Annotated in this window: 47 protein-coding genes and 3 pseudogenes (2 of these 50 running past the window's edge); 33 read left to right on the top strand and 17 right to left on the bottom strand. The window is 58.6% G+C overall.

Features of this window, described 5'->3' with window-relative positions; genetic code table 11:
- From EC836_RS04900 to EC836_RS04860, 9 genes are all read left to right on the top strand, one after another.
- Positions 1-749, top strand: the 3' portion of a protein-coding gene (locus tag EC836_RS04900) for a tetratricopeptide repeat protein (protein ID WP_123330620.1). Its footprint begins 106 nt before the window's first position; 749 of the gene's 855 nt are visible here — the last part of the coding sequence; the start codon falls outside the window, past its left edge; its stop codon occupies positions 747-749.
- The gene (locus tag EC836_RS04895; RefSeq protein ID WP_123330618.1) at positions 746-1,252 is read left to right on the top strand and encodes a TadE/TadG family type IV pilus assembly protein; all 507 of its coding nucleotides are present in this window, start codon (positions 746-748) and stop codon (positions 1,250-1,252) included. The genes EC836_RS04900 and EC836_RS04895 overlap by 4 nt, the downstream gene beginning before the upstream one ends.
- A complete protein-coding gene (locus tag EC836_RS04890; RefSeq protein ID WP_123330616.1) occupies positions 1,245-1,832 on the top strand; it encodes a TadE/TadG family type IV pilus assembly protein in 588 nt (195 codons plus the stop codon). The genes EC836_RS04895 and EC836_RS04890 overlap by 8 nt, the downstream gene beginning before the upstream one ends.
- Entirely contained in the window at positions 1,825-3,402 is a 1,578-nt protein-coding gene (locus EC836_RS04885; RefSeq protein ID WP_123330614.1) for a hypothetical protein, read from the top strand. Before EC836_RS04890 ends, EC836_RS04885 begins: the two co-directional genes overlap by 8 nt.
- A 37-nt stretch (positions 3,403-3,439) precedes the next feature.
- Positions 3,440-11,125, top strand: coding sequence for a putative Ig domain-containing protein (locus tag EC836_RS04880; protein ID WP_123330612.1), 7,686 nt, complete (start codon positions 3,440-3,442; stop codon positions 11,123-11,125).
- 19 nt (positions 11,126-11,144) lie between these two features.
- The gene (locus tag EC836_RS04875; RefSeq protein WP_123330610.1) at positions 11,145-12,899 is read left to right on the top strand and encodes a TolC family protein; all 1,755 of its coding nucleotides are present in this window, start codon (positions 11,145-11,147) and stop codon (positions 12,897-12,899) included.
- The gene (locus EC836_RS04870; protein ID WP_370346663.1) at positions 12,899-13,666 is read left to right on the top strand and encodes an efflux RND transporter periplasmic adaptor subunit; all 768 of its coding nucleotides are present in this window, start codon (positions 12,899-12,901) and stop codon (positions 13,664-13,666) included. Before EC836_RS04875 ends, EC836_RS04870 begins: the two co-directional genes overlap by 1 nt.
- Positions 13,663-15,003 (top strand): efflux RND transporter periplasmic adaptor subunit, encoded by a 1,341-nt coding sequence (locus EC836_RS04865; protein ID WP_123330608.1) that lies wholly within the window; start codon positions 13,663-13,665, stop codon positions 15,001-15,003. Before EC836_RS04870 ends, EC836_RS04865 begins: the two co-directional genes overlap by 4 nt.
- A gap of 74 nt (positions 15,004-15,077) precedes the next feature.
- A complete protein-coding gene (locus EC836_RS04860) occupies positions 15,078-17,252 on the top strand; it encodes an HlyD family efflux transporter periplasmic adaptor subunit (protein ID WP_123330606.1) in 2,175 nt (724 codons plus the stop codon).
- A 49-nt stretch (positions 17,253-17,301) separates the two neighbouring features.
- Here EC836_RS04860 and EC836_RS04855 read toward each other — a convergent pair whose 3' ends face one another.
- Entirely contained in the window at positions 17,302-17,898 is a 597-nt protein-coding gene (locus EC836_RS04855) for a hypothetical protein (RefSeq protein ID WP_123330605.1), read from the bottom strand.
- Between the two features lie 278 nt (positions 17,899-18,176).
- The gene (locus EC836_RS04850; RefSeq protein WP_123330603.1) at positions 18,177-18,476 is read right to left on the bottom strand and encodes a hypothetical protein; all 300 of its coding nucleotides are present in this window, start codon (positions 18,474-18,476) and stop codon (positions 18,177-18,179) included.
- A 319-nt stretch (positions 18,477-18,795) separates the two neighbouring features.
- On the opposite strand from EC836_RS04850, the gene EC836_RS24570 reads away from it, so the two are divergent.
- The 6 genes from EC836_RS24570 (at position 18,796) to EC836_RS04825 (ending at position 24,989) form a co-directional block, all read left to right on the top strand.
- A complete protein-coding gene (locus EC836_RS24570) occupies positions 18,796-19,116 on the top strand; it encodes a hypothetical protein (protein WP_148050354.1) in 321 nt (106 codons plus the stop codon).
- A gap of 114 nt (positions 19,117-19,230) precedes the next feature.
- Positions 19,231-19,743 carry an RNA polymerase sigma factor gene (locus tag EC836_RS04845; protein ID WP_123330601.1) on the top strand — a complete coding sequence of 171 codons (513 nt, stop codon included), beginning with the start codon at positions 19,231-19,233 and terminating at the stop codon, positions 19,741-19,743.
- Positions 19,733-20,722 carry a FecR family protein gene (locus tag EC836_RS04840; RefSeq protein WP_123330599.1) on the top strand — a complete coding sequence of 330 codons (990 nt, stop codon included), beginning with the start codon at positions 19,733-19,735 and terminating at the stop codon, positions 20,720-20,722. Before EC836_RS04845 ends, EC836_RS04840 begins: the two co-directional genes overlap by 11 nt.
- Positions 20,723-20,882: 160 nt before the next feature.
- On the top strand, positions 20,883-23,312 hold the full coding sequence (locus EC836_RS04835; protein ID WP_123330597.1) for a TonB-dependent siderophore receptor: 2,430 nt from the start codon (positions 20,883-20,885) through the stop codon (positions 23,310-23,312).
- A gap of 5 nt (positions 23,313-23,317) precedes the next feature.
- Positions 23,318-24,559, top strand: a complete 1,242-nt coding sequence (locus EC836_RS04830; protein WP_123330595.1) for an MFS transporter — start codon at positions 23,318-23,320, stop codon at positions 24,557-24,559.
- Positions 24,552-24,989, top strand: a complete 438-nt coding sequence (locus EC836_RS04825) for a hypothetical protein (protein WP_123330593.1) — start codon at positions 24,552-24,554, stop codon at positions 24,987-24,989. The genes EC836_RS04830 and EC836_RS04825 overlap by 8 nt, the downstream gene beginning before the upstream one ends.
- Positions 24,990-25,146: 157 nt before the next feature.
- Here the strand turns inward: EC836_RS04825 and EC836_RS04820 are convergent, their stop codons facing one another.
- Positions 25,147-25,722, bottom strand: coding sequence for a transcriptional regulator (locus EC836_RS04820; RefSeq protein WP_123330794.1), 576 nt, complete (start codon positions 25,720-25,722; stop codon positions 25,147-25,149).
- Between the two features lie 229 nt (positions 25,723-25,951).
- Between EC836_RS04820 and EC836_RS04815 the strand changes: the two genes are divergently transcribed.
- The 4 genes from EC836_RS04815 (at position 25,952) to EC836_RS04800 (ending at position 30,758) form a co-directional block, all read left to right on the top strand.
- The gene (locus tag EC836_RS04815) at positions 25,952-26,914 is read left to right on the top strand and encodes an ornithine cyclodeaminase family protein (RefSeq protein ID WP_123330591.1); all 963 of its coding nucleotides are present in this window, start codon (positions 25,952-25,954) and stop codon (positions 26,912-26,914) included.
- Position 26,915: 1 nt separating this feature from the next.
- Complete coding sequence (locus tag EC836_RS04810; protein WP_123330589.1) at positions 26,916-28,049, top strand: aminotransferase; 1,134 nt, start codon at positions 26,916-26,918, stop codon at positions 28,047-28,049.
- A gap of 95 nt (positions 28,050-28,144) precedes the next feature.
- On the top strand, positions 28,145-29,332 hold the full coding sequence (locus EC836_RS04805) for a PLP-dependent aminotransferase family protein (RefSeq protein WP_123330587.1): 1,188 nt from the start codon (positions 28,145-28,147) through the stop codon (positions 29,330-29,332).
- 325 nt (positions 29,333-29,657) lie between these two features.
- The gene (locus EC836_RS04800; RefSeq protein ID WP_123330585.1) at positions 29,658-30,758 is read left to right on the top strand and encodes a pyruvate dehydrogenase (lipoamide); all 1,101 of its coding nucleotides are present in this window, start codon (positions 29,658-29,660) and stop codon (positions 30,756-30,758) included.
- Positions 30,759-30,783: 25 nt separating this feature from the next.
- Here EC836_RS04800 and EC836_RS04795 read toward each other — a convergent pair whose 3' ends face one another.
- A complete protein-coding gene (locus tag EC836_RS04795; protein WP_123330583.1) occupies positions 30,784-31,227 on the bottom strand; it encodes a MarR family winged helix-turn-helix transcriptional regulator in 444 nt (147 codons plus the stop codon).
- A gap of 158 nt (positions 31,228-31,385) precedes the next feature.
- On the opposite strand from EC836_RS04795, the gene aceE reads away from it, so the two are divergent.
- Entirely contained in the window at positions 31,386-34,058 is a 2,673-nt protein-coding gene (aceE, locus tag EC836_RS04790) for a pyruvate dehydrogenase (acetyl-transferring), homodimeric type (protein ID WP_123330581.1), read from the top strand.
- Positions 34,059-34,148: 90 nt separating this feature from the next.
- Here aceE and EC836_RS04785 read toward each other — a convergent pair whose 3' ends face one another.
- Positions 34,149-34,550 (bottom strand): helix-turn-helix domain-containing protein, encoded by a 402-nt coding sequence (locus EC836_RS04785; protein ID WP_123330579.1) that lies wholly within the window; start codon positions 34,548-34,550, stop codon positions 34,149-34,151.
- Between the two features lie 80 nt (positions 34,551-34,630).
- Here EC836_RS04785 and EC836_RS04780 point away from each other — a divergent pair, with 80 nt between their 5' ends.
- Entirely contained in the window at positions 34,631-35,128 is a 498-nt protein-coding gene (locus EC836_RS04780; protein ID WP_123330577.1) for a DUF2938 domain-containing protein, read from the top strand.
- Positions 35,129-35,256: 128 nt separating this feature from the next.
- On the opposite strand, the gene EC836_RS04775 is transcribed toward EC836_RS04780, so the two are convergent.
- The 4 genes from EC836_RS04775 to EC836_RS04760 all read right to left on the bottom strand — a co-directional run bounded on the left by EC836_RS04775 (position 35,257) and on the right by EC836_RS04760 (position 38,656).
- A complete protein-coding gene (locus tag EC836_RS04775; protein WP_123330575.1) occupies positions 35,257-36,264 on the bottom strand; it encodes an alpha/beta hydrolase in 1,008 nt (335 codons plus the stop codon).
- Positions 36,265-36,378: 114 nt separating this feature from the next.
- Positions 36,379-36,855 carry a DUF1348 family protein gene (locus EC836_RS04770; RefSeq protein WP_123330573.1) on the bottom strand — a complete coding sequence of 159 codons (477 nt, stop codon included), beginning with the start codon at positions 36,853-36,855 and terminating at the stop codon, positions 36,379-36,381.
- A gap of 619 nt (positions 36,856-37,474) precedes the next feature.
- Entirely contained in the window at positions 37,475-38,056 is a 582-nt protein-coding gene (locus EC836_RS04765) for a TetR/AcrR family transcriptional regulator (protein ID WP_123330571.1), read from the bottom strand.
- A 201-nt stretch (positions 38,057-38,257) separates the two neighbouring features.
- A complete protein-coding gene (locus tag EC836_RS04760) occupies positions 38,258-38,656 on the bottom strand; it encodes a VOC family protein (RefSeq protein WP_123330569.1) in 399 nt (132 codons plus the stop codon).
- A 173-nt stretch (positions 38,657-38,829) separates the two neighbouring features.
- Here EC836_RS04760 and EC836_RS04755 point away from each other — a divergent pair.
- The 3 genes and pseudogenes from EC836_RS04755 to EC836_RS24920 form a co-directional block, all read left to right on the top strand.
- A pseudogene (locus EC836_RS04755) lies at positions 38,830-39,378 on the top strand (helix-turn-helix transcriptional regulator); the annotation flags it as partial.
- A gap of 438 nt (positions 39,379-39,816) precedes the next feature.
- Complete coding sequence (locus EC836_RS04745; protein WP_123330565.1) at positions 39,817-40,068, top strand: hypothetical protein; 252 nt, start codon at positions 39,817-39,819, stop codon at positions 40,066-40,068.
- Between the two features lie 474 nt (positions 40,069-40,542).
- Positions 40,543-40,647: pseudogene (locus EC836_RS24920) on the top strand (IS3 family transposase); the annotation flags it as partial.
- A gap of 113 nt (positions 40,648-40,760) precedes the next feature.
- Here EC836_RS24920 and EC836_RS04735 read toward each other — a convergent pair.
- A pseudogene (locus EC836_RS04735) lies at positions 40,761-41,102 on the bottom strand (integrase); the annotation flags it as partial.
- A gap of 97 nt (positions 41,103-41,199) precedes the next feature.
- Positions 41,200-42,291, bottom strand: a complete 1,092-nt coding sequence (gene ychF / locus EC836_RS04730; RefSeq protein WP_123330563.1) for a redox-regulated ATPase YchF — start codon at positions 42,289-42,291, stop codon at positions 41,200-41,202.
- 366 nt (positions 42,292-42,657) lie between these two features.
- Here ychF and EC836_RS04720 point away from each other — a divergent pair, with 366 nt between their 5' ends.
- On the top strand, positions 42,658-44,139 hold the full coding sequence (locus EC836_RS04720; RefSeq protein WP_123330559.1) for a SulP family inorganic anion transporter: 1,482 nt from the start codon (positions 42,658-42,660) through the stop codon (positions 44,137-44,139).
- Between the two features lie 42 nt (positions 44,140-44,181).
- Here the strand turns inward: EC836_RS04720 and pth are convergent, their stop codons facing one another.
- A complete protein-coding gene (gene pth, locus EC836_RS04715) occupies positions 44,182-44,769 on the bottom strand; it encodes an aminoacyl-tRNA hydrolase (protein WP_123330557.1) in 588 nt (195 codons plus the stop codon).
- A 271-nt stretch (positions 44,770-45,040) separates the two neighbouring features.
- Between pth and ychH the strand changes: the two genes are divergently transcribed.
- Positions 45,041-45,316 carry a stress-induced protein YchH gene (gene ychH / locus EC836_RS04710; protein ID WP_123330556.1) on the top strand — a complete coding sequence of 92 codons (276 nt, stop codon included), beginning with the start codon at positions 45,041-45,043 and terminating at the stop codon, positions 45,314-45,316.
- 124 nt (positions 45,317-45,440) lie between these two features.
- Here ychH and EC836_RS04705 read toward each other — a convergent pair whose 3' ends face one another.
- Positions 45,441-46,610, bottom strand: a complete 1,170-nt coding sequence (locus EC836_RS04705; RefSeq protein WP_123330554.1) for a GGDEF domain-containing protein — start codon at positions 46,608-46,610, stop codon at positions 45,441-45,443.
- A 111-nt stretch (positions 46,611-46,721) separates the two neighbouring features.
- Positions 46,722-48,179, bottom strand: a complete 1,458-nt coding sequence (locus EC836_RS04700) for an MFS transporter (RefSeq protein ID WP_123330552.1) — start codon at positions 48,177-48,179, stop codon at positions 46,722-46,724.
- 108 nt (positions 48,180-48,287) lie between these two features.
- On the opposite strand from EC836_RS04700, the gene EC836_RS04695 reads away from it, so the two are divergent.
- The gene (locus EC836_RS04695; protein ID WP_123330792.1) at positions 48,288-49,178 is read left to right on the top strand and encodes a LysR family transcriptional regulator; all 891 of its coding nucleotides are present in this window, start codon (positions 48,288-48,290) and stop codon (positions 49,176-49,178) included.
- A gap of 447 nt (positions 49,179-49,625) precedes the next feature.
- On the opposite strand, the gene prs is transcribed toward EC836_RS04695, so the two are convergent.
- The 3 genes from prs to lolB form a co-directional block, all read right to left on the bottom strand.
- Positions 49,626-50,573: a ribose-phosphate diphosphokinase gene (gene prs, locus EC836_RS04690; RefSeq protein ID WP_105594349.1), complete on the bottom strand. Its 948-nt coding sequence runs from the start codon at positions 50,571-50,573 to the stop codon at positions 49,626-49,628.
- Positions 50,574-50,700: 127 nt separating this feature from the next.
- Positions 50,701-51,564 (bottom strand): 4-(cytidine 5'-diphospho)-2-C-methyl-D-erythritol kinase, encoded by an 864-nt coding sequence (gene ispE / locus EC836_RS04685; protein ID WP_123330550.1) that lies wholly within the window; start codon positions 51,562-51,564, stop codon positions 50,701-50,703.
- The gene (lolB, locus tag EC836_RS04680) at positions 51,561-52,187 is read right to left on the bottom strand and encodes a lipoprotein insertase outer membrane protein LolB (RefSeq protein WP_123330548.1); all 627 of its coding nucleotides are present in this window, start codon (positions 52,185-52,187) and stop codon (positions 51,561-51,563) included. Before lolB ends, ispE begins: the two co-directional genes overlap by 4 nt.
- A gap of 226 nt (positions 52,188-52,413) precedes the next feature.
- On the opposite strand from lolB, the gene hemA reads away from it, so the two are divergent.
- The 6 genes in view from hemA to kdsA are tightly spaced (at most 43 nt apart) and all read left to right on the top strand, a layout consistent with a single transcriptional unit that may run on beyond the window.
- Positions 52,414-53,670, top strand: coding sequence for a glutamyl-tRNA reductase (gene hemA, locus EC836_RS04675; protein WP_123330546.1), 1,257 nt, complete (start codon positions 52,414-52,416; stop codon positions 53,668-53,670).
- 37 nt (positions 53,671-53,707) lie between these two features.
- A complete protein-coding gene (gene prfA, locus EC836_RS04670) occupies positions 53,708-54,790 on the top strand; it encodes a peptide chain release factor 1 (protein WP_123330544.1) in 1,083 nt (360 codons plus the stop codon).
- Positions 54,790-55,626, top strand: coding sequence for a peptide chain release factor N(5)-glutamine methyltransferase (prmC, locus tag EC836_RS04665; protein ID WP_123330542.1), 837 nt, complete (start codon positions 54,790-54,792; stop codon positions 55,624-55,626). The genes prfA and prmC overlap by 1 nt, the downstream gene beginning before the upstream one ends.
- Positions 55,627-55,635: 9 nt before the next feature.
- Positions 55,636-56,034 (top strand): SirB2 family protein, encoded by a 399-nt coding sequence (locus EC836_RS04660; protein ID WP_123330540.1) that lies wholly within the window; start codon positions 55,636-55,638, stop codon positions 56,032-56,034.
- Complete coding sequence (gene sirB1, locus EC836_RS04655; protein ID WP_123330538.1) at positions 56,031-56,840, top strand: invasion regulator SirB1; 810 nt, start codon at positions 56,031-56,033, stop codon at positions 56,838-56,840. The genes EC836_RS04660 and sirB1 overlap by 4 nt, the downstream gene beginning before the upstream one ends.
- Positions 56,841-56,883: 43 nt before the next feature.
- On the top strand, positions 56,884-57,671 hold the 5' portion of the coding sequence (gene kdsA, locus EC836_RS04650) for a 3-deoxy-8-phosphooctulonate synthase (RefSeq protein ID WP_123330536.1). Its footprint extends 67 nt past the window's final position; the window shows 788 of its 855 coding nt (coding positions 1-788); the start codon lies at positions 56,884-56,886; its stop codon lies beyond the right edge, outside the window.

The following is a 57,671-nucleotide window of genomic DNA, read 5'->3' as shown; positions in this document are numbered from 1 at the left end:
GTAAAGAAGAAGGGCTGAAGCTGGCGCGCCTGCTGCGCGATCAGGGTCGGCTGGAAGCGGCCAGCGAAGTCTATGCCCGCCTTGACGCGCGCGGCAAGCTGAGCGGGGCCGAGATGCTGGAATTCGCCACCGTCAGTGCGCCCGTGCAGCAGCCCGCCCAGGCGCTGGCGCTGTATGGCCGCGCGCGCAATGCGCTGGGCGGCAACATCGACAAAATGGCGGACACCGAAGCGCTGGCGCTGTGCCTCGGCATGGGCCGCGCCGAGCTGGCGCTGGGCCGCATGACCACCGCCGCGAAAGACTTCGAGTGCGCGCTGCGCCGCGATGACAGCAACGCCACCGCGCTGAACGGCATGGGCGTGCTGCTGGACGCGCAGGGCCGCCACGACGACGCCCGCCGTCGCTTTGAGCAGGCGCTGCAAAGCGAGCCGGGCAACGTAGCGGTGATGAACAACCTCGCGCTCTCCTGGCTCTCCAGCGGCCAGCCGGATCGCGCCATCGGTCAGCTGCGCACCGCCGATATGAATAACCCGTCGCTGCGGCTGAACCTGGCGCTGGCCTATCTCTATAAGGGCGATGAGGCCGGCGCGCGCGACACGCTGTCCCATCTGGCCGCTGCCGACCGCATCGACGGGCTGATCGCCACGCTGAGCACCCGCGCCGACGAGCTGAAGCAGAAAGGCGGAAACGGTAATCCGCTGCTGCTGGCCAGCACCCAGATGCTGCCGCTAAGCGAAAACGCCCAATGACAGCCGCAAAACTGCGCCGCCTCTTCGCCGCCGCGCGCAGCGAACGTGGGGTGATCGCCACCGAACTGGCATTCCTTGCACCGGTGGTGCTGGTGGGCGTGATGATGCTGTTCGAACTGGCGCGCATCGGTCTGGTGATCGGCATTGGCAGCGTGGCGCTGGATAACGCCGTGCAGTCGTTTCGCCTGGACACGCTGGAAAGCGAAAGCGCCAGCGATATGGCCGATTCGCTGCGCAGCCGGATGGTGAAAGCGGGCTACGGCTATATCTCCGCCGACGATCTGTCGGTCAGCGTGCTGCACTTTGACAGCCTGAGCGAGCTGGGCGGGCTTACGGTGTCCGACGACGAGCAGGGCGAAAACCGCCAGACGCTGCCGGTGTGGTCGGTGACCGTGCAGATCAAAAAGGAGTTTCTCTCGCCGCTGCCGGAAGTGCTGTCGCTGGGGAACACCTTCCGCTACCAGTACAAACACGTTTTCGGCACGGAACTGAACGATGAATAACCTTCTGCGTCGCCTGTGGCGGCAACAGCACGGCTCGCTGGCGGTGGAAACCGCGCTGGCGCTGCCGATCGTGCTGGCGGCGGGCGCGGTGCTCACCGATCTGATTACCGTTGAGCTGGAGCGCGAACATATGGAACAGCGCGCCGGGGCGATTGCCTCGGTGCTGGCGATGCAGACCGAGCTGAGCCGCCAGGGCCTGAGCGGGCTGCTGGCCGCGACCATCCCCGATGAAAACACCGGCAGCTACCAGCTGAATATCGCCAACGTGCGGCAGAATAGCCAGGTCTACTGGCAGCTGTCGCGCGGCAATAACACCGGTATCTGCACCGATAACGTGGTGCCGGCCGGCAGCACCTGGCCCGGCGAACTGCCGGAAGTGAATGAAGAGTCGGGTAAAGAGAATGTGTCGATGATCGTGGTCGAACTGTGCCGCAACGGCAGTGATATCACCATGCTGGGCGGCCTGACGGTGAAAAACCAGCTGAAGGCCACCGCCGTTAACCGAGTCACGCGTAATACCCTGACGCTGGACGCCACGCTGGCGGCGGAAGCCGGGCTGGAGGAAGACGCCGATGAATAACTCTCTCAGCGCGCTGAACCGCGCGGTGCGCCGCTTCTGCCGCCAGGAAAAAGGGGCAGGAACCGCTTTCTACGTGCTGGGCATGATGGCGCTGCTGGTCAGCGGGGCCTTTATCCTCGACAGCGTACAGACCACCGGCGATGCGGCGCAGATCAAGCGCGCGGCGGATGCGGCGGCGCTGGCGGTGGGGCGCGAGTCGCTGATTAAAAATAACAGCAGCTTCGGCGACGGTGAAAAGCAGCAGCTGGCGTGGGAATACGTGCGCACCAACCTCGGCCTCAACAGCCGCCTGGCGGAACAGCTGCGGATTTCCGATATTGCGGTCAGCGAAGGGCGGACGGATAAGGCCCACCGTACCTTTACCGTCAGCGTCAGCTACGCCAGCGATCCCGAACTGCTGGATGTCGGCTCGCAGGAGCAGGAGATCTTTTCGACCGCCGAGGTGATCTACCGCCCGGCGGAAGTGGCGATGATTCTGCCGAACACCTCCAGCGAGCAGGCCGGTGACCTGGCCGTGCTGCGCCGCCTGACCAATACCTTTGCCAATGATTTTCTCACCGACTTCCCCGACCGCCGGATAGCGCTGGTGCCCTACAGCCAGTCGGTCAGCGTCTGGGATGCCGATAACTGGAGCACCCGCATTCGCAGCTGGTCGCTGACCCAGGCGCTGACCCCGGTAGAGCTGTCGTCGCTGTTTCGTAACAACGATTACGGTATCGCCAATATGGCCAGCCGCATGATGCCCGACCTGCAGACTCAGCGCATGTGCCTCTATCGCGGGCTGGATCAGGGGGAAAACTACTTCTGGGAAGAGGCGCCGGCCAAAAGCTTCTGGATCCACTATCGCCACGATCTGCCGATTAACGCCACCTGGATGCCGTTTATTCAGTGGGTAGGGCCGAACCCGGACTTTGGCCAGGCGACCGGTGTGAACGACACCCGCTTTATCGTCGGTGACAAGGGCTGCCCGACGGCGGCGCTGCTGCCGCTGACCGACGATCTCGGCAAGATTTCCGACCGCCTCGACCAGATGGAGTCGCACTTTAACATCAACTACGCCATCGCCATGGGCTGGGGCGCCATGGCGCTGTCCCCGGCGTTTCGCGGCGGCGACGGCTGGGGCGACAGCGAATATCCGCTGGACTTTAACGACGGCGGCAGCGGCAACCTGAAAGCGATCGTGATGATGGCCAACACCACCGGCGACTGGTTCGACACCGATTCCTACAACAGCTACGTCGGCGAGGCGATCGACGGCGGTGAAGAAACCGGGCAGGCCACCACGGCCGCCACCGAACGCTTCCGTTCACTGTGCGAAAGCTTCCGCAATCGCGATATCAAGTTCTATTTCATCGGCGTGCGGCCGGGCGACCCGGAAGATTTTGGACGCGGGCTGTTTGACCGCATTGCGCTGCCCGGATTGCAGGAGTGTACCAACAACGATGGCGGTTCGGTGGAATTTGCCGACAGCTCCAGCTTCTCCGGAGCAGAAGGTCAAATCAGCAACAAGCTGGATGACATTCTGGCGAGTATCGATAAACAGAGTAGTTCCGTACGCCTGATCGAGTAATTCATCCGGCAGAACGCGTTAATTATTAGGTGAACTCATGAAAAAATCATCCACACGCCCGGCCTGGAGCCTGACGCTGGCGCTTGAGCCGCGCATGATGTTTGATGCCGCAGCGGTCACCACCGCCGCCGACGTGGCCGATGCCACCGCCGTTGCCACCACCGCACCGGTCGCCACCGCTACGCCGGTCAGCGATGCAGTGTTTAGCATTGATACCGCCGGCACGCCGGGTGCCGACGTGCACCTGTTCAGCAACGCCAGCGTATCGGCGGACAGCACCGGCCACGAAATCAGCAAGCTGACTATCAGCGTCAACACCAGCGGCAGCAACCAGGCGCTGGTGATTGACGGCACGGCGATTACGCTGACCACCACCAGCGCTTTCGGTGAAACGGCCAACAGCCACTACTCCTACAGCGTGGCGATTGCCGATAACACCACCACGATAACGCTATTTCTAAACAATGCGGGTACCGTGACGCCCGATGCGGTAGAGAGCCTGATTAACGGCATCAGCTATCGCGCGCTGGACGGCGACGTGGGCAACGGCACCGTCACCGTGCGGCTGGGAACCCTTAGCGACGCGCAAAATCACAGCACCGATCTCGATATCAGCAGCACCGTCACCATCGATAACGATAAAAACCTCGCGCCCGAAGTGGACAGCACCGGCGATCTGACGCTGCTGGACGATCTCACCGTGTCCGATCTCGCCGACGGCGCGAATGCCGTGAGCTATTCGCCGGACGGTGACTTCGCCTACGTCGCCAGCAGCAAGGGAAGCGTGGTGGTTTACAGCGTTTCCGACAGCGGCGTGCTGACTAAACTGCAAACCTTTAGCGACACGGCGAATTTTGCCGTGACCAGCGGTATGGCGGTGGGCGATAAGGCGGTTTATCTGCTGAACGTGGTGCTGAGTGCCGATGGAAATAGCGCCACCAGTTCTATCATCACTCTGACCCGCGCAGCGGACGGTACGCTGACCTTCGCCAGTAAAGAAGCCATCGGCGACAAGCCGATCAATATGGCCATCAGCGAGGATGGTAAACAGCTCTATATCAGCTCTGAAGTGAACGGGATTTATGTCTATGACATCAATGAGCAGGGCGCGCTGGTCTATGCCTCCCGTCTTACCGGTAATGTGGATCGCCATGCCGGGTTGACCTCGGTAGGAGATTATGTCTTTGTCATGACCGCAGGCGGAGACTTTCAGACGCTGACTGTACTGAAGCGCGAGGTAAAGAATGGCGTCACTACGCTGGTTGAAGTGGATAACACCACCGTGGCCTCGCCGCTTAATTACTCCTATCAATATCAGGTTGCCGCCAGCAGCGACGGCAGCGTGATCTATACCCTGAATACCAGCACCGGAGCGCTGATCGCCTGGCGCTTCAACGGCAGCGTGCTGACGCAGGTCGAAAGCCGCACCATTACCTCAGCGCAGGACGTGGCGATCAGCAGCGACGGCAGCCTGCTGTACGTCAGCACCAGTACTGGCCAGCTGTCGGTCTATGCCATTGCCAGCACCGGCGCGCTGACCCTGGTCAGCAGCCAGACCACCGGCGGCAGCGCCGCGCTGGCCAGCAACGGCACCTCGCTGGCGGTGGTTGGCGGCAGCAGCGTGGAGGTCTATACCTCGCTGATCACCTACACCGTCGGCGGCAGCCCGGTGGCGGTGACCACCGGCATGAACGTCTCCGACAGCAACTTCGACGTGCTGAACAACGGCGCGGGCAACTATATAGGCGCCTCGATCACCCTGACCGCCTCCGGCAGCAGCGATAGCCAGTACAGCTTCGCCAGCGACGGCGGCCTGACCCAGCAGGGCAGCCAGCTGCTGCTGAACGGCAGCGTGATTGGCACCGTTGCCGCCAGCGGTAATACGGTGAAAATCACCTTCACCGCCGACGTGACCACCGCCACCGCCAACCAGGTGCTGCAGCAGGTGATGTGGGCGACCACCGGGACCAGCAGCGCGCTGGTGACGCTCAGTGTGGTGGTCAATGACGGCCAGCTGAACAGCAACACCGGCACCGTGCTGCTGCGCGTCAACACCAGTCCGCTGCTCAACCAGGAGGTGACCGCCGGTTATACTCTGCCGCAGGCCACTACCGAGACGGACTACTGGCTGGAGCTGCCTGCGCTGTTTAGCGATGCTGACGGCGAAAACCTGATCTGGAGCGTCACCGGCCTGCCGGACGGCCTGACTTTTAATGCCGAAACCCATACCATTTCCGGCTCCACCACGGCGGTTGGCACCTTCAGCATCACTCTCAGCGCGAAGGACAGCACCGGTGCCACCGCCAGTCTGACGCTGTCGCTGGCGGTGGCGCAGATCGATAACCGCGCCCCGGAAACCAACTGGGACGCCAGCAGTCAGCTAAGCTCGGCGGTGGTCAACGAGTCGTTCACCCTGAAGCTGGACACCACGCTGTTTAACGATGCCGATGCCATTTACGGCGACACGCTGACGTGGACGGTAGACGGACTGCCGGAAGGGCTGACCTTCGATGCAAAAACCCTGACCATCAGCGGTACGGCGACCTCGCTTAGCGATAACTACCTGACCATTACCGTCACCGATAAGTCCGGCGACAGCGCCAGCCGTGATATGACCCTGCGGGTGATTACCGCCGATGAGGCTGCCAACACCCAACCGACGCTCGGCCCGCAGTCCAGTTCGCTGATCTACACCTCGAAGGGTGGCCTTGAGAACTATGGCTACTACGTGGACGCGATCAAGCTTTCGGACGATGGCACCAGCCTGGTGGTGATCGGCGGCACCGGGGCTAACTGGACCGGCACTATTTACGTCAGTGTGTACAGCCGCGATACCAGCACCGGCGTACTGACGCTGCAAAAAACCTATACCCAGGGCAGCGTCAATGACGGTAACGATACCAACGGTATCGAAATCGAAGGTATTCAGGGCACCACCCAGACGGCGTTTTCCGCCGATGGCAACACCCTGTATCTGTCCGGCACCAACAGCAGCGGTCAGGCGGTACTGCAGGCGTTTACCCTCGGCGATGACGGTTCGCTGACGGCGGTTTCCAGCGTGAATCTCAGCGCGACGGCGGTAAAACTGGCGATGTCCGATGACGGCAGCAGCGTTTACGCGCTGACCGCCAGCGGGCTGTACCGCTACAGCGTGGATGCGCAGGGCAAACTCGCCGCGCAGGAGAACTTCACCGGCCTGAGCAGCGCCGTCAGCATGGACTTCGACGCCAGCGGCACGCTGTACATCATCAGCAGCACCGGTAATATGAATCTCTACACCACCGACAGCAGTGGCGTTTTGAGCTATGCCGGCAAGCTGACCCGCGACGCCACCGCACTGACCTGGACCGATAAAGACGGCAACGCCAGCAGCGCGGGCACGCTAAGCTCCAGCAGCGGATTAAACGGCGGCGTCTTCACCCAGATGACGGTTTCCGATGACGGCTATATCTACGTGGTGACCGGTACCGCTAACTACCTGACCGTGCTGCACTACGATGCGGCGAACGGCAGCATGAGCCTGATTTCGTCAAAATCCGTCAACGCCGAGGTCGGCGGCTTCCCGATGTCGGTGACGCTTTCCGCCGACGGCACGGCGCTGTACGTTGGCACCAACGCCGCCAGCCTGGCGGTGTACACCATCGGTGACGGCGGCAGCCTGACCTTGCGCAATACCCTTCAGGGCGACGGCGCGATGATTGCGGTGGCGATCTCCGCCGACGGCAAATCGATCTACGGCGGATCGCGCTACTACAAAACCGGCCTGCGCGCGTTCGACAGTTCAACGGATCTGGTCTCGGTGGCGTGGACCGAACGCGGCAGCAGCCAGATCGCCAGCCAGCTGGTGCTCCGCGACGTGGATTACGATGCGGCCAACGGCGGTGCGGGCAACTATAACGGTGCCAGCATTACCATGGCGCGTGACGGGGGAACCAACGCCGACGACAGTTACAGTCTGCAAGAGGGTAACGGGCTGACGCTGGAGAACGGCAACATCCTGCTTAACGGCACCGCCATCGCCAGCTTCACCGTCAGCGAGGGTACCCTGACCGTGACCTTTACCGCCGATGTCACCACCGCGGTCGCTAATCAGGTGCTGCATCAAATCAGCTGGCAGAGCACCAGTAAAGCGCCGGGCAGCACCCTGAAGATGGTGGTCAGCATCAGCGATCCCTGGACCACCGCCAGCCAGTCGGTTGAGGTCAATGTCACTCAGATTAACGACGCGCCGGAAGTGAGCAGCCAGGCCACCGACCCGACCTACCGCGACACCAGCGGCAGCACGCTGGTGTTCAGCAACACGGTGGTGGATACCATCGAGAACGGCCAGAGCATCGTACAAATCACCCTCAGCGTCAGCGGACTGGTGAGCGGCGAGAGCGATTATCTGGTGATTGACGGCAAAAACGTCCTGCTGGCCGACGGCGTTCGCGTGCTGACCGACAGCAATATCGTGGTCACCGTCAGCGTGACCGACGGCGTGGCCTCGTTAACCCTCGTCAGCGACGCGGGCATCAGCGCTGAAAAAGCCCAGACGCTGATCAATACCCTTGGCTACGGCAACCCGGATGCCTATCTCGGCAGCCGCGAAATCGTGCTGACCGGGATTAAAGACAGTGGCGGTACCGCGCTCGGCGGCAGCGACAGCACCGATCTGGATATCCACTCGGTGATTACGCTTCAGGCGCAGGACGCCGGTCCGCAGCTCAGCTCACCGGACAGCGATAAGCTGGCCTGGGCCGGCAGCCTCAGTGAAGTGAGCGGCCTCGGCACCCTGATCCAAACCGTGCTGTCGGATGACGGCACCAGCCTGTACGCCATCGACGGCAGCGGCAAGGTCGCGCTGTTCAGCCGCGATACCACCACCGGGGCGCTGACCTGGCTCGGCAACATGGACAGCGGGCTGGGTAAAATCGACAAGATCGCCCTGATTGATAACGGCAGCAAGCTGGTGATCAGCACCAGCGGCAAAGCGGAAGGTGCGTCGGATGATGAAATCAATTACAGCCTGAATATCTTCAGTATCGGGACCGACGGTACGCTGACGCAGCTCGATACCGTGCAAATGTGGGATATCAGCTCGGTGCTGGTCTCCGACGACGGGCTGACGATCTACGTGTATAACCAGAGCGGTCTCAGCGCGATCGCCATCGATGCCGAAACCGGCAAGATGACCAATCTCGGGGATGTCGAAGCCAATGCCTTCGATCCGCCGCACCTGTGGCAGCCGGTGGCGCAGGTGCTCAGCGGCGATTATCTGTTTATCGTCACCGACCCGGTAGCGGATCAGTTCCCCAACGCCATTATTGTCTACCAGCGCCAGGCGGACGGTACGCTGGCGCTGCTCGGCGCGGTCTTCGATCAGGACACCGACGCCAGCGGCAGCAAGCTGTCCATCGACTCACCGTCGGCGATGACCGTCAGCGAGGACGGCAGCCTGATTTACGTCGCCACCAGCAGCGGCCTGCAAATCTTCAGCCTGAACCAGAAGAGCGGCCAGATCGTGCAGACCGGCGTGATGAGCGATATCAGCGGCGTGACCGCGCTGGCGACCAGCAGCGACAGCCTGTACGTTACCCTGAGCGACGGGACGTTGCAGGCTTACAGCATCGGCAACAGCGGCAAGCTGACCCTGACCTCCAGCTGGAGCAGCAGCGAGTACGCGGCGCTGAACGGCGCAACCAAAATCCTCACCACCAGCGACGGCGGAGTGATCGTCAGCGGCAGCCAGCTCGCCAGCCTGATTACCGTGGTTGAAGAGGTGCGTTACACCGTCGGCAGCGGCGCGGAGCTGAACTTCAGCAGCGACGTTACGCTAAAAGACAAAGCGCTGGACGTGCTTAACGACGGCAGCGGCAACTACGGCGGGGCGAGCGTTACCGTCACCGACAGCAGCGGGTTGGGCAGCTTTGCCTTCACCGCCGACAGCGGCCTGACCCTGAACGCCGACGGCCGGGTTCTGGATAACGGCACGGTGATTGGTAGCTTCAGCCAGCACGACGGTGTGCTGATCGTCACCTTCGCCGACGGCGTCAGCAGCGCCACCGCAGGCCGGGTTATCAGCAGCCTGGTCTACAACAATGCGGACAACAGCACCGGACGCACAGTGACACTGTCACTTATTGTCAGCGACGGTGAGCTCACCAGCGGTGCCTGGCAGCAGGATGTCACCATTAACCACGCGCCGCAGAGTACCGACGTCAGCTATCAGCCTGCGGTGATCACCCTTGGTACGGCGTACACCGCCACGCTGCCACAGGGGATGTTTACCGATGCTGATAACGACACGTTGAGCTGGCGCATCAGCGGCCTGCCGGACGGGGTCACCTTTGATGCGGCCACCCGCACGCTGAGCGGTACCGCTACCTCGGCAGGGGTCTATTCCCTGACCATTACCGTGACCGACGGCGACGGTGCCAGCGCGACCCGCCAGCTTGAACTGCGGGTGAATACCACGCCGGAACTGGGCAGCGGTGAGACCAGCTTCAGCGTCTCATCCGGTACGGCCATTAGCGTGGCGCTGGCCGACACGCTGTTTACCGACGCCGACGGCGATGCGTTGACCTGGCAGGCGGATAACCTGCCTGCGGGACTTCGCTTTGATGCCGAAACCCACACGCTGAGCGGCACGCTGCCGTCCGGGCGCTACACCCTGACGCTGACTGCGACCGATGCCTGGGGTGCCAGCGTCAGCCGCACGCTGGTGCTACTGGCCAACCGCGCGCCGCAGGTCACCGACGTCACATTTACCCCGGACCAGCCGATAGCCGGCATTGACTGGCAGCAGACGCTGCCCGCGGATCTGTTTAACGATGCCGATGGCGATGACCTCACCTGGAGCGTCAGCGGGCTGCCGGACGGGCTGAGCTTTGACGCTGACAGCCGCACCCTCAGCGGCCGCGCCGCCACCGACGGCAGCTACCTGATTACCGTTAGCGTCACCGATCCTTACGGCGGCGTGGCCAGCCGCACCTTTACGCTGACTATCCAGCCTGCGGGCGCGGGCGTCTCACCGGTGGTGATGACCCCGGTCAGGCTATTCCCGCAGGCGGACGGCAATGCCGAACGCTTTATCTGGCAGGAGCGCGAGCCGGAATTTATCCCGGTCAGCGCCGAGGCACCGCGCGACCCGCTGGTGCTGAGCGATACCCCGGTGCTGGCCAGCGGTCCGCTGGACTACCAGGCCACGCCGTGGCAGCTCGATCCGCTGATGCCAACGCTGATGCCGCCGCTGGAGAAGGTCAACTTTACTTCCCGTACCGCCGATAACCCGGCGCTGGCGCGCGCCACCGCATGGCGCGGTGAATGGCACGACGGCGGCAACGGTCAGCAGGTCTATGCGCTACCGCCTGGCCTGGCGGGGCGCGGCGGCATTGTGTCGGTTCAGCTGGCCAACGGTCGTCCGCTGCCGGAATGGATCCGCTATGACGCCGCACGCCGCGAGCTGCAAATTAATGCCGCCGATGCCGGTCGCGTCGGTCAGATTCAGCTGCGCCTTGAGCGTGCGGGCGGTGCCCCGTCGCTGCTGTTGACGCTGCACGGCAGCGAGTCAGCGCGCGCGGCGGCGGAAGCCAGCGAACGCTTCCTGATACCGACCACCGGCGTACGCGTTCAGGCGCAGCCGGATGTGGCCTTTAATCAGGGTGTTTCACACTCGCTGAATGCCCTGCGCGGCGACGGCGACGATTTGCTCCAGGCGCTGAATGCGCTGGCGCGTGACTAACAGGGATTTAACTTTATAAATGAATAATTTCAATACGATGGGAACGCTTTCAGTGACTCACTTTACCTCTGTTTCTGCACCAGTACAGGCGCCGGTCAGCGCGCCGCGTCGTTTAAGCCTGGCCGTGGCGCTGGCCTGCACCCTGCTGGCCGGATGCGCCGTCACTCCCGAGGCGATGACCCCCGCGGAACAGGTGACCCAGGCGATGACCGACCGCACGCAGATGTTCAGCGATCAGGAACCGGTGCGCGGCAACATTACCCTGGATGAAGCGATTGCCCGCGCGCTGAAGTATAACCTGCAGCAGCGCGTGGCGCTGATGGAGCAGGCGATGCAGGACGATCTGCGCAGCGTGGCCAGCCTGGATATGCTGCCGAAGCTGGCGGCCCGTGCCGGGCTGCAAACCCGCGACAACGTCGCCGGTTCCAGCAGCCAGTCGGTGACCACCGGCCAGCAGTCGCTGGAATCGTCCACCAGCCAGGATCAGACCACCCGTACCGCCGACCTGACCATGAGCTGGAACGTGCTGGACTTCGGTATCAGCTACGTCAACGCCCATATGCAGGCGAATAAAACCCTTGCCGCCGAGGAGCGTCGCCGCAAAGTGGTGGCGGATATTACCCGTCAGGTGCGTACCGCCTGGTGGGAAGCGGCCACCGCACAACGCCTGAAGCCCGAAGTGACCCGTGCGCTGGGCGAAGCGAAACGCTCGCTGGAGTACGCCCGCGCCACCGAGCGCGAGCGCCTGCTGCCGCCGGTAGAATCCCTGCGCTTCCAGAAAAATATGCTGGAAATGGTACGCCAGCTGGAAGTGGTGGACAGCGACCTGGCGCTGGCGAAAGCCCGCCTGTCCTCGCTGATGAACCTGCCGCCGGCCAGCGACTTCAGTCTGGTGGTACCTGCTGAAAGCAGCATGACCGCGCCGAAGATGAGCTACACCCTCGGCGATCTGGAAAATATTTCCATGGTGCGCCGCCCGGAAATCCGCGAGGAGAGCTACGAAGCGCGCAACGCGGTGCTGGAAACCCGCCGCTCGCTGCTGCGCCTGATGCCGGGTGCGACGCTGTTTGCCGGGGTGAACGGCGACAGCAACAGCTACCTGGTGAACCACGGCTGGGCCTCTGCCGGGGTACAGGTTAGCGGCAACCTGCTGAACGTGCTGGCGTGGTCGTCGGTGAAGCGTGCGGGCGAGTCGGCAGAGCAGGTGGCGGAAGCCCGTCGCCAGGCGATGCGCATGGCGGTGATGGCCCAGGTTAACGTCTCCTGGCAGGAGTACCTGAGCAGCGTGCAGATGTTTAACCGCTACCAGGAACTGGCGCGCGTGCAGCAGGGCATCTACCAGCAGACCGACCTCAGCTACCGTAACCAGGCTGCCACCCAGATGGAACAGATTCGCGTCAGCACCGAAACCATTCTGACCACTCGCGCTCGCGACCGCAGCTTCGCGGTGATGCAGAACGCGCTGGGCAGCATCTGGCAGGCCGCCGGTCTGGATATTCTGCCGGACCGCGTTAACGACACCAGCCTGGCCGCGCTCAGCAGCAGCATCAACAGCACCAGCAAGCAGATTGAAAACGGGGCGATTGCCGTGCCGGTACTGGGTGCGCCTACGGGCAAAGTCACCACCGCCACGCCATCCGCCGCGCTGCTGGCCGCCAGCCGTCCGGCACCGACACCGACACCGGCGCAGCAGGCGGTGAGCAGCCAGCCGTACGCGGTGAGTTCAGGCAACATGTGGGACAGCTACAGCTCCCTGTCCGGTGGTGCGCAGTGATGCACAAAAAACTGGCCCATCCGCTGCTGCTGGCGCTGATGATGGTGTGTGCCGACCGCGCGCTGGCGGAGGACGCGCCGCCGGAGCCGGTGCGCGTCCAGCTCAGTGCGGTACAGCAGACCACGCTCTCCAGCGGCATTGCGGCGCGGATTAACACGCTGACGGTGAAAGAGGGCGATCGGGTGAAGCAGGGTGCCACCCTGCTGAGCTTCGACTGCACCATGCTGAAAGAGAAGCTGAACTATGCCAGCGCCAACGAACAGGCGGCGCGGAAAAAGCTGGCGGTGGCCAACCGGCTGGATCGCCTGAACTCAATTAGCGTCTCGGACGTTGAGCAGGCGCGTTCGGCGGTGAGCATGGCGCAGGCGGAAAGCGGCGTGAACCGGGCGATGCTCGACCGCTGCGTACTGAAAGCGCCGTTCTCCGGCCGCGTGACCGAAACGCTGGTGCGCAACTGGGAAACGGTGCCGGAAGGCAAGCCGCTGCTGACGCTGTACGACGACAGCGCCTTTGAGCTGGAAATGATCGTGCCGTCGCGCTGGCTGCGCTGGCTGAAAGCCGGTACGCCGTTTACCGTGGCGCTGGATGAAACCGGGGAAAGCTACCCGGCGAAAATCGTCCGGCTCTCCTCGGCGGTGGATCCGGTCAGCCAGTCGGTGAAGGTGTTTGGCCGCATTGAAGAGAAGGGTGACGGCCTGCTGCTGCCCGGCATGAGCGGCGCGGCGCAGTTCAGCCTGCCTGCCGCCTCGGGCACGGCGGCGGAATGAGTGAGATGAACCAGACCGCGGCAGCGGAAGGGCATCTGCGGGCGCTGAGCGAACTGCTACGCCTGCAGGGACGGGTGCGCGAGCTGGCCAGCAGCGACGAGCTGGCCTTCTTTATGGTCAACGAAACCCATCGCCTGACGCCCTACCGCCAGGCGCTGCTGTGGGATGGCGTCAGCGGCAGGCTGCGTGCCGTTTCCGGCATCGCCGCGCCGGACGGCCACGCGCCGTTCAGCCAGGAGATGGCCCGGCTGTGTTCGCGCTGGCAGCAGAGTTACAGCCAGCCGTCGCGGCTGGATGCCAGCGTGCTGGACCCCGCCGACCGCGCGGTGTGGCAGGAGTATCTGCCCGCGTACGGGCTGTGGCTGCCGCTGCCTGCCGCGCAGGGCGAAACCGCACTGGCGCTGCTGCTGCTGCGTGAAACGCCGTGGCAGGACGGCGACCTGCTATTGTTGAAAGAGCTGGGCGGAGCTTATGGTCACGCCTGGTTCGGCCTGAATAACCGGCGCGGGGCTAAGCGACAGAAGCCGAAGCGCGGCAGGGTGATTGCCGCCTGCGCCGTGCTGCTGGCGCTGATGCTGATCCCGGTGCGCCAGTCGGTGATTGCACCGGCGGAAGTGGTGGCGCATCGCCCGGCGCTGCTGCGCGCGCCGCTGGCCGGGGTGATTGATGAGATCCTGGTACGGCCCAACCAGGCGGTGAAGCAGGGCCAGGCGCTGGTGCGGCTGGACTCCCGCGAGCTGCAAAACCAGCTGGAAAGCGCCAGGCAGCAGTTTGCCGCCAGCGACGGCGAATATCGCCAGGCGCAGCAGCAGGCGCTGAGCGATACCGACGCGAAAGCCCAGCTGGCGGTGCTGGCCAGCCGCCGCAATCAGGGGCGATCCGAAATGACCTTCCTGCAGGCGCAGCTGGCGCGTACCGAGCTGGTCGCCCCGCGCGACGGCGTGGCGATTTTTGACGACGTCAGCGATCTTACCGGCCGTCCGGTGGCGGTCGGTGAGAAAATTATGCTGGTGGCCGATCCGGCAGACAGCGAGCTGGAGATCCAACTGCCCGCCGCCGACGCCATCGCGCTGGCACCGGGTGCCGACGTGCGGCTGTTCCTCAACGTTGCGCCGGATAAATCGGTGGCGGCAACGTTACAGCAGACCGGCTACCGCGCGGCACTGACGGCGGAGAACATTATGGCCTACCGACTACGCGCTGGATTCAGCCAGCCGGATCCGCTGCTGCGTGTCGGGCTGAAGGGCAGTGCGAAAATCTACGGAGAACGCACGGTGCTGATCGCCTGGCTGCTGCGTAAGCCGTGGTCGGCGATGCGCGTCTGGCTGGGAGTGTAACCGTGCGGGCTTCTGTTAACGGCACTGCGACGGGCTCCTTTCCTGATTCGGCAGCTCTGGCTGCTCAGGGCGTAATGACAACAGGCGTCGATGCGCAGCTGCATGCCGGGGGGGCTTCGGCAGCGCGTTCTGCCGCAAATTCGGCCCCGCTGCCGCCGCTGCGCGAAGAGTTAATTCTGCATCGCGGCCCGGCAAACTGGGACGGTTCCCCCAGCTGGACGCTGGAAGATCCACAGCGCGGGCGCTTTTTCCGCCTCGGCTGGCTGGAGATGGCGCTGCTGTCGCGCTGGTCGCTGGGCGATCGGCAGAGGCTGATTGCCGAGGTGAATCAGCGGCTGCCGCTGGAGATCGGCGACGAGGAGGTGGAGAGCTTCAGCCGCTTCCTGCAGTTTCATTCGCTGACCCGGCCTGAAGGCGAAGCCGCGCTGAAGCAGTTCCTCAATCAGCAGCAGCAGAGCCGCAGCGTCTGGTGGCGCTGGCTGTTGCATAACTATCTGTTTATGCGCATTCCGCTGCTGCATCCGCACCGCCTGCTGCAGCGGCTACTGCCGCACGTTGAGCTGTTCTATCGGCGACCGTTCTGGCTGGCGACCCTGGCCGCCGGGGCCTGCGGACTGCTGTTCGCCAGTCGCCAGTGGCAGACCTTTCTGCACACCTTCCTGCACTTCTTCACCCTGGAGGGCGCACTGCTGGCCGGGGGCACGCTGGTGGTCACCAAGTGCCTGCACGAGCTGGGGCATGCCTTTACCTGCACCCGCTACGGCGCGCGCGTCTCCACGCTGGGGGTGGCGCTGCTGGTGCTGATGCCGGTGCTGTATACCGATACATCGGCGTCGTGGAAACTGCCGAAGCGCCGCCAGCGGCTGGCGATAGGGGCTTCCGGCATGCTGGTGGAGCTGGCGCTGGCGGCCTGGGCGACGCTGGCATGGAGCTTCCTGCCGGACGGCATGTGGCGCAGCGCGGCGTTTATGCTGGCGACCACCACCTGGATAATGACTCTGCTGATCAACCTCAGCCCGCTAATGCGCTTTGACGGCTACTTCCTGCTCTCCGACGCGCTGGGCGTGCCGAATTTGCAGGCGCGCGGCTTTGCGCTGGCCCGCTGGCGGCTGCGCGAATGGCTGTTCGGGCTCGGCGATGCCCCGCCCGAACATTGGCCGGACTGGCTGCGGCGCACGCTGCTGAGCTACGCCTTCGCCACCTGGGTGTATCGCCTGTTTTTGTTTACCGGGATTGCGCTGCTGGTTTATCACATGGCGTTTAAGCTGCTGGGGATGGCGCTGTTCGCGGTGGAAATTGGCTGGTTTATCCTGCTGCCGATCTGGCAGGAGCTACGTGAATGGGCCCAACGACGTAAGGATTATCGAATGAATCGCCATCTTGGTGTGACGCTGGGTGCCATAACGCTGGCCCTGCTGGCGCTGATCGTGCCGTGGCAGCGCACCGTTACGGCTCCGGCGCTGCTGCGCGCCGCCGAGCAGCACAGCTTTTATATGCCGCTGGCCGGACGAGTCGGCGAGATTCTGGTGAAACCCGGGCAGCAGGTGAAGGCCGGGGATCCGCTGTTTATCCTGCAGGCCGACGGTGAATCGCACCAGCGACAGCAGTTGGAAAAGCAGGTGGCCACCCTTAACTGGCAGCAGCAGTATCAACTGATGAACCGCCGGGCAGCGCAGAACCATCAGCGCGTGCGTCAGGAGCGCGAGGCCGCAAATCAGCGGCTCCAGGTGCTGGAACAGCAGCAGCAGGCACTGACCGTGCGTGCCCCCGCAGACGGGATCATGGTCGACCAAATGCTGCCGCTCACACCGGGAGAATGGCTGCCGCCGGGGGAGTGGCTTGGGACGCTGATCGGCTCTCAGGGCGGCGTAGTAGAGGCGCTGGTGTCCGAACAGGACTGGCGGAGGCTGAAGGTGGGCGACAGCGGCACTTTCTATCCTCGCGATGCCTCTCGCGCCGCCAGTGAGATTACCGTGCTGGATATTGAACATGCGGCGTTGGCGGATATGAAGCCGCTGGCGGAGCTGGCCTCGGTGTATGGCGGCCCGGTGGCGACGCTGAGCGATTCGCAGCGCAGGCTGATGCCTGAACAGGCGGTCTATCGCGTGGTGCTGAAGCTGCCCAGCGACAGCATTGCGCCACAGCAGGTGCTGGTCGGTACGGTGTCGCTGAAGGGGCAATCGCAAAGCCTGGCGGTCAAACTGTGGCAGCGGGTGCACGCGGTATTGATCCGCGAGCTGTCGTTTTAAACAATCCGGCACGTTGTCCAATAATAACGTGCCGGATCGTCAGCGATAATTAATTAGCCCACACATAAAGGCAGGGAAGGATAACCAGCAGGGTGGCCAGCATAAACTGCGTACAGCATTCGCTAATAATCGGCGTGTAACCGTATTTTCCAAAGTATTCCATCACGCCGAAAAAAAAGATGTACATGGTAAACACAGCCAGTAAATAGAACGCCTTTAATGAGGCGTTTTCGGTGTCGATAAAAAAAAGACTAACAATAAAGTTACCGATCATCATCCCAAGACCTGAAATCGCTAACACCTTTCCCGTGTTGACTACCGGGAAAACCAAAAAACGATAGAACTTGCCTTTTTTGGGGAGAGAGTCTTTAGTTGGACCGGTGGCCATCATTCTGATGATGGTGAGCATTCCGCCTGCGGTAAATAATATCATAATGGAATCGGGAGCAATGTTTTCGAAAAATATGCTGACGGCCTTTTGATTAACAAATCCGCGGAGATCCAGGCCGATACACAGATAAAGAACAAGACTTAAAAAGATGTAAAAGACACAGCCATGATACGATTCTCCCACGATCTTTTTTAAAAACATAAATATACGATGGTCTTTAACCTGTTCTACGGCGTTCGGAGCCTCAGTGGTCATGCGTGAAATCCATTTGGTTTGTGGTTTTATTGGTAAGTAAATTTTACCATTCGTTGATCCTATAGCAAAGGATTATGAGCATGATAAATACCAGGAAAAATGTGGCATAAAACAAGGGCAGGAACTGGAACAGCCGCTTTATCGATAAATTTATTTTTAGTCAGGTTTATTTTTGGCGACCGAAGGGTACAGAGTGGTCGATCGATTGCCTGTGTCGCGACCGTTCGGATACGGTCCCGGAAAATCAAACCGGGACCGTAAGGTTGCAGGATGCTGAATTAAATCATCGAGCACAGATAAGCGTTGCCCTGGAAATAGCTGCCGTCCGCTTTTTTCGCATGCGGGTGATAGCCAATCGCCGCGCCTTTATGCTGGGCCGCGCATTTCACATCGCCTTCGTGCTGTAGCGTTGCAGGTACCTTCCCGAACAGCGTAGCATCGTTCCATAGCTTTGCCTTTCCTGAAGCCTGAAGCTGCGGCGACGTGGCAGACGGTTTTTCGCTCGGACTAAGTGAAATACAGCCGGTGGTGAACAGAGGAATAACGGTCAGTAAAATTGCTGCTGTAATTTTTGCCATAATGAGTATCCTGGAATTTAAAGAGTGGGATTATATAATTCTTTTATTTTTAATCATAAATAACGTTAACAATAAAAACTACGCGTTAACGGCATAACACTCAGAATAGCCGAGGTGTGTTATTTTTTAGCCGAATCGATCTGGGCGAAGTGGCAGAAATCTACACCCTGTCATATAAAAACACAACGGAGTTTCAGCGACGAAGATCTAAGTTTTACGATTAATTTTTAATTGGATAGATTGGTGTTTTTTTGAGTTTTTAATATTTAAAAGGACTATTTTTCTGTTGGGAGTTAATAACCATTAACAAACGTTGAGTATGGTGTTTAGATTAAATTATTTCAGTGCCGATGATTATCAGAGTGAAATTGTTTTGACTAAAACCGGAAACGTTACGGTCGGGATTGTCACGCCGTGGACGCAGGCGAAGAAGCAGTTTTCACTGGTCGTAGCAGCTGAGGATTTTAATCATCATTGCCTGCGTATAGCGCGAAATATTCCACAAGCCCTCTGCATGAGTCGATGTCGTGCGGGCAGCGCCTCACCCCGTCTTTCTACGGCATTGTTTATTGCAGATTCGTTTTTAGCGGGTGATTTAGCAATAATCAAGGCGGGAAATCCTAGCCAAAAAACACACTAGAATTCTCCTAACGCCTGCGCAATAATCCCCGACCAACTGACCAGCAGCGAAGACTGATGGCACAGGATCTGTGTGTATTTCGCTATTTTTCTTTACCTTCCGGGACTCGATCTTATGGCCGATAAAGGCAAGGATCTCGCAGCACTGTATCTTTCCGAACGAAAACGCCTTGAGCGCCAGATTGGCCGCAAAGTGGGCTGCCGCAGTACGGCCAGCGATCTGGTGCAGGATATTTTTCTGCGGCTGTGGGAAAAGGCCGTCGAGTGGAAGGGCGATTCCGCCGCCTATCTGAGCCGCTGCGCGCGCAACGCCGCCATCGATCATCTGCGCGCCGAGAAAACCCGCGAAGCGTATTTGCAGGGCGAACTGCCGGAGCCGTTTTCCGAGCCGCCGCTGTCGCCGCACGAGATCCTGGCTGCCGAGCAGAGTATTCGCCAGATCGACGAGGTGCTGGCCTCGCTGCCGGATAAAACACGTCATATCTTTCTGCTGAACCGGGTACACGGCCGCAGTTTTTCTGAGATCGCCGGGGTGATGGGAATATCATCGCGCGCGGTGGCAAAGCATATGGCACGCGCGGTTGCCGCCTTAGATCTATCCGCGACGGGAGTGAACAATGTCGATTAAACCTGAGTCAAACGATGCCGCAATGCGCGCCGAGGCGCGACGCTGGTTTCTGGCGATGCAAAACGGCCCGTCGCGCCGCCAGCTGGCCGCCTGTGATAAGTGGCGTAATGCACATCCAGCACACGAAGAGGCCTGGCGGGCAATTGAATCCGTCTGGCAGGATACCGCCGCACCGAGCCAGCAGCTGGCGGAAAAAGAGGCCGACGTGCTGTCCGGCTATCTGGCGGCGATGGATAAAAATCGTGCGCGAAAGGCGACGCGTCGCCGCGCGGGTTCTGCCGCTGCGTTGTGCGTCACGCTGATGATGCTGGCCGGTCTGTGGCTGCAAAATCCGTCGTGGATGCAGAATTTGTCCGCCGACCAGGTGGCGGCAAAAGGCGAGCGGCGTGAGGTGCTGCTGGCCGACGGCTCAACCGTGCTGCTGGATGCCGACAGCGCGTTCAGCATCGACCTCACTGCGGACGTGCGCCGCGTTCAGCTGCTGCGCGGCGGGGCGTATTTCGATGTGGTTCCCTCAAAAACACCGTTTGTTGTTGAAACCCCTGCGGGAAGCGTTCGCGTTCTGGGTACGCAGTTTGACGTGCGCCTGCAGGAGAGCGGCGGTGTGGTGACTCTGGCGCGCGGCAGCGTGGCGGTTAGCAGCGAAGGCCAGCCGCAGCCCACGGTGATCAAACCCGGCCAGCAGGTGGCGTTCAGTTCCCAGAGAGTGGCGACTCCCACCAGCGTTAACGTTCAGGATGCAATGGCGTGGCACGGCGGCCGCTATATTTTCTACCGTGCGCGGCTGGGCGATGTGATGCGGGAAGTGGAACGCTATCGACCGGGCCGGGTGCTGATCCCGTCCTCGGCGCTGGCGGATCAGCGGGTCACCGGCAGCTTCTCCCTTGCCGATACCGATAAAGCGCTGGATTCGCTGCAGGCCAGCGTCGGCTTCCGCCTGCGCAAAGTCACCGACTATCTGGTGATTGTTACTCAGTAAAAATGTCTGTTTTACAGTCGGTTATGTTTTTTTTATAAAAAATTTTCTTTTTCAGGTTCAGTGGTGCGTCATCTGATGCGTGATCGTAGTGATAGTGAAAATGATAATTACTCTTATTTTCGTTTAATTGCGATCGTCTTATCAGATATGGGGCACCTTAATGAACAACAAGAAAGTTCGTCGCGCAGGCTATGCATTAGCCTCGGCACTGCTGGCAGGCGCAGGCGCAACGGGTATGGCGGTGGCCGCCGTACAGCAACCTCAGGTAGAGCAGTTCAGTTTTAACCTGCCGGCTAAACCGGTTACTCAGGCCGTCAATGAGATTGGCCGGATTGCCGGTCTGTCCGTGGTGTTCCGCGAAGACCAGGCGATTGAGATAACCGGCAGGCCGGTGCAGGGGCGGATGAGCGTTGAGCAGGCGCTGACCACCCTGCTGAACGGTACAGGACTGGGCTACCGTTTCAGCAACGACAGCACCGTACAGATTTACCGGCTGCCGCCGGACCAGGCCGCCCGCACCGGCACCATGGTGGTCAGAGCCTTGGATAACGGCAGGCTCGGGCCGGTGAACGGCTATGTCGCCAGCAACAGCACCGCCGGGACCAAAACCAATACCCCGCTGATGAAAAACCCGCAGTCGGTCAGCGTGATCACCCGCGATCAGGTCGATGTGCAGGGCGCACAAAGCCTGACCCAGGCGCTGCGCTACTCGGCCGGTGTATCGGCAGAGGTGCGCGGTTCGGCATCGCGTTACGATCTGCCCTATATCCGGGGCTTTGGATCGCCGACCGACGGCAACCAGTATCTGGACGGCCTGCGCCTGCTGCGCGGCGGCGGCTATGTGATCCCGCAGATTGAAACCTTCGGCATTGAGCGCATCGAGTTCCTCAAGGGGCCTTCATCGACGCTGTACGGCGGGGTGAATCCCGGCGGGCTGATTAATGCGGTGTCGAAAGCGCCGTCCAGCGAAGCGCAGAACTCCGTGGAGATGCTGTACGGCAGCCACAAACGCATGCAGCTGGGGCTGGATTCCACCGGGCCGCTGGCCGACGATAATTCCCTGCTGTACCGGGTGATTGCCCTTGGCCGTAAATCGAATACCCAGGTGGTGAACACCAAAGAAGAACGGCTGTTCGTGGCACCGTCGCTGACCTGGATCCCCGATGCCGATACCTCTTTCACCCTCAATATGAGCTATCAGCGCGATCCGGAAGGCGGCTACTACGGCGTACTGCCGACGGTGGGCAGCCTGTGGTCCAGTCCGGCCGGGCAGATCGCACGTAATTTTAACGACGGCGACCCGGAATACGACGAATTCAGCCGTACGCAAACGGCGGTGGGCTGGCAGTTTGAGCACCGTTTTAACGATACCTGGACGGTGCGCCATAACCTGCGTTACCTCGATCTTACCACCGTGACCAAAAGCGTCGGTACCGCCGCGCTGGCCGCCGACGGGCACACCATTTCCCGCTATGCGCTGGGCACCGATGAATCCCTGCGCGGGATAACGTCCGATCTGCAGCTGCAGGCGGAGTTTGATACCGGGCGTTTCTCCCACACGACGGTGGCGGGGTTCGACTATCAGGAATCGTCATGGCGGCAGATCCGCGACTACGGCGCGGCACCTTCAATCGACTATCTCAACCCGGTTTACGGCGTGGCGACCAACCTGGCGCTGGCGCGGATCACCAACCAGAAACAGCACATCACCCAGGCCGGGTATTATCTGCAGGATCAGATCGATCTGGATAACTGGACGCTGGTGGCGGGTGGGCGCTACGACACCGCGCGCACCCGCACCGATAACTATCTGAACGCCTCGCACAGCGTGCAGGATGACGAAGCGTTCAGCGGTAAGGTCGGCCTGATTTACAACTTTGATAACGGCATTGCGCCGTATGCCAGCTATTCCACCTCGTTCCTGCCGGTGACCGGCACCGGCAGCAACGGTAATGCCTTTAAACCCAATACCGCGCAGCAGCGTGAGGTCGGCGTGAAGTACCAGCCGACCGGACTGGATGCGTTGTTTACCCTGGCCTGGTTCGATATTACCCAGAAAAATGTGGTGACCTACGCCAACGCGCTCACCTCCTATCAGACCGGGGAACAGCGTTCGCGCGGGGTGGAATTTGAAACCAAAATGGCGATCACCGACAGCATTAACCTGACCGGCGCCTTCACCTATACCAAAGCCGAAGTCACCAAAAGTCTGGCGGTGGATGCCGGCCAGCGGCCGATCGGTATCCCGGATTACACCGCTTCGCTGTGGGCCGATTACACCTTCCGCAGCGGCCTGATGCAGGGCCTGACCGTCGGCGGCGGCGGGCGCTACGTGGGGGAAACGGTAGGAGGCTATTCACCGAACGTCTATACCGCTAACGCGGTTCGTCTGGATGCGCCGGGCTACACGGTGTTTGATTCGGCCATCGGCTACGACTTTGGCAAGCGGTTTGGCAACCTCGATGGCTTAAGCACTCGGGTGAGCGTCAACAACCTGTTCGATAAAAGCTATGTGACATGCCTGTCCAACAACTTCTGTAACTACGGTAACGAACGCGTGGTGAACCTGTCCGTGAACTATCGCTGGTGAAGCCGATGACCGTAATGCAACAACATACGCCTCGGGCACACACCGGTAATGGGCAGCTGGCGGTGCTGCTGGCCATCAGCGCGCTGTATATCGGTTTCGGCATGACCATGGGGCTGATCCAGGGCGGATTCCCGGCCATTATGCGGGCGCAGGGGATGAGTCTGGGGGCGGTGGGCTGGCTGTATGCGCTGTACCTGCCGCTGGGCGTGGCGTTTCTGTGGTCGCCGCTGGTTGACCGCTGGCGGCCACCGTTTCTGGCGGTGGAGCTGGCGTGGATTGTGCCGATGCAGCTGGCCTCCGCGCTGGTGGTGGCCGCAGTGGCGCTGATGCCGGGGGCCGATCTGCGCCTGCTGTTTGCGATGGGGCTGTTCGTCGCCTTCGCGATGGCGACGATGGATATTGCGCTGGACGCGCTGGCGGTGGAGCGCATTGATCCGGCCTGGCGACCGCGTGCGGCGGCCTGCAAGCTGGCTGCGCTTTCCATCGGGGCGATGATCGGCGGCGGGGCGTTTGTGGCCTTGTTCCAGCGCTTCGGCTGGGAAACTATCTTCCTGATCTATGCCGCCAGCCTGCTGCTGCTGATTGTGCCGATGCTGCTGGTCAGCAGAGCAAAGTCACCGGTGGCTCCGCCGCCCGTCGCACCGCAGCAGAAAGCCAGCTTCCGCCGACTGCTGCGCAATTCGCTGCAGCGCAGGCGGCTGGTACTGCTGACGCTGACCTGCTGCGTGATCTTCCCGCTTTCCGCGCTGAACCGCCTGATGCTGATCGATATGCAGGTACCGATGGAGACGATCGGTGGCGTTGTCGGTACGCTGGGGCCGGTCACCATGCTGATCACCGCCGGGATCGCCGCACCGATGATGCACCGTTTCGGTTTGTCGCGGGCGATCGGGCTGTTTACCGCGCTGGGCATTGCGGCGCTGGCGGCAATGGCGGCGGGCTATCTGCTGACGCTGCCGTGGCTGGCGATAGCCGGTGCGGTCACCATGGGCGCGGCGGTCAGCGGAATTTATGTTGTGCTCAGCGCCCGCATCCTCGGCTGGTCGCACGGGGAACAACCCGCGACCGACTACGCCACGTTTTACGGCGTCGGGCGCTTTGTCAGTACGCTGGCCACCATCGCTTTTGCGCAGATGGTGGCGCTGATTAGCTGGCCGCTGTTTTACCTGTGCGGCGCGCTGGTGTTGCTGACCGTAGTGGCATTACTGCGCCGTTCCGTAGAAGAAAAGGAAACAGAATATGAGTGACAAAAGCGTTTACACCGGCGCGCAGCCGGATGCAGAAATTTTTGATATCAGCCACTGGCCGATCGTGTTTATCCGCTTCCCGCAGCTCGGCATGCCGGACCGCACCAACCGCCTGCTGAACGGCCTGACCGACTTTCTGCTACAGCAGCAGCGGGTGGTGTTTGTCTGGATACCCGCGCGGCACGGACACGAGCGCGAGCCGCACGAAGAAGAGAAGCAGTCCACCCGCTGGATGAAACAGTATAAAACCGAGCTGCGCGACTGGTGTGCGGGCTACGTTTATCTGACCAGCGACGAGGAAGTGCGCGCCAGCCTCAGCGTGCTGTTCCCGAAACTGAAGAAGATTATGCCGTTCCCGAAAACGCTGGCAGATGACCCGGAAGATGCCTGTAAGAAGGCGCGCGAGTTTCTGGCTTTGCCTGTGGAATAAGGTCCGCCGGGCCTGAAACAGGCGACGGCTCATGGAGCAGGCAGTCCGGCGGCAGTCATTGCCGCCGGACTGGCGCGTGGAGCGAGTATTTATCCTCAGGGACTTGCGGGCGATTTTGCCAGGTCATTGCTCCGTCACCCACTTAGCCCTTCAACCTTCAGCCTTTCAGTTCGCGCAGATATTTATAAACGGTGGTGCGCCCCAGCGACAGCACGCTGGCGATGTAATCCGCCGAGTTTTTTGCCCGGAACGCCCCTTCCTTATGGAGATCCATCACCAGATCCTTTTTCTGCGTGCGGGTGAGCGCGCTCAGCGAGGTGTTTTCCCGCCGTATCCAGTCGTGCAGGAAGGTGTTGATTTTCTCCTGCCAGTCGTCGCGGAACAGCGCTTCCGGCTGCGGCTGCAGGCGGGTGACGGACAAAAACAGCTCCAGCGCGTTGCGCGCTTCTTCAAAGGGTGCGGTGCTGAAGTTAATACACAGCAGATAGCCGGGATCGGCGTTATTACCCGTGGCAATGGTCACCGAACGCATCTTTTTGCCGTCCCAGTTCAGCTTCTCGTAAGGCCCGGTTACCGCGGCCAGCGTCTGGCCTTCAAACTCATCCAACCCGGCATCATCACCTATACTGCGCTGCGACAGGTTATTGGCGATATACGCCACTTTGCCGGCGGCGACGTCGTGGATAACCACCTCAACGCTGGGAAAGAACAGCGCAGCGATGCCGTCCGCCATCGATTTTAGCAGCGGGAAGGGCGGTTTATCGCTGAGCGTTACGTTTGCCACTGTGTTGTCCTCTTAGTTCTGCGGGCGCCAATCATAGCCGATTTATGCCGCGCGCTGTTCGCTTCTGCCGGCCTGTTTTACGCAATCAGATTTTCATTGTAAACAAAAAGTGCATGATGTACTTTTTAGTTCGCATTAATTCTCGATTATCGAGCCGAGTGGATAAAAAGGAAGCAAAATGACACCGACGGCGATTCCGATTGTGACAGCCGAACAGACGGCTGCGCTGCTGAAAAAAATTGATGTGATGGCGGCCCTGCGCCGGGTGTTCACCCACCTTGCGCGCGGTGAAGCGGTGCAGCCCGCGCAGAAAGTGGTGCTGCTGCCCGATCGCAAAGGGGATTTTATTAATTATTTCGGCGTGGATATGCCGCAGCAGCGGCTTGGGGTGAAGATCTCCCCGTATCTGGTGACGCCGGATAAACCGCTGATTACCGCCTGGACGCTGCTGATGTCGACGGAAACCGGCATGCCGCTGCTGCTGTGCGATGCCTCGCTGCTGACGGTGGAGCGCACGGCGGCCACCACCGCGCTGGCGGTGGATCTGCTGGCCCCGGCCGAGGCGCGGACCCTGACGCTGATCGGCAGTGGTGCGGTGGGGCGTGCCCATCTGCGCCACGTGCTGGCGTTGCGCGACTGGCAGGAAATTCGCGTTTTCAGCAGGAATTCTGCACCGAGCGCGGAGGAGCTCAACCGGGAGCTGGGGATGGCGGATGGGCGGCTGAAAATCTTCACCCGTGTGGAAGATGCGCTGGAGAATACCGATGTGCTGATGCTTTGTACCTCTTCCGCCACGCCGGTGGTCGATACGGCGATGCTGACGGGGCCGTGTCTGATTACTTCCATCAGCACCAACGCGCCGGGCGCGCACGAGATCCCGCCGGTGGCGCTGAATGCGATGGACGTGTATTGCGATTATCGCCAGACCACGCCGGGCTCGGCCGGTGAAATGGTTATCGCGGAGGAGGAGCACGGCTGGAACAGTGCGGATATTCGCGGCGACCTGCCGGAACTGGTAACCCAGGCCGCTGCTAAACCCGATTACTCACGGCACGTTTACTTCCGCTCCCTCGGGCTGGGGCTGGAAGATATCGTTATCGCCGATGCGATGCTGACTTATCTTAACCAACAGGATAAATAACATGAAAATCAGACCTTTTGGCGTTGAACAGTGGATGAACGAGTGGGAAAACCACTGCGAGTACAACCTGGCGGAAACCTGTGTGGAGTCCCTGACCATGCGGCAGCTGCTGGCGATGTCGGGCGATACCCCTGCGGTGCTGGATGAGATGCTGAACATCAAAATGACCTACGGCGCTATCACCGGCTCCGAGCGGCTGCGCCGGGTGATTTCGATGCAATACCAGACGCAGTCGGCTGACAATATCCTGATTGCCCACGGCGCTATCGGTGCCAACGCGCTGATTTATCAGGCGCTGGTGGAGCCGGGCGATACGGTGATTTCCGTGCTGCCGACCTACCAGCAGCACTATTCGATCCCCGCCAGCCTCGGCGCGGAAGTAAAGATCCTGCCGCTGCGCGAGGAGAACGGTTTTCTGCCGGATGTCATCGAACTGAAGTCGCTGATGGATGATAAAACCCGGCTGATCGCCATCAATAACCCGAATAACCCCACCGGCGCGCTGATGGATGATGCGCTGCTGAAGGATATCGTGGCGGTAGCGCGGGAGGCCGGAGCCTGGCTGCTGTGCGATGAAGTGTATCGCGGCACCAATCAGGTTGGCGATGGCTACGGCGCGGCGGTGGCCGATTTGTACGAGAAGGGCATCAGCACCGCCAGCATGTCAAAAACTTACTCGCTGGCGGGGCTGCGCCTCGGCTGGATGGCTGGCCCGGAATCGCTGCTGAAGGCGGTAGAGATCCACCGCGATTACAACACTGTCAGCGTCGGCGTGCTGGATGACTACTTCGCCACCATCGCGCTGGAAAATCGCGATAAAATCCTCAGCCGTAACCAGACGATGCTGCGCGACAATTTGCAACTGCTGGATGAGTGGGTGAGCCGCGAACCGCTGATCGACTATATCAAGCCGCAGGCCGGTACCACGGCGCTGCTGAAATACCATCTGCCGATCGGCTCGCGCCAGTTTTGTATTGGTTTACTCGAGCGCTACGGGGTGATGTTTACCCCCGGCGAGGCGATGGATATGGAGGGCTATGTGCGTATCGGCTTTGCCAATAACGGCGAGGTGATGAAAAAAGGCCTGGCCCGGGTCAGCCAGTATCTGCGCGAACTGCAGGACGAACTAAAATAATTTGCGGCAGGTGGGGGCGAGAGGCGCTTACCTGCTATTTTCTTTGGCGACTTATGGTATAAATTCAACACTAAAATAAAGAAAAGGTAAGTGTTATGTCGTCGCAGAAGTTGGCCAACAGAGTTAAAGACCTTCAGTCATCGGCAATCCGTGAGCTGTTAAAACACAGCAAGATGGAAGGTGTGATCTCGTTGGGCGGAGGAATACCGAATCCGGATCTGTTCGATACGGAAGGCCTGAGAATCGCTATGGACCGCGTGCTGACTGAAGACGGTCACAATGCGTTTCAGTACGGTCTGAGCGAGGGTGACCCGAAATTACGTGAAGCGATCTGCCAGATTTCGGCGGAGCGCGGCATTCAGTGCACGCCGGACGATGTGGTTGTCACCTCCGGCTCACAGCAGTCGCTGGATATTGTGGCGCGGGCAATCATCAATCCCGGTGATGTGATTGTGGTTGAGCGACCAACCTACCTGGCGGCGCTCCAGGTGTTCCAGCTGGCAGAAGCCGAGCTGAAATCGGTGGGCACCGACGGCGAGGGGATGATTGTTGACGAGCTGGAAGAGCTGGTTAAACAGACCCCGATTAAAGCCGTGTACATCGTGCCGACCTTCGGCAACCCGGGCGGCGTGACGCTGACCGATGCCCGTCGTCAGCAGCTGGTGGCGCTGGCCGCTCGCTATGACTTCCTGATTTTCGAAGATGACCCGTACAGCGAAATCAACTTCTCCGGCGAAACCTTCCGCACGCTGAAATCCCACGCGCAGGCCATCGGCGTTGGCGAGCAGGTGATCTATACCTCAACGTTTTCCAAGATCCTGGCTCCCGGCGCACGCGTGGGCTGGATCACCCTGCCATCGTGGTTAAAACAGCAGGCGGTGATCCTCAAGCAGGCTACCGATCTGCACACCAGCTCGCTGTCGCAGGCGCTGACCCGCCACTACCTGGAAAGCGGCCGTCTGCGTCCGCAGATTGCGTTAATCAGCAAGGCCTATCAGCAGAAATGTGATGCGCTGGTGTCGGCGCTGCAAAACGAGCTGGGCGATCGCATTCGCTTCCACCGTCCGCAGGGCGGGATGTTCTTGTGGGCCACCTTTACCGAGGCGTTTAATACCACCGAGTGGCTGAAAACCACGCTGAATAACGGCGTAGTCTACGTTCCCGGTGAGTTCTTCTACTGCGACCGCCCGGATACCTCAACGCTGCGCCTGTCCTATTCGACGGTGTCTGAAGCTAACCTGGCCGAAGCGGCAAGACGGTTGAAGGCTTCGCTGCCGCAGTAACCGTCCTGTATGCTGATGGCCCTTTTATGAAGGGCCATTTTTTTGTGCCTTACTTCACCACGTTATAAATCACCCGCTGTGAGCGGCTCCAGCTATTACCAATAGCGATATTGGGTTTACTGTTCGCCTGACTCGCGCAGTATTTCTGCACTCTCTGACGCACCTCCTGCACGGACGGTGCACTGGCCAACTTCTCATTCTACTTTCGTCGCCCATTCATTTTTCCCAGGCATCCACTGGAAGGGAGATTGACGGCTTATATTGTTGCAATTACAATCATTGCATTTGCAATTGAGTGCTTCAGCGACAATACAGGAATGAATGCATGAATAATGCCGTGCCGCTTTACCCCGGCTTTAGCGAACACTCCAGGCAGGCTGCCCTGGCGTGTCTGACCTTTATCGAACAGCGTGCCCGGGCGCAGGACACACCCAGGCGCTTTATTAACTGGCTGATGCAGCAGATGGTCGATAAAGACGGAATGTCGGGTTGTGCCTGGCTGATTAGAGGCGATCTCGCCGCGATGCCCGATAAAAGCCGTGGCGCACTCCAGACCGCCTGGCCACTGTGGTTTAGCCACGGCCAGGAACATTATGAAAAGCCCGTTTTTTACTGCATCAATACCGAGCGGCCGGAAGCATTGAGGACGCTGCTGACTGAAGTTAACCGGCGGGCTATCTTTCTTAACCTCGCGGATGATGGCGACAGCTTTTTACCGAAAGGCGTGTTGCCCTGGTTCCCAATCGGCGTGACGGCAATGCAGGACTGTCTGCCTTACGATCCGGCCAATGCGCAGGAAACCCGCGCGATTGTCAGCCACGCCCTGCGCTCGCTGTATCTGGCCGATCGGCATAAAATAGCCTATATCGCCACGCATGGTGAGCGGGTCGTTTTACCCGATTTAACGGCGTGCGATGGCGAGATGGCATGGAAGGGGATGTATCGTGTTCGCCGTGATAATCCCTCCAATGACCTGCACGTTCGCCTGTGCGGCGCGGGAAAATCGCTGTCGCGCGTGCTCAAGGCCGCGGCGATTCTGGAGCAGCACTGGGGCGTCAGTTCAGATGTCTGGAGCTGTCCCAGCTATACCCGGCTGGCGCGGGAGGCAGAAGCGGCACAGTTGACCTCGCTGGCTGACGATGCTGATGAATTATCCCTTTCGCATCTGCACCGCTGCATGGCGGGAGAGGACTCCCCGGTGATAGCCGTTACCGATTATCACCATCTGATCGCCGCGCAGCTGAAGCCGTTTATTCGCGGGCGGTTTATCGCCGTTGGTTCGGATTCCCTGCGCCGCGACGGGGCGAACGCTCCCCGCGCCGAATGGATTACCCTGTGTGCGCTGAAGCTGCTTGCCGACGACGGCAGAATAGCGGCCGCGCAGTTAGAAAGCGCAATGAAGCAGTTACGCCTGATGTCTGACTAAATTAAGCGCGCCGTTTCGGGGGCAATCATTCAGCCGCCCGGACGGAATGCGCAGCGGCATCCAGTGCAGAAGAGAACTGAGCAACCTGCTCTTCACTGAACTGGTTTAGAAAGTGCTGTTTAATCACCGCCTGATAAACCGCCCACATTTCTTTTCGCAGCGCCTTGCCCTGCGCGGTAATAGTGGCAAACGCCGCGCGGCCATCATCTGCCGAACGGTGGCGCTCCACCAGATTTTCTTTCTCCAGCCGGTCAATCAAACGGGTGAGGTTATAGCGCTCGATCACCAGTACGTCGGCCAGTTCATGCATCCGGCGGGTGCCGTTCTCGCCGCTTTCCAGCCCCCAGAGCACATCATACCAGGCATAAACCGGCAGCCCGGCCGCGCTCAGACGCGCCTCAACCAGCCTGATTATAGTGCGGTGGGAGCGCACAAATGAAAACCATAAATCCGGTGTGTTACCTGCCATTGACGATCCTCTTAGTCTGACTGTGAGTTGCAAATGCAATTATAAGCGGATAGAGTTGCTTTTGCTATTGTTGCAATTGCAATGATTGCGGTTGCAATTAACTGGTGGGTGAGACTCGCTGTCGCGCAGATTTCACCGCTACTATTCTCGGAGAAGATATGAATCAACACGCAGTAGAAGCAGACCTGGACCCGCAGGAAACGGCCGAATGGCTTCAGGCTTTTGACAGTGTCGTCGATGCGGACGGGCGGGCGCGGGCGCATTTTCTGATCGATAAAATGGCGGAAGCGGATAACCGGCGGCACGGCGATTTTTACAGCCTGGTCACCACGCCCTACGTCAACTCGATTCCTGCCGATAAGCAGCCGGTGTACCCCGGTAATTTAGCCACCGAATCGAAGCTGAATGCGCTGGTGCGCTGGAACGCGATGGCCATCGTGCTGCGGGCGGGTAAGCACTCTAACGTCGGCGGACATATTGCCACTTACCAGTCTGCGGCGGTGCTTTACGATGTGGGATTCAATCATTTCTTCCGTGGCCGAACGGAAAGCTTTGCCGGGGATATGGTCTATTTTCAGGGGCATTCGGCGCCGGGGATTTACGGCCGCGCATGGCTGGAAGGGCGGCTGGATAACGAGTTGATGGATAACTTCCGCCGTGAATCAAACCGGCGCGGGCTCTCTTCTTATCCCCATCCGCGCCTGATGCCGGACTTCTGGCAGTATCCTACCGTGTCGATGGGGCTGGGGCCGCTCACCGCGGCTTATCAGGCGCGCTATATGCGCTACCTTGAATACCGCGATCTCAAACCGCATCAGGGGCGAAAAGTCTGGGCATTTCTCGGCGACGGCGAAATGGATCAGCCGGAATCGCTGGCGGCTATCTCCCTCGGCGGCCGAGAGAAACTGGATAACCTGATTTTCGTCGTTAACTGTAATTTGCAGCGGCTGGATGGCCCGGTGCGCGGTAACAGTAAAATTGTTCAGGAGCTGGAAGGGGCATTTAAAGCCGCTGGCTGGAACGTAATAAAAGTCATCTGGGGCAGCGGCTGGGATGCGCTGCTGGCTAAAGACACCAGCGGCCTGCTGGCACAGCGCATGATGGAGTGCGTGGACGGTGATTATCAGACCTTTAAGTCGCAAAGCGGGGCCTACGTTCGCGAGCACTTCTTCGGTAAGTATCCGGAACTACTGGCGCTGGTAGCCGATATGAGCGATGACGATATCTGGCAGCTGAACCGCGGCGGCCACGATCCTGAGAAGGTCTATGCCGCCTACCATCAGGCGGTGAATACGCGCGGTATGCCGTCGGTGATCCTCGCCAAAACGGTCAAGGGCTTTGGCATGGGGGAGGCGGGAGAAGGGCAGAACATTAATCATCAGCTGAAAAAAATGAGTCAGGATGCGGTCAGGGCGTTCCGCGATCGCTTTCAGCTCCCGGTGCCAGATGCCCAGCTGGAAGAAATCCCGTTCCTGAAAGCCGAGCCGGGCAGCGAGGAGGCTCGCTACCTGCAGGCTACGCGCGAACGGCTGGGTGGGGTTATTCCGGCGCGGTTTAACCAGTCGACGGCCCTGCCCGTGCCGTCGCTCAGTCAGTTTGCCAGCCTGCTGAAGGGCAGCGGCGAACGTAATCAGTCAACGACGATGGCCTTTGTCACGATCCTGAATGCGCTGCTGAAGGATAAGGCGCTGGGCAAGCTGATTGTCCCCATCGTGCCGGACGAGTCGCGAACTTTTGGCATGGAAGGACTGTTCCGCCAGATTGGTATTCACTCGTATCTCGGGCAGCTTTACACCCCACAGGATGCCGGACAGCTGAGCTATTACAAAGAGGCGAAGGACGGGCAGATCCTGCAGGAGGGGATAAATGAATCCGGGGCGATTTCGAGCTGGATCGCTGCCGGGACCGCCTACAGCAACCACGATGTTCCGACGATCCCGTTCTATATATTCTACTCGATGTTTGGTCTGCAGCGGGTGGGCGATCTCGCCTGGGCGGCGGCCGATGCGCGAACCAAAGGCTTTTTGCTGGGCGCGACGGCGGGCAGAACCACGCTGATGGGGGAAGGGCTACAGCATGATGACGGCCACAGCCACGTTTTATCCTCGGTGATCCCCAGCTGCATTTCTTACGATCCTGCTTTTTCCTTCGAGCTGGCGGTTATCGTTCGCGACGGGATGCGCAGGATGTACGCCGATTTTGAGGATATTTATTACTACATCACGCTGCTGAACGAGGGCTATCCGCAGCCCGCGATGCCGGAAGGGGTCGAGGACGGCATCGTGAAGGGCGCCTATCTGTTCAGGGCGCATGAGGACGCCAGCGGTTCGCGCCCCTGCGTTCAGCTAATGGGTAGCGGTGCAATCCTGCGCGAGGTAATGGCCGCGTCTGAACTGCTGCTCAGCGATTTCGGTGTGGTGAGCGATATCTGGAGCGCAACCAGCCTGACGGAACTGCGCCGCGAAGGGATGGCCGCCGAGCGCTGGAATCTGCTGCACCCGGACGACGCGCCGAAGGTGCCTTACGTCCAGCGGATGTTCGAGGGCCACAGCGGGCCGGTTGTGGTGGCGACGGACTATATGAAAATCGTCGGCGATCAGATTAAGCCGTTCCTGGTCGGCAGACGTTTTATGTCGCTCGGCACCGACGGCTTTGGTCGTTCGGATACCCGTGAAGCGCTGCGCGAGTTCTTTGAGGTCAACCGGCACTATATCGTTGTCGCCTCGCTGAAGCTGCTGGCCGACGAAGGTGCCGTGCCGAGGGAGACGGTGGGGCGGGCGATAGCGCTGTATGGTCTTCGCGGTGACAAGCCCGATCCGGCGGCGGTGTAGCGGTATTCACCCCCTGGGATGACGGTTTTTATTAGCAGGGAAGCGTCGGCTTCCCTGCTGTTTGTCGGGGGGGTGGCGCGGAAAAGACGCTCAGCGCTTTTGCTTTATTTTTTCCGCGGTGGCGGCCTTGAGCCATCGCTGAAAGGTTGGGCACTCAGCATGGCTCGGGGCAGGGCATTCCGCCACATGGCGCAGCCCCTGGCTCATGGCCCGCAGGCGGCGGATGGTGGCATCAATCTCATCGGCCCGGCTCAGCAACACTGCCCGCTCAACCTGCGGTTCGCCACCAGGAGACAGCATGCTGCGGATCTCATCCAGCGAAAGCCCACCGGCCTGGCCCAGAGCAATCAGCGCCAGCTGGTCCAGCACGTCTGCGGCAAAGTGACGCCGTTCCCCCTCGGGGCTGATCGCGCGGATCAGGCCCATTTTCTGATAGTAACGCAGCGTGGAGGCGGGTACGCCCGAACGCCGGGCAGCCTCGGAGATATCCATCGTGAGCCTCTTGACTTAAAGTTGACTTTAACTTCTATCATGCCTGCAACCGTTAAAATGAGAAAGAGGAACAGGCTGATATGGGCGTATTCGACGAGGTGGTAAAAATTGTTCTGGTGGGGGCAGGTGCAACGCTGGTGATGGATCTGTGGTCTGGAATCCTGAAACGGTTGGGAGTTTCCACGCTGGATTACGCCCTGGTCGGCCGCTGGGTCGGCCACATGTTGCACGGAAGGTTTGCGCACGAGGCCATCGGCCGGGCATCACCAGTAATGGGAGAGCGCGGGCTGGGCTGGACGATTCACTATGCTACCGGCGTGCTGTTTGCATCGTTGCTGGTGGCGTTTGCGGGCAGCGGATGGCTGGAGGATCCGACCCTGCTGCCTGCCGTATCCGTTGGTCTGGCAACCGTCGCGTTTCCGCTGTTTATTATGCAGCCTGCGATGGGCGCCGGGTTTGCCGCGTCACGCACGCCCACTCCGATGAAAAACCGGCTGCGCAGTCTGGCCACACACGGGGTTTTCGGCTGTGGGATGTACCTGGCGGCGGTGTGTTTGTTGGGGGGGTGGGGCGGGTGAAGTATGGAGAATTCTTTCGAGCATTATTGATGTACTAATAAAAACCCTCGTGCTTTTGAGTATGGAAACAGGAAGAGAGCCAGGAGTGGCGGTGACCAGCCGGTTAAAACCGGCCGGCCATACGGCAGTTACTTCAGGTGTTCTTTAAGGCCATATGCAGCCTGGCCGAGGGCGGCGCGTACGGCTGGAACGTCGCTCAACGCGTTCAGCAGACCATAATCATGGATCAGGCCGTTGTAGCGGGTAACCGTGACGTCAACGCCGGCGGCATCAAGCTTACGACCATAAGCTTCACCTTCGTCGCGCAGCACATCCAGTTCGGCAGTCTGGATCAGGGTCGGCGGCAGACCCTTCAGCTGCTCAGGGGTTGCGCGCAGCGGCGATGCCAGAATGTTATTGCGATCGCTTTCTTTCGTGGTGTAGGCATCCCAGAACCACTTCATCATGTTCCGCGACAGGAAATAGCCGTTCTCAAACTGGTCATAAGAACCGGTGTTGAAATGCGCGTCAGTCACCGGCCACAGCATCACCTCGTAGCGGATTGCCGGCGCTTTATGCTGTTTAGCCTGAAGCGCTACGGCTGCAACCATGTTTCCGCCGACGCTGTTACCGACCAGCGCCAGGCGCTTGCCGTCAACGCCGATTTCACTTCCGTGCTCGGCAACCCAGCGGGTTGCTGCATATGCCTGATTAATGGCAACCGGGAAATGTGCCTCCGGCGATGGCGTGTAGTTGACAAAGACGGCCGCCGCACCGGACTCCGTGACAAGGTCCCGTACCAGACGTTCGTGCGTTGCAAAATCGCCCAGAATCCAGCCACCGCCGTGGAAGAACATAAACACGGGCAACGTTCCCTGCGCGTTATGAGGTTTCACGATGTTGAGTCTCAGCGTGCCGCCATCAATGTTGATGGTTTTTTCAGTGACGTCAGCGGCGGGCAGCTTCGCGCCTTTCTGAGCGTTTATCAGGACCTGGCGTGCGTCATCCGGTGACAGCTGCTCAATGGGTTTGCCGCCGCCACCGTTCAGCGCTTTAAGGAATTCCTGCACGTGGCGGTCTGGCTGAGGCGCATCGGCAAAGCTGCTGGCAGAAACGGCTGCCATTGCGGCAGTCAGTAAAGCTGATTTAATATTCATCATATGACCCTGTTAATATTGTGCGAAACTGCATGGCGCGCTACTAAACTGGCTGATTAAAGCCCCCCTGCCAGGACAGGAAATACGGGGCCTCACGCGGGATAGCTGTGTGACTTACAGACCCAGGTCGGACAGGCTCGGATGATCGTCCGGGCGACGTCCCAGCGGCCAGAAATATTTGCGTTCGCTTTCTTTGATGGGCATATCGTTAATACAGGCGAAACGACGCTCCATCAGTCCATCAGCGCCAAACTCCCAGTTTTCGTTGCCGTAAGAGCGGAACCAGTTGCCGGAATCATCATGCCATTCGTAAGCGTAACGGACCGCGATGCGGTTGCCGCCAAACGCCCACAGCTCTTTAATCAGGCGATACTCGTGCTCTTTTTTCCACTTACGATCAAGGAATCCCTGTGCTTCTTCGCGGTTGTTGGCGAACTCAGCGCGGTTACGCCATTTGGTATCCAGTGAGTAAGCCAGCGCGACTTTTGCAGCATCGCGGGTGTTCCAGCCGTCTTCGGCCAGTCGGACTTTCTCGATTGCCGTTTCCAGAGTGAAAGGAGGCAGCGGCGGACGTACTTGTGAATCAGTCATGGTAAAACTCCTGTAAATTTTGGTTTAGGTTGAAAATCGTTCAGAAATTTCAGGGATATCGACACGGTATCACCGGGCCCCTTGTCTGTGGCTTAAAGGTAGAATGATCGTTCTACCTCGTCAACGGTTTTTTATAATAATAATTCTGGTGAAGGTGGTTATTTGGTGCGGGTTGTGTTTAATTTATTGTTTTTAATGAATTAAATATTATTTTAATTCGTTGCGCTTCAGGCGTGAATGGGGAGTAACTAATGCACAAAATGGGGAGGAGGCACGATAAAGCGAGACGATAGCGCGTTATCAAATGAGTTTTCTGCCGCTCATGGCATCAGAATGAGTAAAAGAGGAAGTCACTGGCGAACGCAGGAATATGAATGTTCCGCAGACCATACATACTGATGGCGGGGCCTTTTAAGGGGCCTGCTGATTTGGGGATAATCCGAATTAAACATTTAAGGGATAGAGAAAAGGGGAACATGACGATATATCCCCCCTTTAACAGCAGGTGAACCTGCCTCGGAGAAACCAATCCCGGCATACACGAAGGGTTTTTACTATCAACGGGCAACCTGCCGGTAAAATTTCAGTGGATCGTCGTTCAGGTCAAAAACCGGTCACGCTAGTTAGCTCCCGAAGGTGGAGTCTTCTCCAGCATGAGTTTGGCGATTTCTCGTGCGTTGTCGGCCGCACTCCAGTCGCCCATCACGTAGGACATTGTGATAGCGCCTTCCAAAAGGATCAGCAGCTGTTTGGCCAGAGCCTCCGGGTTTTCGACGTTCAGCTGTCTGGAAAGCTCAAGGGTGTAATCCAGTAACTTCTGCTTGTGCATCTTCGCTATCTGACGCACAGGATCTTCAGGGTCGCCAACTTCCCCGGCAGTATTGATAAACGCGCAGCCCCGGAAGCCGTCGGACTCAAACCAGCTCTTCAGAACGGTGAACATGTTCAGAACGCGTTCCTGAGGCGTCGCACCTTTGTCAGACTCTGTCCTGAACCATTGCATCCATCGTTCGTCGCGCTCGGTCAACGCGGCCGACGCCACGTCTTCTTTATTCGCGAAATGGCGATAAATACTCTTTCTTGCGACACCAGAGGTCTTGACCAGCAGATCCATCCCCATGGCATGTATCCCGTTCTGGTAGATAAGCTGCTCGGCGGTTTTCAGGATTTTATCCCGAGTATCAGTTGTTTTCATGTTCATGCACCAAATGTAGAATTATCGTTCTACTCAGTCAACGATTTTTAAAAATGAGCCTTCATCATTCCCCTGAATATGTGCAACCTGAAATTTTAAAAGAGAAGATATAAAAAATTGATGGTAGCGAACGCCTAAGCGATTCCCATAACGATGGGATGCCGCATCAGATGACTAACATGTCCTGATGAAAATGGCAGAAAGCAACTACGCAGCATAATAGAATTCGACCCTGATGCCGCTTGGTTCATAACACATCATGTGCATTGACGGACCTTCGCCTCTGAGGGTTGGCTCAAACTCGATCTCAATCTGGTTTTCTTTCAACACAGCAAGGAGATGATACATAGATTCCTGACTGTTAACCCGCAAAGCTAAGTGATGGAGCCCGATGTTCGTTTTGCGATCGAATTTAGCCGGCTCTTCTGTTTGCGTTTTCCAGAGCGTAATCATCAGTGAGTCATCTTTCACGAAGATCGCAGGATAATCCTCACGCCGTTTAACTTCCTCCCAGCCCAATAATTTAGTGAAGAATTCAGCACTTTCTTCAAGCTTGCTGACGGCTAAGCCAATATGATGCACACCATTGGTAACTGACATTTTCATCGTTCTCCTCGGGAAAAGTGGTTAGGAAACTCCAGGTTTCAAGCGGAAATATTCTCACCTTATACCCGTGATTTTTACTGTTTTGTATAACGGCACTTAGCTTCTCTGTTCTTATGCCTCAGCAGAAACCCTTGACTGTGTAGAATGATCATTCTACAACAAAAAACAGGTGCGCGGTAATTTGTCGCGCGGAAAATGATATCTGGATAGTGCCGCCAGATTGCGCCATGTGGATCCCCGGCGGGATCCCGCACAGTGCCAAAGCCACCTGGAATGCCCATCTCAATTACTTGTTTATTGAACCGGGAGCCGCCGCGCTGCCGGAGAAGTGCTGCATGCTGGCGATTTCACCGCTGATTAAAGAGCTGGTTGGCCGCCTGACCCGCGAAGATATTAATTTCGAAGCGGAAAGCCATGCGGGCAGGCTAACCAGAGTGACGCTCGATGAACTGGTGACTATGCCGCAGCAGAAACTGAGCCTGCCGGTTTCGACGCATCCTAAAATTCGCGCGATGGCCGATGCGCTGGTCAGCCAGCCGGAAGATCGGAGCACATTTAAAGTCTGGGCAAAGCGGCTGGCACTCAGCGAGCGTTCATTAGCCCGTTTGATGCTGCGTGAAACCGGTCTGACCTTCGGGCGATGGCGTCAGCAGCTGCATCTGATCGTTGCGCTTCGGGAGCTGGCAAGCTGTATAACCACGGGTTCAGCCTCGGGGAGGGTACTGATGATCTGTTCGTCGGAAAAACGCTTCTTCATGGGGATGTCCTCATGTGGCTTATGAAGACATTACTAACATCAGCATGTATTAATCAACGGGGAGCAGGTCACCTGATTACCTCACCTTTGACCTCACCAAGGGATTATCCAGCAGGCAATAAAAAACCCGCCATTTAGACGGGTGTTTGTTGAAACTCTTCATGATTAGGTGAGCTATCCGAATGTGTGTAAAAGGTGACTGATGATCTTCTGCTATCCAGTTGAGTTAAAATAGTATAAAAAACCATCAAAATTTCTTCATGTGGATTTATACAGTTTATAGCATGTTTAGGTATTGAATTTTTGGCGCTTCGCCATAATATCAACACCACATATAGTGCCAATTGTCACTTGTAGGCACTATATGTATTATCTTTAATACCTATGCTTAGGAGTTATACCAATGGCAAATAATACAAAGCAAACTGGTGGCAGCGTGGCTTCACTAGCGGCTAAAACTCTCAACAATCCTAACGCGTCTGGCATTCAAAAAAGCCTTGCAGGTTCTGCGCTCTCTCAGTCCGGTTCTCCTAATCAAACTGGGGGTGCAATGGAACACAAAGCATCGGCTGCACTCAAAAACCCGAACTCCAGTGCTGTGACAAAAGAACTTGCTGCATCAGTTCTTGCTCAGGCGAATAAAGGTCGTAAGTAACTTTGGGGCGGGGAAACCCGCCTTGTATTACCAGAGTGAAACTAACCCTCTAGTAACTGTTGTTTCCTAAGTGCTTGAGTTTAGTTGCAACACAGTGTTCTTCATTCCGTTTTTAAATACTGCTGTAGCCTTATAGACTGCACACAGCCTCTACAAGTGGCTACGGCTATCAAACCTGATAAAAGCGAACAGCATGCCCGGGATTCCTGGGAGCCAAAAGCGAGGTCCTGAAACTACGGGCGCAGCTAAAAGTCACCGAAGAACGGGATATCCTGAAAAAGGCCGCGCGGTACTTTGCAAGGGAGCCCGAATGAAGTACCGCTTTATCAATGAGCACCGCACTGTATGGGGTGTGATAACGATGTGTCGGGTAATGAATGTCGCCAGGGCGGGGTCTAAACATGGCTGAATAACCCGGTCTCGGCACGTGATTAAGATAACCAGCCTCTACTGACGCTTAACGCGGTGGCCGAGGTGGCCAAATCGTTCTTCAGTTCACTGAAAAAAGAACGCATCAGAAGAAGAATATACAAAATCCGGGATCTGGCACGGGCCGATATCTTCGATTACATTGAAGTCCTCTAAGACCGGGCCCGACGCCTTAGCCATCTCTGCGGCGTCAATCAGGAGGCCTTTGAACAGGTCCCGTCGTGAGGACAGCATCTGTCTAGTGTTGTGGGGGCAGTCCAAAGGCGTCGTACCTCAGCGGCAACTGTCGGTGTGCCGCGCCTAGCCGTTTCCTTAAGAATTTTAAGAATGTGGTGCTTACCTGGAAGTTTGCCGATACCGTGGAAGACGATTTGTTACAGCATATCAAGGCGGCGCGTTTTGGTGATTTTTGCCCAGTCGTTCATCTACAGCCACTCTTTGCCGATAAGCGCAAAAGTGTTTGATGAACAATTGATCTTGCTGTTTTTATCTAACTGGAGAGCTTGTGCCGGACTGACCCCCTCCGCGACATGCTTTCGCGCTTGCCTGGATTGCTCGTGAGCTTCGGCAAGTTTGACCGCTGGATGTTCACCCGCCGCAAACATCTGAAGCACCATGAAAAAATCCACGCCATGGCGTGGCGTGGATTTTATAGGTTTTGCGTTTGTCATGAGATTCGCTAAAACCTCATAAGGCAACGACTTACACGTTAAACAGGAAGTTCATCACATCGCCATCTTTCACGATGTAGTCTTTGCCTTCTGAACGCATCTTACCGGCTTCTTTCGCGCCCTGTTCACCCTTGAAGGCGATGAAGTCATCAAATGCGATGGTCTGTGCGCGGATAAAGCCTTTTTCGAAGTCGGTGTGGATTTTACCGGCGGCCTGTGGCGCGGTTGCACCCACCGGGATGGTCCAGGCACGCACTTCCTTCACGCCCGCGGTGAAGTAGGTTTGCAGGTTCAGCAGGGAGTAACCGGCGCGGATCACGCGGTTCAGGCCCGGCTCTTCAATACCCAGCTCGGCCATAAACTCTTCGCGGTCACCGTCTTCCAGCTCGGCGATATCTGACTCAACGGCGGCGCACACCGGGACCACAACGGAACCTTCGGCGGCAGCGATTTCACGCACTTTATCCAGGTACGGGTTATTCTCGAAGCCGTCTTCATTGACGTTCGCGATGTACATGGTCGGTTTCAGGGTCAGGAAGCTCAGGTAGCGGATAGCCGCTTTGTCTTCTTCGCTCAGGTTCAGCGCGCGCAGCATCCCGGCGTTTTCCAGGTGCGGCAGGCATTTTTCCAGCGCGGCCTGTTCGGCTTTGGCGTCTTTGTCGCCGCCTTTGGCTTTCTTCTGCACGCGCTGCAGGGCACGTTCGCAGGTATCAAGGTCAGAAAGCGCCAGCTCGGTGTTGATGGTTTCGATATCGTCAGCCGGATCGACCTTGTTATTCACGTGAATAATGTTGTCGTTCTCAAAGCAGCGCACCACGTGGCCGATCGCTTCGGTTTCACGGATGTTGGTCAGGAACTGGTTGCCCAGGCCTTCGCCTTTTGACGCGCCCTTAACCAGGCCCGCGATATCCACGAATTCCATGGTGGTTGGCAGAATACGCTGCGGCTTAACGATTTCGGCCAGCTGATCCAGGCGTGAGTCAGGCATTGGCACTACGCCGGTATTCGGCTCAATGGTACAGAACGGGAAGTTAGCTGCTTCGATGCCCGCTTTGGTTAACGCATTGAACAGGGTGGATTTCCCGACGTTTGGCAGGCCCACAATACCGCATTTGAATCCCATGTTTGAATCACCTTAATAGCTTGATAATCAAGGTATTGTTAAATACCTCAATGTTGTCACAGACAGTGTCTTAAAAGTTTCCGCGCATTATACACGTAAAACCGGCCGCGATGGGGTTGATTTGTCGCGCAGCGGGCAGGTTTCACTTGAGATCGCCTTCACAATTTCCCATACTGACACATCTTTACCCTTGTCGGAGAACCGCGCAGATGCATTGCTTCCTGCTTACGCCACCCTGAGAATGCTCCCTTCTGCGCAACAGATCCGTTGCCTTCACTCGTCGTTTGAACGAGTTCGCTGTGCCCGCTGATGTCCTGAATCGCGCGGTGCAGAACGTCTGCGTGTAAAAAAATAACTGGAAATAACATGTTTAACCTGAGCAATTTCAGGGCGAGAGACGTCAAAAACGACGTCCTGGCCGGTGCTGTCGTTTCGGTGGCGCTGATCCCGGAAGCGACCGCCTTTTCCCTGCTGGCCGGGCTGTCGCCGACTATCGGCCTGCATACCGCCTTTATCCTCGGCATTATTACCGCGTTCTTCGGCGGAAAGCCGGGGATGATCTCCGGTGCGGCCGGATCGATCGTGGTGGTGCTGATTAGCCTGATTACCCAGCACGGCTACGAGTATGTGCTGGTGGCCAGCATTCTCGCCGGGCTGATCCAGCTGGCGATTGGCGTGCTGAAGCTGGGCAAGTTTATCCGTCTGGTGCCGCAGCCGGCGATTTACGGCTTTGTTAACGGTCTGGCGATTGTCATTATGCTGGCGCAGTTCCCGATGATTAAAGGGCAGGGCCCGATGATGTACGCGCTGGTTGCCCTGGCGATGCTGATTGTCTGGCTGTTCCCGAAAGTGACCAAAATCATCCCTGGTTCGCTGGCGGCGCTGATCGTGATTAGCGCGATTGCAATTGGTTTTGGTCTGGATACCAAACGCGTTGGCGATCTGGCGGATATCTCCGGCACGCTGCCGATGTTCCATCTGCCGCAGGTGCCGGTGAGCTGGGAAACGCTGAAAATCGTTCTGCCGTACTCGGTGGTGATTGCGCTGGTCGGGCTGATTGAGTCGCTGCTGACGCTGTCGGTACTGGATGAGATGGGCAGTAAAAAAGGCGCGGGCAACCAGGAGTGCGTGGCGCAGGGCATCGGCAATACGCTGTGCGGCTTCTTCGGCAGCTTTGCGGGCTGTGCGATGATCGGCCAGTCGATTATTAACTTCACCTCGGGCGGTCGCGGGCGTATTTCGAACCTGGTCGGTGCGGTGCTGCTGATCCTGTTTGTCGTCAGCCTGTCGCAGTACATTGCGCTGCTGCCGGTGGCGGCGCTGGCCGGGATTATGTTCGTGGTGTGCATTAATACGTTTGAATGGAGCTCCATCAAGCGCCTGAAGCGGATGCCGAAGGCCGATGCGGTGATTATGATTGCGGTGACGCTGGTGACGATCTTTACCGACCTGGCGATGGCGGTGATCTGCGGGGTGATTATCTCGGCGCTGGTCTTTGCCTGGCAGCATGCGCGCATCACTATCGTCGCGCAGGAGAGTGGGGAAGGGCAGAAAACCTATCGCCTGGAAGGCCCGCTGTTCTTCGGCTCCACCACCAGTTTCCAGGAGCTGTTCGATCCGCAGCAGGACCCGGAGCAGGTGGTGATCGATTTTGCCCGTACGCGGGTGATGGATTCCAGCGGCGTGGAGGCGCTCGATAAGCTGACCGCGCGCTATCTGGAAGCGGGGAAAACCCTGCGCCTGCGCCATCTCAGCGAGGACTGCATCAGCCTGCTGAAAAAGGCCGGGCCGTACTGCACGCATGAACTGGACGACCCGGACTATAAGGTCGCCAGCAACGACGCCTGATCGCCGATAAGAGTAGCAGGCCCAAATCCGGGCCTGCCGCTATCAGCTAGCTTTGTAGCTGTGCAGGCGGTTCATCGCCTTCAGCTTATCTTCCTTCAGCCACACCTCGGTGCAGCGCGCCGCTTCGTCAATCGCGTTATCAATCAGCGGCTGCTCGGAGGCCATCGGTTTACCCAGCACGAATCCCACCACTTTATTGCGATCGCCCGGATGGCCGATGCCGATGCGCAGACGGTGGAAGTTCAAATTATTACCCAGCTTGCTGATGATATCTTTCAGGCCGTTATGGCCGCCGTGGCCGCCGCCCTGCTTGAATTTTGCCACGCCCGGCGGCAGGTCCAGCTCGTCGTGCGCCACCAGAATCTCTTCTGGTGTGATGCGATAAAACGTCGCCATCGCCGCCACGGCTTTCCCGCTGAGGTTCATAAAGGTGGTCGGCACCAGCAGGCGCACATCCTCACCGCCGATATTCAACCGCGCGGTGTAGCCATAAAACTTACTTTCTTCCTTTAGCGACTGATTGTGACGCTCAGCCAGCAAATCAACATACCAGGCGCCGGCATTATGGCGCGTAGCGGCGTATTCAGCGCCGGGATTGGCAAGGCCAACAATCAGTTTAATGCTGCTCACGTAGTCGTTTCCTGAATCGTACGGATTAAGGCGGGTAGTTTACTCAAGGGGAGAGGAGAACTCAAAGATCGCCGATCACTCTCAGCCAGCGGCAGATAGTTAGTCAGCGTGATAATACATTTTCTATACAAATTCAGGCGATTACATGTAAAGAACTGTCAAAGATTTAGCGATAAATGTGATCGCGCCCGCAACGACGCTTTGGACGATTTCCTACACTGTAGACATCTGGCAATGGAGTTTGCCCTGTTTAACCGTCTGGAGGTGCGTAATGAAACGTAAACATACACATGTAATGGGCAATGCCCTGATGGTGCTGGGGTTAGTGGTGATGATTTTCGGTGTCGGTTATTCGGTGCTGAATCAGATGCCGCAGCTGCAGTTACCGCAGTTTATGGTGCATGGGGCGATTTTCAGTATCTTCATCGGCGCATTGCTGTGGCTGGTGGGCGCACGCATTAGCGGACGTGAAAAAATTGCCGACCGCTATTACTGGGTACGTCACTGCGGCGATAAACGCTGCCGTCAGGGTAATCGCCAGCATTAAGGCGTCACCTGTCGCGAGCAACACGGTTGCTGAAGTCAGAACCGTGTTGCTTCATTAATGCCCGCCTGTGCGGGCATTTTGCTTTGTATCAGGTATGCGGTGGGGAAGTTCATCCGTTAATCTTTTAGCCAGCAACCGGCAGCGTTTGCAAACGTAGCTCATCCGGGCGGAAAATTTTCACCTGATTACGTCCAGCCGCCTTCGCCTGATACAGCGCATCATCTGCTGCGGCGATCAGCGAATCGACCAGTAGCGGCCCGTTTGATCTGCTGGCCACGCCGATGCTGACGCTGTAATGCACTTGCTGCGGCCTTGACGCCTCTATCGTCTGACGGATCCGCTCTGCCGTTTCCATCCCCACTTTCTCATCGCAAAGCACAATGGCGGCAAATTCTTCACCCCCCAGCCGTGCAAAGAAGCTGTCGGCGGGCAGTTCGGTCATGACTTTGTGGCAGAAATCGATCAGCACCTGATCGCCATGATAGTGGCCAAAGCGGTCATTAATGCTTTTAAAATGGTCGAGGTCGAACAGCATCACGGAGATCTCGCGCGGCGCGCCGGCAGGGTTCGCCAACTGGTCAGCCTTCTCAAACAGCGCGCGGCGGTTCCAGACGCCGGTTAGCGGATCCAGCAGCGACGCCTGCTTGTACTTGATTTGCGTGCGCTCGTTGACCATCGCCATCAGGGTAAAACTCATCCCAATCACAATCAGTATCGACTCCAGGATGACATAGACCGAGAAGGTCGATCCGCCGATGGCCCCGTAGAGTGGGCTGGGAATACCGCCGTCCAGCAGCGCCCGTACCACGCTGAACAGCAGGTGGATCCACAGCAGCAGGCGGGCGGGCCAGAAGGTGACCGGCAGCATGGCGCGAGCACGATGCAGTTCACGGATCATCGCTGCGGTGTAGATAATGCACAGCAGGCAGGAAACAAGGATGCGGTTGTGCATCGAGTTCCAGAACCACGGGAACAGGCACAGCATGCCCCACAGCACCATGCCCAGCGTCCAGTCCCAGCCGCACCGCGCGCCGCGAAAGGCACGGAATGCGCTGAGCAACAGTCCGTAGGCCAGCAGCACGCAGATATTGCCCACCGCCACGGACCAGAACAGCAGGCCCTCATTGCGAAGGCTGCTTAACCAGACGGCAATAACACTGACAATCAGCGAGATACAGTTAAATCCCAACACTTTATCGTACTGTGCGCCGCTCCAGGCAAAGGCCGTGATCACGATAAGAAACAGCAGTACGTATAGCTCGCAGATAAACAGGGTTGCGACGTCTAGCGCCATATAAGAATATTCCGATTAAGTCAATTCGAGCAAAGTAGCATTAATAAATGGTCCTCAACAGGGGGGCCCAGGCCAAATTGCTAAAAAAAACTGTCCGGCTGTGTTTTACGCTTAATTAATCTGCTTACGTCGTGGAACCAGGCACAGCCAGATGACCACGGCGCAGAGTACGGTCACCGCCAGAAGCACCAGCAGCAGCAGCTGGAACGCACTTTCCGCCAGCGGCAGCAGTTGCGGATCGACGACAGCTCCTGCCGTCAGCGTCGGCATCGCTTCAGCAGAAATCCCGTGCAAATGGGCCTGATGGGCCAGCAGGAAGGTAAACAGGCTGCTGACGCTGGCCAGCGCCACGCCTTCCCCGGCCACGCGCACCGTGCTGAAGATCCCGGTAGCCATGCCCGCCCGCTGCGGCGGCACCACGCTGACCGAAAGATTGTCCATCAGCCCCCAGGGCAGCCCGCTTCCCGTGCCGATCAGCAGCATCGCCAGCAGAGTTAACAGCAGAGAGCTTTGCGGCGTCACCAGGCTAAGCAGCCCGATGCCCGCAGCGGCCAGCAGCAGCCCGCCGGTGCTGACCGTGCCGGGGTGATAGCGACGGGTCAGGCTGACGGCGACCGAGGGAATAATCAGCATCGGCAGCGAAATGGCCAGCATCAGCAATCCCGTAGTCAGCGCGTCGTAGCCGTAAAAACCCATGAAACGCAGCGGCAGCAGGACCAGCAGCACCACGAAGCAGTAGCATGTGGCGACCGGTAGTAACTGCACACCAACGAAACGGCCGTAGCGGAACAGGCTGAGATCGAGCATTGGGTAGGCCGTACGGCGCTCAATAAAGACAAACAGCGCACCCGTCAGCAGGGAAGCCAGCAGCAGCGTGCGGGTGAGCGGCGTGCTGCCGCCGTCGGCCATCTGCAGCAGTCCCCAGGTAAACAGCGTCAGCGCGGTGCTGAAGGTCAGGATACCCGGCCAGTCCAGTGGCTGCGGATCGGGATTACGTGATTCGACCAGATAGCGGGTGCCGAAAAGGAGTGCCACTGCGCCAAACAGGGCACAGCAGAGGAAAACGCTGTGCCAGCCTGCCACCTGCATCAACATTCCCGCCACCACCGGTCCGGCCGCCAGACCCACGCCGAAGCTGGTTCCCAGAAGGCTGAAGGCCCGTGCGCGAGCTTCACCACTAAAAGTGTTGGCCATGGCGGCGGCCCCTCCAGCTAACGCGGCAGCGGCGGCGGCACCTTGGAGCGCACGGATAATATCCAGCCAGACGACAGAGGGCAGCCAGGGCGTCAGCAGTGAGAGCAGGGTGAAAATGGATACGCCGCTAATAAACAGGCGTTTACGGCCATAACGATCGGCCAGCGATCCGGCGGCCATCAGCAAACTGCCGAAGCTGAGGAGGAATGAATTGGTTATCCAGCTCAGCGCCAGCGGCGATCCGCCGGGATGAGCGGCAATGGCGGGCGTGGCGATGATCCCGGCAGAAAAACTCAGCGGCAGCATCAGCGCCGCGCTGCAAACGGCCAGGATACTCCAGCGGCTACTTTGGGCTTCAAGGGTTAGAGAACTCATTGTTTATCTCGCTTTCATCAGTCAAGAAAGCAGGATAAATTGGCATGCATGGGTGTTAAACAGGCCACATGGCCGAAGATAAAGGACAAAAAGTATCGAATGAGCAGCGTGGAGAGTCTGAGCGGGCTGACGGCCTTTGTGAAAGCGGCGCAGTTAGGCAGTTTCGCGGCGGCAGCCGAGCGGCTTGGCGTGTCGGCTTCGGCGATTGGTAAAAGCGTGGCGCGGCTTGAAGGCAGTCTCGGGGTGAGCCTGTTAAACCGCAGCACGCGCAGCCTGAGCCTGACCGAAGAAGGGGCGCTGTTTTATGAGCGCAGCCAGCGCATCGTGCTGGAGCTGGAGGAGGCCGAGCAGGAGCTTTCGCGGCTGATGTCTGCGCCGCGTGGGCGGCTGCGGCTGAGCTTTCCGGCAATTGGCTACCGTCTGCTGCTGCCTCTGCTGCCCGCTTTTACTGCCCGCTATCCGGATATTGAGCTGGATCTTGATTTCAACGATCGGCTGGTGGATGTCATTAGTGAAGGCTATGACGCGGTGCTGCGCAGCGGGGATTTTGCTGATTCGCGGTTGAAAGCGCGGCGTTTAGGCGGTTTTCATTTCTGCCTGGTTGCCTCCGCGGATTATTTTTCGCGTCGCGGTCGCCCCCTGCAGCCTGCCGAGCTGAGCGAACATGAGTGCCTGATGTATCGATTTTCCGCCAGCGGCCAGCTTCAGCCCTGGCAGTTTGAGGGGGTTGATGCACGGCAGCTACCGTTGAAGGGGTCGCTGGTATTCAACAATCTTGAGGCGCAGATTTCGGCCGCACGACGCGGGCTTGGGTTGATTTACGTGCCGGATTTTGCGGTGCAGGAGTATGTGGAAAGCGGGGAGTTGCAGAGCGTGCTGGGCGATTTTATCAGCGCCGGGGGGCAGTTTTCGCTGCTGTGGCCGGGGAACCGGCACCTGTTGCCGAAGATGCGGGTGTTTATTGATTATCTGGCGGAGTATATCGGGTTGGATCGGTGACGGGCTGATGCGGTGGTTTTGCTTCAAACTGCGGTGTTTACGCTGACTGCCGGGTAATCCGCAGCGCTGAGGTGGAGGCAGATGGCCAGGAGACGCCAACAAGGACGTTGGCGTCAGGTGAAGCTGGTGCATGGATGCACCAGCTTCACCGGTCCGTCCGGCCAGATGCCGAAACCGAAGGAACCGCAGAGCGGCGCGAGGACCACCCGGCAGTGGCGCAGACTGGCCCACAGGCGCGAATTACCCAGCTATCACAGGCCAGATGCCGAAACCGAAGGGATCGCAGAGCGGCGCGAGGACCACCCGGCAGTGGCACAGACTGGCCCAAAAGCCCGGACGTCGCAGCCATAACCGGCCAGACAATAAAAAAGCCGCCGTCCCGAAAGACAGCGGCTATATAAACCTGAACGCTAAAAATAAACCGGCCGGAATAACCCGGCCAGTGCATTAATGCTCAAACATCGCAGAAATAGATTCTTCGTTGCTGATACGACGAATCGCTTCTGCCAGCATGCCCGACAGCGTCAGGGTGCGCACGTTTGGTAGCGCTTTAATCTCTTCCGGCAGCGGAATAGTATCGCACACCACCACTTCATCAATCACCGAATGGCGCAGGTTCTCAACCGCGTTGCCGGAGAAGATAGGGTGAGTTGCGTAAGCGAATACGCGCTTGGCGCCACGCTCTTTCAGCGCTTCCGCCGCTTTGCACAGGGTGCCGCCAGTATCGATCATATCGTCAACCAGCACGCAGTCACGGCCAGCAACATCACCGATGATATGCATCACCTGTGACACGTTAGCGCGTGGACGACGCTTGTCGATAATCGCCATATCGGTATCGTTCAGCAGTTTCGCAATAGCACGGGCACGAACCACGCCGCCGATGTCCGGAGAAACCACAATCGGGTTCTCCAGGCCAATCTGCATCATATCTTCCAGCAGGATCGGGCTACCGAACACGTTATCAACAGGAACGTCGAAGAAGCCCTGAATCTGTTCGGCGTGCAGATCAACGGTCAGTACGCGGTCAACGCCCACGCTTGACAGGAAATCAGCAACAACTTTAGCCGTAATAGGTACACGAGCAGAACGCACGCGGCGGTCCTGACGGGCATAGCCAAAATACGGAATAACCGCGGTAATACGACCAGCGGAAGCACGACGCAGGGCGTCAACCATTACAACCAGTTCCATCAGGTTATCGTTGGTTGGGGCACAGGTGGACTGGATGATGAAAATATCACCACCGCGTACATTTTCATTAATCTGTACGCTCACTTCACCATCACTGAAACGACCGACGGCGGCGTCGCCCAGGCTGGTGTAAAGGCGGTTGGCAATACGTTGTGCTAGTTCCGGGGTGGCGTTACCAGCAAAAAGCTTCATATCAGGCACGAGAAGAACCTCAGGCTTTGCGTCGAGAGAATGAAATTGAGTCAGGGTTGGCGCAAGACCACTGACGATTTCATGCGGGTGTTAAAGAACGTTAGTGCAGCGTCAGGATCAGGGTGACGCTGTCACGTCAGCTCGAATGCTCTGAAAGAATGCGGTGAAGCGGCGAAACGTTTGCGCCTCGCGCTACAAATCCCTGCAATTCTTTCGGGGCCAGCTCAAGCACCTGGCGTGCAGCGTGCTCGGTGTCGAATTCAGCAAACACACAAGCACCCGTTCCAGTCAGGCGCGACGGCGCATATTCTAGCAGCCAGGAAACTAGCTGTTCAACCTCGCGGAAACGTTTTCTGACGACGGCCTCACAATCATTGCGGAAATCAGCCTCTAACAGCTCATTGATTTGCCGATATGGCGTGTCTCTGGTCAGTAACGGATCGTTGAATACCACCGGGGTGGCCACGCTCACACCGGGGTGCATTACCAGGTACCATTTTTCCGCCGGGGAGACGGGTGTTAATTTTTCACCCACGCCTTCTGCATAGGCGGCAAAGCCCTGCACAAAGACCGGCACGTCGGCACCGAGGCTCAGTCCAAATGCCGCCAGCTCTCGAAAGCTGAAACCGGTCTGCCACTGATGATTCAGCGCAACCAGCACCGTGGCCGCGTTAGATGAACCGCCGCCCAGCCCGCCGCCCATTGGCAGGCGCTTATCGACCGCCAGACGGGCCCCGGCGTTGGCGGGCAGGGTGCCGCGCTCAAGCGCCTTCTCCCGCAGCAGTCGGGCGGCGCGGACGATCAGGTTGTGCTCATCCGCCAGGCCGGCCACCGGCGTTAACAGCGTCAGCTCGCCGCTGTGGTCGGCGGTAATGGTCAGCGTGTCACCATAGTCCAGAAACTGAAACAGCGTTTGCAGATTATGATAGCCGTCTTCACGACGCCCGGTGATGTAGAGAAATAAATTAAGTTTCGCCGGTGAGGGCCACTGTTCGATCATTTAACGGTCCAGCTATCCATTTTCAGCTTGATGCGCTGGCTGCCTTCCTGCAGTTCCAGGTTCGACGGCAGCGTTGGGTTCTGCTTGCTGTCATAGCCCTGATAGGTCACGTGCCACTTTTTGCCGTCCTGACTGTAGTTCAGCTCGCGCAGGCGGTACTGGTCATCCAGCGAGTAGTCGGTGGCATCGCCCGGCAGGCCGAGGATCCACTGGCGCAGGTTATCCAGCGGGATGGTCATGCCGGTCAGCTGTGAGATCATCTGCGCGGCGTCGCGGCTGACGTAGCGCTTACCTTTATTATCCACGATCTGTGCGACCTGGCCCTGCTGGTCAAGCTGCAGCTCGGTGCTGCCGAGCGGGTTAGTCAGCAGCAGGCGGTAGCGGTCCGGGGCGGTCTGCTGCCAGTTAAAGCGGGCATAGACTTTTTGCTGGTCCGAAAGGAACGCAAACGCGCCGCGAGTTTGATACTGGGTAATTTTTTCCACCGCCTGCTGGTGGTCGCGCCACTGCGGCGATGTGGGGCTCTGGCCCGGGGTCTGTGGCTCTGGTGTGATGCTACAGGCCGCCAGCAGCACGCTGGCGAGGGGAATAAGCCGCATCAGACGGCGATTCGACAATAACATGTTCAGATCAACTCCTCGGACGTAATTCGGGCATACTTGCCGCAATCAACCGCTCACGCTAACCACCTTGCCGGGCCGCGTCAACGCTCAAATTGTCTGATTTGCGCTACAACAGGTAAATCTTGTTGCAGGGATAGGCCACGCATGACTTTTATTGATCCCGCGCATCTTGTAGAATGCGCTTCAGAAAACCCTATCAACTGTGGGATATACCCAATCTGGCACCATGACGTTACTGGCTCTTGGCATTAATCACAAAACCGCTCCCGTTGCGCTGCGTGAACGTGTAACGTTCGCGCCGGATACGCTCGATCAGGCTTTAAACAGCCTGCTGGCGCAACCGCTGGTGCAGGGTGGTGTGGTGCTTTCTACCTGCAACCGCACTGAAATCTATCTCAGTGTAGAACAGCAGGAGAATTTACAAGAGCAGCTCACTAAATGGCTGTGCGATTACCATCAGTTAAGCCCGGACGATCTGCATAAAAGCCTCTACTGGCATCATGACGATGGCGCGGTCAGCCACCTGATGCGCGTGGCCAGCGGCCTGGATTCTCTGGTGCTGGGCGAGCCGCAAATTCTCGGCCAGGTGAAAAAAGCCTTTGCCGATTCCCAGCGCGGCCATTCGCTTTCCAGCGAGCTGGAGCGTATGTTCCAGAAGTCGTTCTCGGTGGCAAAACGCGTGCGTACCGAAACCGAAATCGGTGCCAGTGCCGTCTCGGTGGCGTTCGCCGCCTGTAGCCTGGCGCGGCAGATTTTTGAATCGCTCTCCACGGTCACCGTCCTGCTGGTGGGCGCGGGCGAAACGATTGAGCTGGCGGCCCGCCATCTGCGTGAACACAAGGTCAGTAAACTGATGATTGCCAACCGTACCCGCGAACGCGCTCAGGTGCTGGCCGATGAGGTCGGTGCCGAAGTGATTAGCCTGCCGGACATCGATTCGCGCCTTGCCGAAGCCGACATTATTATCAGTTCCACCGCCAGTCCGCTGCCAATTATTGGTAAAGGGATGGTTGAGCGCGCGCTGAAGCAGCGCCGCAACCAGCCGATGCTGCTGGTGGATATTGCCGTGCCGCGCGACGTTGAGCCGGAAGTCGGTAAACTGCCCAACGCCTATCTCTACAGCGTGGACGATCTGCAGGCGATTATCGAAAGCAATCTCGCGCAGCGCAAAGCCGCCGCGGTGCAGGCCGAAACCATCGTGGTGCAGGAAAGCGGCGAGTTTATGTCCTGGCTGCGGGCGCAGGGCGCGGTGGAGACCATTCGCGAATATCGTTCCCAGGCCGACCAGGTGCGCAGTGAACTGGAAGCGCGCGCGCTGGCCGCGCTGCAAAACGGCGGTAATGCGGAAGAGGTGATCCGCGACCTCGCGCACAAACTGACCAACCGTCTGATCCATGCCCCAACCAAATCTCTTCAGCAGGCCGCGCGCGATGGCGATGGCGAACGTCTGCAAATTTTACGCGACAGCCTCGGGCTGGAATAGCGTTTCAAGCCTCTATTAACAAGGTAAAACTACACGAATGAAGCCTTCTATTGTTGCCAAACTGGAAGCATTACAGGAACGTCACGAAGAAGTCGAGGCGATGCTGGGTGATGCCGGTGTGATTGCCGATCAGGAACGTTTCCGTGCGCTGTCACGTGAATACGCCCAGCTGACAGACGTCAGCCAGTGTTTCCGTCGGTGGCAGCAGACCCAGGAAGATATCGAAACCGCCGAGATGATGCTCGAGGATGCGGAAATGCGCGAGATGGCGCAGGAAGAATTAAAAGAAGCCCGTGAGGCGAGCGACGCGCTGGAACAGCAGCTGCAGGTGCTGCTGCTGCCGAAAGATCCGGACGATGAACGTAACTGCTATCTGGAAGTGCGCGCCGGGACCGGCGGTGACGAAGCGGCGATTTTCGCCGGCGATCTGTTCCGCATGTACAGCCGCTACGCCGAAGCGCGTCGCTGGAAAGTCGAGATCATGAGCGCCAACGAAGGCGAGCACGGCGGCTTTAAAGAAGTGATCGCCAAAGTGGTGGGCGAGGGTGCCTACGGTCGCCTGAAATTTGAATCCGGCGGTCACCGCGTACAGCGCGTGCCGGAAACCGAATCCCAGGGCCGTATTCACACCTCCGCCTGCACCGTGGCGGTGATGCCGGAGCTGCCGGAAGCTGAACTGCCGGATATCAATCCGTCGGATTTGAAAATCGATACCTTCCGCTCTTCCGGTGCGGGCGGTCAGCACGTTAACACCACCGATTCCGCCATCCGAATTACCCACCTGCCCACCGGTATTGTGGTGGAGTGCCAGGACGAGCGTTCGCAGCACAAAAACAAAGCCAAAGCGCTGGGCGTGCTGGGTTCACGTATTCGCGCCGCCGAAATGGCCCGCCGTCAGCAGGAAGAGTCCTCCACGCGACGTAATCTGCTGGGCAGCGGCGATCGTTCCGACCGTAACCGCACCTATAACTTCCCGCAGGGGCGCGTCACCGATCACCGCATCAATCTGACTATCTACCGTCTCGATGAGGCGATGGAAGGCAAGCTGGATACGCTGATTGAGCCCATCGTGCAGGAATATCAGGCCGATCAGCTGGCGGCCCTCGCCGGACAGGACTGATGCAGATCCGAGCCTGGCTGCGTGAGGCCATTTCCCGGCTGGCAGGCGGCGACAGTCCCAAGCGCGATGCGGAAATCCTGCTCGGTTGGGTAACGGGGAAATCGCGCAGCTGGCTGATCGCCTTTGACGATAGCGAACTGGATGCCGACCAGCTGGCACGGCTTGATGCTCTGCTGGTGCGGCGGGCGGCGGGTGAACCGGTCGCCTATCTGATCGGCGAACGTGAATTCTGGTCGCTGCCGCTGAGCGTTTCTCCCCATACGCTGATCCCGCGTCCGGACAGTGAAGTGCTGGTTGAACAGGCGCTGGCCCGTTTGCCGCAGAACGCCTGTTCGGTGCTGGATCTCGGCACCGGCACCGGGGCAATTGCGCTGGCTATCGCCAGTGAACGGCCCGACTGTCAGGTCACCGGCGTTGACCGCATCGCCGACGCCGTTGAACTTGCCCGGCATAACGCGACAAAGCTGTCGCTGAATAACGCTCGTTTCCTGCAAAGCCACTGGTTCTCTGCGCTGGGCGGAGAGCAGTTTGCCCTTATCGTCAGTAATCCTCCTTATATTGATGCCGCAGACGGCCACCTTAGCCAGGGTGACGTGCGTTTCGAACCGGCCAGTGCGCTGGTCGCGGGCGATCGCGGTCTGGCCGATATCAAGCTGATTGCCGCCGCTGCCGGTCAACATCTGCATGCCGAAGGTTGGCTGCTGCTGGAACACGGCTGGCAGCAGGCACAGGAGGTGCGCCAGATATTGCGCGATAACAACTTTACCGCAGTAGAAACCTGTCAGGATTACGGCGGTAACGATCGCGTGACCTTTGGGCAGAAACTGGCTGAGTAAGGAGTCAACATGGCAACCTGGTATCTTCCGCTAAAATATTTCCATCTGCTGACGGTTTGCATTACCGTGCTGATGTTTGTGATACGTTTCTGGTGGTTACAGCGCCAGTCTGCCATGCTGCAGCGTCGCTGGGTGCGCCTTGTGCCGCACCTTAATGACACCCTGTTGCTGCTGTCGGGTGTGCTGCTGGTCACGATTACCCACTTTTACCCGTTCTCGCCGCAGGGCAGCTGGCTGACTGAGAAGCTGTTTGGCGTTATTATCTATATTGCACTGGGCTTTATTGCCCTCGGACGACGTCCGCGTGCGCAGAAAGTGCGCTGGATAGCGTTCATTGTGGCCCTGGTCGCGGTTTATGCGATTGTCAGGTTAGCCACAACCAAAATGCCACTGTTGGGGTTTGTATGACGTCCTTAGCTGATTTTGATTTTACCGCCGCCCCGCTGAGTGAAGCGGTTATCGCGGCATCGCTGGCTATTCGCAGCGACTTTCCGGCTGAAAACGTCAGAGAGCAATTGTCGGCGCTGGTAGCCGAAGCGCGTGCGGCTATTTCGCCGCAGCTTGAAGCCGATTTACAGCTGGAGAAGCTGATTGAGCTTTTCTGGCACCAGTGGGGATTTGGCGGCGCGGGCGGCATCTATCGCCTGTCCGACTCCCTGTGGCTGGACAGCGTGCTGCGCACCCGTCAGGGTACGGCGGTGTCGCTGGGGATTGTATTCCTGCATATTGCCCGCCAGCTTGAGCTACCGCTGTGCCCGGTGATTTTCCCCACGCAGCTGATCCTGCGCGCCGAATGGATTGATGAAGATGTCTGGTTAATCAATCCCTTTAACGGCGACACGCTGGATGAACATACGCTTGAGGTGTGGCTGAAAGGCAATATCGGCCCGATCGCCGAGCTGTACGATGACGATTTGCAGGAAGCCGAGCCGCTGGCCGTGCTGCGCAAAATGCTCGATACGCTTAAAGCGGCGCTGATGGAAGAAAAACAGATGGAAACGGCGCTGCAGGTCAGCCAGGTGCTGGTGCAGATGGATCCCGAAGACCCGTATGAAATTCGCGATCGCGGGCTGATATTTGCCCAGCTGGACTGCGAACACGTGGCGTTGACCGATCTGGCCTACTTTGTGGAGCAGTGCCCGGAAGATCCGGTGAGCGAAATGATCAAGCTGCAGATCCACTCCATTGAACAGAAACAGATCACCCTGCACTGATACCTCGTGCGCGGTGAATACCTCTAAGACATAAGGCGAAGACATGAAACAAAAAGTGGTTAGCATTGGTGATATCCCGGTAGCAAACGATCTGCCATTCGTCCTGTTTGGTGGCATGAACGTGCTTGAATCCCGCGATCTGGCCATGCGCATCTGTGAACATTACGTCACCGTAACCCAGAAGCTGGGGATCCCTTATGTGTTCAAAGCGTCTTTTGATAAAGCCAATCGCTCTTCAATCCACTCCTATCGCGGTCCGGGCCTGGAAGAAGGCATGAAGATCTTCCAGGAACTGAAGCAGGCTTTCGGCGTGAAAATCATTACCGACGTACACGAAGCCAGCCAGGCCCAGACGGTGGCTGACGTGGTTGACGTGATCCAGCTTCCGGCTTTCCTTGCCCGCCAGACCGATCTGGTGGAAGCGATGGCGAAAACCGGTGCGGTGATCAACGTGAAGAAACCTCAGTTCGTCAGCCCGGGCCAGATGGGCAACATCGTGGATAAATTCGCCGAAGGCGGTAACGATAAAGTCATTCTGTGCGATCGCGGTGCTAACTTCGGTTACGACAACCTGGTGGTCGACATGCTGGGCTTCAACGTCATGAAGCAGGTTTCTAACGGCAGCCCGGTGATCTTCGACGTGACCCACGCCCTGCAGTGCCGCGACCCGATGGGCGCAGCATCGAGCGGCCGTCGTGCGCAGGTGAGCGAACTGGCCCGTGCCGGTATGGCGGTGGGCATTGCTGGCCTGTTTATTGAGGCGCATCCGGACCCGGCCAATGCCAAATGTGACGGCCCGTCGGCGCTGCCGCTGGATAAGCTGGAGCCGTT

It is taken from the genome of Erwinia sp. JUb26 (assembly GCF_003751505.1).
Lineage (GTDB): Bacteria > Pseudomonadota > Gammaproteobacteria > Enterobacterales > Enterobacteriaceae > Erwinia.
Note: the sequence above shows the minus strand (reverse complement) of the source record. Positions and strands in the feature narration are given on the sequence as shown.

Excerpts from the sequence above, each read along its gene's own strand:
- EC836_RS04800 (WP_123330585.1), top strand. The coding sequence starts at position 29,658 with ATGAATAATGCCGTGCCGCTTTACCCCGGCTTTAGCGAACACTCCAGG.
- EC836_RS04855 (WP_123330605.1), bottom strand. The coding sequence starts at position 17,898 with ATGACCACTGAGGCTCCGAACGCCGTAGAACAGGTTAAAGACCATCGT.
- EC836_RS04825 (WP_123330593.1), top strand. The coding sequence starts at position 24,552 with ATGAGTGACAAAAGCGTTTACACCGGCGCGCAGCCGGATGCAGAAATT.
- EC836_RS24570 (WP_148050354.1), top strand. The coding sequence starts at position 18,796 with ATGGTGTTTAGATTAAATTATTTCAGTGCCGATGATTATCAGAGTGAA.
- aceE (WP_123330581.1), top strand. The coding sequence starts at position 31,386 with ATGAATCAACACGCAGTAGAAGCAGACCTGGACCCGCAGGAAACGGCC.
- EC836_RS04765 (WP_123330571.1), bottom strand. The coding sequence starts at position 38,056 with ATGAACATGAAAACAACTGATACTCGGGATAAAATCCTGAAAACCGCC.
- EC836_RS04810 (WP_123330589.1), top strand. The coding sequence starts at position 26,916 with ATGAAAATCAGACCTTTTGGCGTTGAACAGTGGATGAACGAGTGGGAA.
- EC836_RS04805 (WP_123330587.1), top strand. The coding sequence starts at position 28,145 with ATGTCGTCGCAGAAGTTGGCCAACAGAGTTAAAGACCTTCAGTCATCG.
- EC836_RS04850 (WP_123330603.1), bottom strand. The coding sequence starts at position 18,476 with ATGGCAAAAATTACAGCAGCAATTTTACTGACCGTTATTCCTCTGTTC.
- EC836_RS04770 (WP_123330573.1), bottom strand. The coding sequence starts at position 36,855 with ATGACTGATTCACAAGTACGTCCGCCGCTGCCTCCTTTCACTCTGGAA.
- EC836_RS04835 (WP_123330597.1), top strand. The coding sequence starts at position 20,883 with ATGAACAACAAGAAAGTTCGTCGCGCAGGCTATGCATTAGCCTCGGCA.
- prfA (WP_123330544.1), top strand. The coding sequence starts at position 53,708 with ATGAAGCCTTCTATTGTTGCCAAACTGGAAGCATTACAGGAACGTCAC.
- EC836_RS04865 (WP_123330608.1), top strand. The coding sequence starts at position 13,663 with ATGAGTGAGATGAACCAGACCGCGGCAGCGGAAGGGCATCTGCGGGCG.
- ychF (WP_123330563.1), bottom strand. The coding sequence starts at position 42,291 with ATGGGATTCAAATGCGGTATTGTGGGCCTGCCAAACGTCGGGAAATCC.
- prmC (WP_123330542.1), top strand. The coding sequence starts at position 54,790 with ATGCAGATCCGAGCCTGGCTGCGTGAGGCCATTTCCCGGCTGGCAGGC.
- ispE (WP_123330550.1), bottom strand. The coding sequence starts at position 51,564 with ATGATCGAACAGTGGCCCTCACCGGCGAAACTTAATTTATTTCTCTAC.
- EC836_RS04870 (WP_370346663.1), top strand. The coding sequence starts at position 12,899 with ATGCACAAAAAACTGGCCCATCCGCTGCTGCTGGCGCTGATGATGGTG.
- ychH (WP_123330556.1), top strand. The coding sequence starts at position 45,041 with ATGAAACGTAAACATACACATGTAATGGGCAATGCCCTGATGGTGCTG.
- EC836_RS04795 (WP_123330583.1), bottom strand. The coding sequence starts at position 31,227 with ATGGCAGGTAACACACCGGATTTATGGTTTTCATTTGTGCGCTCCCAC.
- EC836_RS04700 (WP_123330552.1), bottom strand. The coding sequence starts at position 48,179 with ATGAGTTCTCTAACCCTTGAAGCCCAAAGTAGCCGCTGGAGTATCCTG.
- EC836_RS04785 (WP_123330579.1), bottom strand. The coding sequence starts at position 34,550 with ATGGATATCTCCGAGGCTGCCCGGCGTTCGGGCGTACCCGCCTCCACG.
- EC836_RS04705 (WP_123330554.1), bottom strand. The coding sequence starts at position 46,610 with ATGGCGCTAGACGTCGCAACCCTGTTTATCTGCGAGCTATACGTACTG.
- EC836_RS04860 (WP_123330606.1), top strand. The coding sequence starts at position 15,078 with ATGACAACAGGCGTCGATGCGCAGCTGCATGCCGGGGGGGCTTCGGCA.
- EC836_RS04845 (WP_123330601.1), top strand. The coding sequence starts at position 19,231 with ATGGCCGATAAAGGCAAGGATCTCGCAGCACTGTATCTTTCCGAACGA.
- EC836_RS04890 (WP_123330616.1), top strand. The coding sequence starts at position 1,245 with ATGAATAACCTTCTGCGTCGCCTGTGGCGGCAACAGCACGGCTCGCTG.
- hemA (WP_123330546.1), top strand. The coding sequence starts at position 52,414 with ATGACGTTACTGGCTCTTGGCATTAATCACAAAACCGCTCCCGTTGCG.
- EC836_RS04840 (WP_123330599.1), top strand. The coding sequence starts at position 19,733 with ATGTCGATTAAACCTGAGTCAAACGATGCCGCAATGCGCGCCGAGGCG.
- EC836_RS04775 (WP_123330575.1), bottom strand. The coding sequence starts at position 36,264 with ATGAATATTAAATCAGCTTTACTGACTGCCGCAATGGCAGCCGTTTCT.
- EC836_RS04660 (WP_123330540.1), top strand. The coding sequence starts at position 55,636 with ATGGCAACCTGGTATCTTCCGCTAAAATATTTCCATCTGCTGACGGTT.
- EC836_RS04820 (WP_123330794.1), bottom strand. The coding sequence starts at position 25,722 with ATGGCGGACGGCATCGCTGCGCTGTTCTTTCCCAGCGTTGAGGTGGTT.
- EC836_RS04745 (WP_123330565.1), top strand. The coding sequence starts at position 39,817 with ATGGCAAATAATACAAAGCAAACTGGTGGCAGCGTGGCTTCACTAGCG.
- EC836_RS04885 (WP_123330614.1), top strand. The coding sequence starts at position 1,825 with ATGAATAACTCTCTCAGCGCGCTGAACCGCGCGGTGCGCCGCTTCTGC.
- EC836_RS04830 (WP_123330595.1), top strand. The coding sequence starts at position 23,318 with ATGACCGTAATGCAACAACATACGCCTCGGGCACACACCGGTAATGGG.
- EC836_RS04720 (WP_123330559.1), top strand. The coding sequence starts at position 42,658 with ATGTTTAACCTGAGCAATTTCAGGGCGAGAGACGTCAAAAACGACGTC.
- EC836_RS04760 (WP_123330569.1), bottom strand. The coding sequence starts at position 38,656 with ATGAAAATGTCAGTTACCAATGGTGTGCATCATATTGGCTTAGCCGTC.
- EC836_RS04875 (WP_123330610.1), top strand. The coding sequence starts at position 11,145 with ATGAATAATTTCAATACGATGGGAACGCTTTCAGTGACTCACTTTACC.
- EC836_RS04780 (WP_123330577.1), top strand. The coding sequence starts at position 34,631 with ATGGGCGTATTCGACGAGGTGGTAAAAATTGTTCTGGTGGGGGCAGGT.
- lolB (WP_123330548.1), bottom strand. The coding sequence starts at position 52,187 with ATGTTATTGTCGAATCGCCGTCTGATGCGGCTTATTCCCCTCGCCAGC.
- sirB1 (WP_123330538.1), top strand. The coding sequence starts at position 56,031 with ATGACGTCCTTAGCTGATTTTGATTTTACCGCCGCCCCGCTGAGTGAA.
- EC836_RS04815 (WP_123330591.1), top strand. The coding sequence starts at position 25,952 with ATGACACCGACGGCGATTCCGATTGTGACAGCCGAACAGACGGCTGCG.
- EC836_RS04880 (WP_123330612.1), top strand. The coding sequence starts at position 3,440 with ATGAAAAAATCATCCACACGCCCGGCCTGGAGCCTGACGCTGGCGCTT.
- EC836_RS04895 (WP_123330618.1), top strand. The coding sequence starts at position 746 with ATGACAGCCGCAAAACTGCGCCGCCTCTTCGCCGCCGCGCGCAGCGAA.